This window comes from Geodermatophilus sp. SYSU D00696 (assembly GCF_054050235.1).
This window is the reverse complement of record NZ_JBJGYY010000005.1, coordinates 1-57,671: the sequence shown is the minus strand read 5'-3', so window position 1 is coordinate 57,671 and position 57,671 is coordinate 1. Positions and strand designations below refer to the sequence as shown.

Below are 57,671 nucleotides of genomic sequence, written 5' to 3'. Positions count from 1 at the left end.
CTTCGCACCGGACCTCAACGGGCAGGCGCTGGCGCTCGCCGCGTCGCCCGACGGTTCCCGCGTCTACGTGGGTGGCTCCTTCACCCAGGCCAACGGTCAGGCACGCTCGCGCATCGCCGCCTACGACACCGCGACCGGCCAGCTCGTGAGCACGTTCCGTCCGGCGGCCAACAGCACCGTGCGCGCGGTCGCGGCGACGAACTCGACCGTCTACCTCGGCGGTGAGTTCAGTGCCGTCGGGTCGACCGCCCGTGAGCGCCTGGCCGCCGTGTCGGCGAGCAACGGGGCTCTGCTGCCCTGGGCTCCGCGCCCTGGCGTCGGGTCCACGGCGGGCAACTGGCTGCCGAACGAGCCGGTGAAGAACGCGCAGACGAGCAACTACGTGCTGGCGATGGTGGTCGCGGGCAGCAACGGCCAGGTCGTCGTCGCCGGCCGCTTCGACTCGCTCAACGGCGTGAAGGCGACCGGCGTGGGCGCTCTCGACGGCGCCACCGGCGCCACCCGGCCCTTCGCCGTCAACTCACTGATCACCAACCAGGGCGTCAACTCCGCGATCTGGAGCCTGAGCACCGACGGTACGAACGTCTACGGCACGGGATACGACTTCTACGGCCCGGGCAACCTCGAGGGCTCCTTCGCCGCAGCCGCGGACGGCGGCGCGGTCCGCTGGATCAACGACTGCCGAGGCGACACCTACAGCGCGTTCGCGGTCAACGGCGTCGTCTACCACGCCACGCACGCCCACGCCTGCAGCAACATCGGCGGCTTCCCCGAGCAGGACCCGCGGGTCAACATGTTCGGGACGAGTCTCTCGCTCGCCCCGGCCGGTACCGTGGGCACCGCCACCATCAGGAACCAGAACTTCGCGGGCAAGCCGGCGCCGTCGGTGCTGCCCTGGTACCCCACCTTCTACTCCGGGACCTACACCCAGCAGTACCAGGCTGGGTGGTCCGTGACCGGCAACCGGGACTACGTCGTCTACGGCGGCGAGTTCCCGGGCGTCAACGGCTCCGAGCAGCAGGGACTCGTGCGCTTCGCCGTCCCGTCCTCGGCGCCCAACCGGGTCGCCCCCCGGGCGACCGGCACCTTCGCGCCGACCGTCACCATGCTCCCCGGAGCCGTCCGCATCACGTGGCGGGCCGTGCACGACCGGGACAACGAGCACCTGACCTACCGGGTGTACCGGGACGCCGAGTCCGGCACCCCGGTCTGCCAGGTCACCCGCCCCTCCCAGTGGTGGCAGCTGCCCACCTACGGCTGTTCCGACACGGGCGCCGCCGCCGGATCCCACCGCTACGTCGTGGTCGCGAGCGATCCGGCCGGCAACCGGCTGACCTCCACCTGGGCGACGGCCACCGTGGGCGCCTCGAACAGCAGCGCCGACCGCCCGTACGCGCAGGTGGTCGCCTCGGACGGCGCCCAGAGCCACTGGCCACTGGGAGAGACGTCCGGGTCGCTGGCATACGACCGGCTGGGCAGTCAGGCGCAGGACATGACGGTCAGCACGGGCGTCACGCGCAACCAGACCGGCGCGATCGCCGGTGACACCGACCGGGCCTACCGCTTCAACGGGACCTCCGCCGGGTCACTCGCGACGCAGACGGCCGTGGTCAGCCCGCAGGTGTTCACCGTCGAGGCCTGGTTCCAGACCACCTCGAGCGCCGGCGGGAAGATCGTCGGCTTCGGCAACGCCCGAACCGGCCTGAGCACCTTGTACGACCGGCACGTCTACATGGACGCGCAGGGCCGGGTGTCCTTCGGCGTCTACAACGGCGCCGGGCAGACGATCACCACGAGCGGCGCGTACAACGACGGACGATGGCACCACGTGGCCGGCAGCCTCGGCCCTGCAGGCCTGTCGCTCTACGTGGACGGGCAGCTCGTCGGCAGGCGTGCCGATGTCGTCCGAGCCGACCCGATCACCGGTTACTGGCGGGTCGGGGGCGACCGCAGCTGGGCCAGCGGCCTGGACTGGTTCGCCGGCCAGATCGACGAGGTCGCCGTCTACTCGACGGCCCTCTCGGCGGAGCGGGTGGCGGCGCACGACAGCGCCGGCCGGACCGGCCAGGCCCCGAACGTCGCGCCGACAGCAGCGTTCACCGCGGCTGCGCGCGACCTGACCGTGGCGGTCGACGCAACGTCGTCCCGGGACGCCGACGGCACCGTCAGCACGTACGCGTGGGACTTCGGCGACGGGGCGACCGGCACCGGTGCCACGGCCTCGCACGTCTACGCCGCGGCGGGCACCTACACGGTGCGGCTGACCGTCACCGACGACGACGGCGCGACGGCGAACGCCTCACGGGAGGTGACCGTGGCTCCGGCGCCGGCCGGTGCGGGGTCCATCGCCGCCGACGCCTTCGGCCGGGAGGTGGCCTCCGGTTGGGGGTCGGCCGACCGCGGCGGGGCGTGGACGATGGGCGGCGGCTCGAACGTCTCCTCGGTGACCGGCGGCGCCGGCCAGCTGGGCGGCGGCATCGGCCGCGGTGTGAGCGCCACGCTCCGTGAGGTGTCCGCGCAGGACGTCGCGATCCAGGCCGACCTGACCCTGGTGCAGGCGGCCACCGGAGGCGGCACCTACGTCTACCTCGGCGGTCGGCAGGTGGCCGGCGACGACTACCGGGCGACGCTGCGGTTCCGCAGCACCGGTGAGACGGACCTCTACCTGTACCGGGTGATCGGCGGATCGGAGACGATCCTGGCCACCCAGCGTCTGGCCGGTACCTACACCCCCGGTACCGCGCTGACCGTGCGGCTGGAGATCGTGGGCACGGCGCTGCGGGCCAAGGCCTGGCCGGCGGGCACGGCCGAGCCGGCGGCGTGGACGGTGACCGCCACCGACACCACCGCCGCGCTGCAGCGGCCGGGTGCGCTGTTCCTGGACGTGTACACGTCGGGCACCGCCACGCGCGGTCAGGTCGTCCGGTTGGACAACCTGCGCGCCGAGCGGCCCGGCACGGTCGTCGACCCGGCACCGAACGCCGCCCCGACGGCGGCGTTCACCACCTCGGTGGCGGACCTGCGGGTGTCGGTGGACGGCTCGACGTCGGCCGACACCGACGGCACCGTGGCCGGGTTCGCGTGGGACTTCGGCGACGGGGCCACCGGCACCGGCGCCACGGCCTCGCACACCTACGCGGCGGCCGGCACCTACACGGTGCGGCTGACCGTCACCGACGACGACGGTGCCACCGGCACGGTCACCCGGCAGGTCACGGTGACCGCGCCGGCGCCCGAGCCGGGCGTGCAGCCGGTGGCCGCGGACGCCTTCGAGCGGAGCGTCACCTCCGGGTGGGGCACCGCCGACCGCGGCGGGGCGTGGACGGTGACCGGCAGCTCGGCGATCTCGTCGGTGACCGGCGGGGCCGGTCAGCTCAGCGGCGGTATCGGCCGCACGGTGGCCGCGACGCTGGGCACGGTGTCCGGTCAGGACGTGTCGGTGCAGGCGGAGGTCACGCTGCCGCAGGCGGCGACGGGGACGGGGTCCTGGGTGTCCCTGAGCGGGCGCAAGGTGGGCACCACCGACCAGCGGGTCACGGTGCGCTTCCAGAGCACCGGCGTGGTCGACGTCCGCCTGGACCGGACGATGGACGGTGCGGAGACGGTGCTGGCCTCCCAGCGGCTGACCGGCACGTACACGCCGGGCACGGCGCTGACCGTGCGGCTGGAGCTGGAGGGCACGGCGCTGCGGGCCAAGGTCTGGCCGGCGGGCACGGCCGAGCCGGCGGCGTGGACGGTGACCGCCACCGACACCACCGCCGCGCTGCAGCGGCCGGGTGCGCTGTCCCTGGAGGTGTACACCTCCAGCAGCGCCACCCGTCGCCAGGACCTCCGCCTGGACGACCTGTGGGTCGGCCAGACGGGGCAGGCACCGCCCACGCCGTGACCCCATGGCGATGACGACCTCACCCCCGGCGGGTCACCGCCGGGGGTGAGGTCGTCCCGCGGTGACCCTCGCGGGTGATGACGGGTCCGCCCGGCAGCCCGCACCATCGGCCGTCATCTGCAGTCGGTGCCGGTCCCGCGGCCGCAGGAACACGACAGCGGAAGGGAACCCTCATGGCTGACACGGCGCCACTCGCCGTCGTCGTGGTCTCGTTCGGCTCGGCCGACCTGCTCCGCCGGAACCTCGCCACCGCGGACTCGTCGGGGCCGGACGTGCGCGTCGTCGTCGTCGACAACTTCTCCACACCGGCCAACCGGCGGGCCGTCGAGGAACTCGGCGCCGCCCGGGGCTGGCACGTCGTCGGCATGCCGGACAACCGGGGCTTCGGCGCCGCCTGCAACGCCGGTGTGGCCGCCGGCCGGGAGCTGGGCTGCCGGACCTTCCTGTTCCTGAACCCCGACGCCGTCATCGATCCCGGCGTCGTCGCCGAGCTCCGCGCCCACAGCCTGCGCGAGCCCATGGCACTGATCAGCCCGCTGCTGGTCGACTCCCAGGGGCGCGTCGTCTTCCGGGTCGCCCGGACCGACCTCCGTGACGGCCGGGTCCGCAGCCGGCCGGTCGACGCCGATCGGAGCACCACCGACCCCGGCGACTGGCTCTGCGGGGCCTGCTTGGTGGTCCACGACGACCTGCTCACCCGGATCGGCGGATTCGACGAGGGCTACTTCCTGTACTGGGAGGACGTCGACCTGGGGTACCGGGCCGTCGCGGCCGGCGGCACCGTCGTCCTCCGCGAGGACCTGGTCGCCGTCCACGACGAGGGCGGCACCCACGCCGACGGGCGCCCGGAGGGCGCGAAGTCCGCCCTGTACTACCGGTACAACTGTCGCAACCGGCTGGCCTTCGCCGCCCGGCACCTCGGCCGGGCCCGGCTGCTGCGCTGGGTGTTCGCCACACCCCGCGTGAGCTGGGAGATCCTACTCCGCGGCGGGAGGCGGCAACTGCTGCGCTCCCCGGGTCTCCTGTGGGCCGCGGTCGCGGGCTCCCTCGCCGGTGTCGCCCTGGCCCTGGGCGCGTTGCTCACCGGTCCCCGTCCCCTGAGGCGACGGCCGTCGGTCGTCATGGTCCACCCCGGCGCGGAGCTGTACGGCTCCGACCGGGTGTTCCTGGAGTCGGTCACCGCACTGCTGCCCGCAGCCGACGTCGTCGTGGCGCTGTCCGGGAGTGGACCGTTGGTCGCCGAACTCGAACGGCGCGGGGCGCGCGTCGTCATCCACCGGATGCCGGTGCTGCGCAAGTCGGTGCTCCGCCCGGCAGGTCTGCTGTGCCTCCTCCGTGACGCTGTCGCGGGCCTGGTCCCGGCGCTGGTCCTGCTCCGCCGTCACGGTGGCGACGGGGTGGTCGTCAACACGACGATCCTGCCGTCCTGGCTGCTGCTGGCCCGGCTGGCCCGCCGGTCGGTGGCCTGCCACGTCCACGAAGCGGAGTGGCCGGGTCCCGTGGTCCTCCGCCGGGTCCTGCTCCTCCCGCTCCGGTGCGCGCACACGGTCGTGGCCAACAGCCGGTTCACCCGCGACGTCCTGCTCCGTCTCGTGCCCGCGCTCACCGACCGTGTGACGGTGGTGGCGAACCCGGTGCAGGGATCCGACCCGGCCGCCCCACCGAGAGCCCGGCTCGACGCCCCGGTCCACCTGCTGTACGTGGGCCGGCTGTCCCCGCGGAAGGGTCCCGACGTCGCCGTCGCGACCCTGCGGGAGCTGCTCGCCCGCGGGGTCGACGCGCGGCTGACGCTGCTCGGTTCGGTGTACCCCGGCTACGAGTGGTTCGAGAGGCGGCTGCGCTCGTCGGCCGCCGACCTCACCGGGCGGGTCGCCTTCGACGGGTTCCGCCCCGACGTGGGACCAGCCCTGGCGGCGGCCGACGTCGTCCTCGTCCCCTCCGTGCTCGACGAGTCGTTCGGGAACGTGGCGGTCGAGTCGTTGCTCGCCGCGCGGCCCACGGTGGTCAGCGACCTGCCGGGGCTCCGCGAGGCGGTGGACGGCTGTGCCGGTGCCCAGGTCGCCGAGGCGGCTCGTCCGGACCTGTGGGCCGACGCGGTCGAGCGCGTCGTCAGCGACTGGCCGCGGTTCCGTGCTGCCGCCGTCCGGGATGCGGGGACGGTGCGGGACCGACACGCGCCGACCTGGTACCGGCGGCGCCTCGCACGTCTCCTGCTCGGGTCGCGCGTGCAGCTGACGCCGTCGCCGGCCCGCGACCACCTCGGACGGCAGGTCGCGCACACCCCGGCCCCGACCCCGACCACCGAGGAGCGAGCAGCGGTGATCTCGCGATGACGGCGACGACCCCGGCGGTCCCCGCCACGCCGACGGACACCGTGCGGGTCACGGTCGCGGTGCCCACTTTCCGCCGCCCGGACGAACTGCGCGCGCTGTTGCCGCTGCTGCTCGCGCAGGCCTCCGAGGTGTCCTCCGCACCCGACAGCCGGTACCTCGCCGACGTGCTGGTCGTGGACAACGACCCCGACCGGAGTGCCGTCGCCGTCGTGAGCGGGATGGTGGGGGTCCGTTACGCGGCCGAGCCCACACCCGGCATCGCGGCGGTCCGCAACCGCGCTCTGGACGAGGCGGCCGAGGCCCGGGTGCTGGCCTTCATCGACGACGACGAGCGGCCGGCCGACGGCTGGCTGGCGTACCTGCTCGAGACCTGGGCGGCCACCGGCGCGGCCGCGGTCGCCGGGGTCGTCCGGACGGAGTTCGCCGGAGAGCTCGACGCGTGGATCCGCGCCGGGGACTTCTTCGCCCGCCGCAGGATGCCGACAGGGACCGCGATCGACGTCGCGGCGAGCGGCAACCTGCTCCTCGACCTGGAGCAGGTGCGCGGGTCCGGCATCCGGTTCGAGTCCGCCCTCGGTCTGGGCGGTGGGGAGGACAACCTCTTCAGCCGGCAGCTGGCCCGGGCCGGCGGCCGGATGGTCTGGTGTGACGAGTCCGCCGCCGTCGACCACGTGCCGGCCGCACGGATGACCCGCGCCTGGGTCCTGACCCGCGCGTGCAGCCACGGCAACTCGACCGTGCTGATCGACCTGCGGCTGACCTCCGGGTCCCGCGCTCGGCTGGCGCGGCGGGCCCGCGGGGCGGCCCGGGGTGTGCTGTGTGTCGGCGGGGGCGCTGCACGCTGGTGCTGGGGACTGGCGACCCGTTCCCGCCGCCACCAGGCGCGGGGCCTGAGGTACGTGTTCCGCGGCGTCGGGATGATCGGCGGCGCGTGCGGGATGGTGTACGAGGAGTACGCCCGGTCGGGACGCCGCTGGCGGCCGGCGCTGAGGAGCGCCCGGTGAGCGCCCCCGCGCTGCTGCGGACCGTCGTCCGCACCACCCGGCGCACCGCCCGCCGCGGTGCCGGCACCCTGCTCGGCTCGGCGGTCGAGGTGCGGACCGCCGCGCCGCACGTCGTCCTGACCTTCGACGACGGACCGGAGCCGGGCGGGACCGACCGGGTGCTGACCGCCCTGGCGGACGCGAGCGCGAGCGCGACCTTCTTCGTGCTGCTCACTCGCGTGCGCAGGTACCCCGCGCTGCTGGAGGAGGTGGTGGCCGCCGGGCACGAGGTGGCGCTGCACGGGGTGGACCACCGCGCCCTGCCCACGCTGCACCCCGACGAGGTCGCCCGACGGGTCCGCGACGGCAAGGCCGAGCTGGAGGACGTCCTCGGCGCTCCGGTCCGCTGGTTCCGGCCTCCCTACGGCCGGCAGACCATGCGCAACTGGCGCGCCGCCCTCGACGCCGGCCTGCTGCCCGTGCTCTGGGGGCCGACGACGTGGGACTGGAGGGACGTCTCGCCCGAGGAGCGGCTGGCCAAGGCCATGGCCGGCGTGACGCGTGGGTCGATCGTCCTGGCCCACGACGGCTTCGCCGGGCCGGAGGACGCCGCCTGCGACGGTCCGCCGCCCCAGGTGGACCGGGGAGAACTCGTGCGGGCCGTGCTCGAGGGCTACGCCGAGCGTGGGCTCGGTGCCCGGTCCCTGCAGGCGGCGCTCGACGCCGGCTCACTGGTCCGCGAGACCTGGTTCCACGCCTGAGGAGGCCGGGCGACTGCCCGGCCTCCTCAGCCCCTCGCCCCCCGGCGATCCCAGCTGCACCGCCGGCCCGCGCCGGCGTCGGCCGCAGGTCGCACGACCGCGCCGGTCGGACGTCGAGCGACGCCACCGTGCTGGCCGGCCCCGAGCGGCCGGTCACCCGCATGCGGGACACGGACCGGTGACGGCCCTCCCACCAGCGCCCAGCCGGCACCGCGTCGCGACCGGGGGAGAGTCACGGGGAGGCGCCGCTGAGCCGGTCCGGCGCCGCCGCGCGCTGCCGGCTCAGCGGCTCCGGCCGAGCATCTGACGACCCCAGGCCAGCACCCCGGCCAGGTCGGCGCGGACGGCGGGGACGAGCAGGGTGAGGGCGTACGCGGCCAGACCCGCCCCGAGGCCCGCGGTCAGCTCTCCAGGCGCCGGCCAGCCGGTCGCCAGTCGGGTGGCCAGGAGGCACGCAGCGCCCGCGACGGCCGCGCCACCGGTGATCCGCAGCGCGCCGAGCAGGAGGGCGCGCACCGGGATCACGGCGAGCCGGGAGAGCCACCACAGCGACAGCGGCCACTCGACGAGGGCCGCCGCGGCGTATCCGGCCGCCACACCGGTCACGCCGAAGAGGGCGCCGACGGCGATGCACGCCGCCTTGAGGACGAGGGTGACGGCCGTGTAGCGCAGGAGCGCGTCCGACAGTCCCCGGGACAGGTACACCCAGAACCCGACGAAGGACAGGGTCTGGGCGCTGCCTGCCACAGCGAGCAGCGCCAACACGGGCGCCACGGGGTGCCAGCGTGCGCCGAGCACGATGTCGACGATCGGAACGGCCGCGCCGGCGACCAGGGCCAGCGCGGTGACGATCGGGATGCCCAGGGCCAGCTGGCCGCGGCGCAGGTACTCGCCGAAGCGCACCGGATCCGCCTGCAACCGGGACAGCACCGGGACGGCGACCGTGGTGGCCGGCGTCCGGAGCTGGGCCAACGGCGTCATCAGGAGCTGGAAGCCACGGCTGTAGATGCCCAGCGCCGCCGGCCCGGACCACAGGCCGAGGGCCATGGTGTCCAGGTTGTTGCCGAGGTAGTAGGCGATGTGCGTCCCGGTGAGACCGCCGCCGAAGCGGAGGAACGGCCGCAGCCCGGACCCTCGGCGCGGCCGTCCCGGCACCCAGCGGGCCAGCGCCACGACGGCGACGAGGGCGACCGTGCCCACGGTGAGCTGCTGAGCGACCAGCGCCCAGTAGCCCGCACCCGCGGCCGCCGCGACCACCGCGACGGCCAGCGCCGCCAGCTGGGCGAGCAGGTCGGCGCCCGCGACCGCTCCGAAGCGCAGGTCGCGGGTGAGGCCGGCGCGGTACTGGGCCGCGAGGCCGTTGAGCACGAAGGTCAGCGCCAGCGCCTGCGTCACCGGTAGCAGCTCGGCCTGCGAGAAGACGTCGGCGACGACACCCGCCCCGGCGGTCACGACGGCCGCCAGCACCAGACCCGCCCCGGCGTTGACCCAGAACAGCCCGTCCCGCTGACGCGGGGTGAGCTCCGGTGCCCGGATCGCGGCGGTGGACAACCCGAGGTCGCGGACCACCTCGCCCATGCCGACGACCACCAGGCCGACGGCCATGAGGCCGTAGTCGTGGGGGCTGAGCAGCCGGGCCAGGACGACGACGGAGGCGAACTGCAGCAGGATCCGCGCGCCCTGCCCGGCCAGGGTGACCCCGGCGCCCCGGGCGGCCACGCGACCCAGGCCGGGCCCGCTGCCGGCCGGCTGCGAGGCCGCGGAGGGGAGGGTGTCGGTGGTGGTGCCGTGGGGCGGCGGTTCAGCGGCGGACGGCATGCTGCACCTCCGGAACCGCCGGTCCCGTGCGTCCTGCGGCGCCGGCGGCAGGACCGGCCGGCGGCCGTGCGTACTCACCGGGCACGTATCCGAAGGCGCCCGTGACGAGGCCGGCGTAGCTCGCCAGCTTCGTGACGGCGCGGGCCCGCGCCGCGACGTCGCGGCGGGCGATCCCCCCGCCGGCCGCCAGCAGCGACCCCGTGATCCGCACGGCTGCCTTGGCCACGACGACGAGCCGCGTGCGCCACCGGGCGACCGCCGTGCCGGCCAGGTGCACCTCCGCCCGGCTCCAGGAGCCGGCGGCCCGGAAGCTGCGCCGCAGTACCCAGCCGCGGGTCAGCCGGTCGGGTGGCACGAACTCGACCGCCTCGGCCTCGTCACACCACCGGATCTCCCCACCCCGGCGCACGAGCGCGTGGGTGAAGAGGGTGTCCTCCCCGCCGGTGAGCCCGAAGCGCTCGTCGAAGCCCAGTCCGAGGGCGCGCACCTGGTGCAGGTCGAGCAGCAGGTTGCCGGCTCCCGCGCCCCCCACGGACGTGCCGGTGGGCAGGCGACGTCGATCGAAGGCGCCGGAGCCCGAGACCCAGGCGTCCGCCGGACCCGTGAGGTGGGCAGGCACCGGGCCGGCCACGGCGGCGCACCGCCACCTCGACCACCCGGCCACGAGGTGCGCGAGCCACCCGGGGGAGGGCAGCTCGTCGTCGTCGATGAAGACGAGCACGTCGGCGTCACCGGCCTCGGCAAGGGCCCGGTTCCGGGCGGCGGAGATCCCGGGCCTCGGCTCGTGGACGTAGCGGATGCCGCGTCCACCCCGGGCGCCGACCACGTCGGCCGCGCTGCCCTCGGGGTCGTTGTCGACGACGAGGACGGCGGCTCGCGGCTCGACCGAGCCCGCCTGCTGCTCGAGTGCGCCGAGCAGGGCGGGCAGCCGGTCGGTGCGGCGGTAGGTGAGCACGGCGACGACGACGTCCGCCGCTCCCTCTGGTCCGGACACACCCGACTCCTCGCCTCACTGGGATCCCGTGACGAACGGTTCTCGACACCGGAGCCCGTTCCCGGCGGATCGCACTCACCCGTCCGTGGAGAAGGTACGTCCATTTCTGACCGAGAACGGAGGAGTGCACTCCTTTCGGGTGATCCCGTGAGAGGTGCCGAATGGTCGGGGCGCATTTCCGTGGAACGGTGTGAGGGCGCTCCGCGTGTTGCGGAGGGAGTAGTCGTGACCCGCGGTCGGCGGGCGGAGTCGGGGGGATCGGGTCGTGCACTGCTCGCTGTCGTCCAGGGGGTCGAGATGACGGCGCTCCTGCTGGCGGGCGCCGCGCTGTCCGCCGGCGCCCTGGGCCTGGTCCTCCTGCACCGGGCACCGCGGGCGGCCCTGGTGGGCTGGCTGGTCGTGGTCTGCGGTGTCCCGGTCTGGGTCGGGCTGACCCTCGTCGTCGAACTCGAGTCCCACGTGGCCGCCACCATCGGCCTCGTGGCCTGCGTGCTACCGGGCGTCCTGTTCGGACGGAACACCGCCGAGGGCCGGGTGACCCGCGCCGACGGGCTCCTGGTGCTCTTCCTCGCCGCCGCTCTGGTCGGCGCGGTCGCCGGTCGATCCACCGTGTCCGACGTCTTCCTCGTCGCGGTGCAGTGGGCCGGGGCCTTCCTGGCCGGCCGCGTCATCGGTCACCGGGTGCCGCTGGGCTGGGTCTACGGCGCGATCGCCGTGGCCCTCACCGTGGTCGCCGGGTTCGCGATCGTCGAGTTCCTCACCGGGTGGAATCCCTTCGCGACCGTTCCCGGCTCGGGCAGCCTCCACGACGACTGGTCGCCCATCCAGGAACGGGGCGGGCAGGCTCGCGCCGAGGCCGCGTTCGGGCACTCCATCGCCCTGGGCGCCAGCCTGGCGCTGGCCGTGCCCCTGGCTCTGGCCTCGCGCTTCCGGTCCGGTGTGCGGCTGGCCATGGTGGTGGTCCTGGTGGCCGCGGCCGCGGTCACCTTCAGCCGCATCGGCCTCCTCACCGCCATCGGCGGGGTCGCGCTGTCGGTCCTGTTCGTGCGCTCGGAGCTGTCGGCACGCATGCGCTGGAGCGTCATCGGAGGGCTGGCCGTGGCGGCTGTGGGACTGTCGTCCCTCATCGCCGGCACCTTCGAGGCCGCGGGCGACGAGGCCTCGGCCAGCGCCGGTTACCGCATCGACCTGCTCGACCTGCTCCCCACGCTGCGCGCCTTCGGCCTGGCCGAGAGCCTGTACGTCTCGCCGACGGGGGAGCGCACCTTCGCCGGCTTCGACTCGATCGACAACGCCGTGCTGCTGGTCGGCCTCGACTACGGCTGGGTGCCGATGGTCGTCGTCGTCGCCCTCCTCGTCGGGGGCCTCTGGTGCCTGGTGTCGAGGCGGGCGACCGCGCCCACGATCGCCGTGGTCGCCCAGATCCCCGCGCTGGTCACCGTTGCCCTCATCACCCAGTACTCGACGCTGCTCTGGTTCGTCGCCGGACTCGCCGTCTTCAGCCAGGCCGCGGCCCGGCACCCGGCCGACGAGTCGCCCGCCGCGTCACCCGGAATGGGGAGGGCCGTGGAATCCTCGCCATTCTGACAGTTACGTTCACCGTTCGATCGACGAGTTCTCGGGTGCTGTCGCCCGCCCCGGAGGGAATCCTGTGGCACTGAACCATTTCCTGACCGTTCTGCGGCGCCGGATCCGGTGGATCTCGTCCGTGTTGTTGGTGTGCCTCACCGGCGCGGTCCTGTTGAGCACGCTCCTCCCGCGCACCTACGAGTCGACGGCCGAGCTCTACGTCTCGGTGACGACGGCCCAGGGGGTCGACGACCTGGCCAACGGCGCGCGGTTCACCCGTGAGCAGATGGCGTCCTTCGCCAGCCTCGCCCTGACGCCCCGCGTGCTGGAGCGGGTCGCGGCGGAGTTCGACGTCTCCGGCGGGGCCGAGCGCCTCGAGGACCGGGTGAGCGTCGAGGCGTCCGACAACACCGTGGTCATCGCCCTGACCGTCGTGGACCCCGACCCGGCACGGGCGGCGGACCTGGCGAACGCCGTCGCCGACCGGACTGCCGACGCGGTGGAGGAACTGGCGCCCAGGGACCCCGACGACGGCAGCTCGACCGTGCGGGTGGAGGTCGTGCGCCCGGCCACCGCCCCGGCATCCGCGGCCTCGCCGGACACGGTGCTCAACATCGCCGCCGGCGCCGTCCTGGGTCTGACCCTGGGCATCCTGCTCGCCCTGGCGCGCGACGCCGTCGACACCCGGGTCCGCGATGCCGACGTCCTCGCCGAGCTGACCACGCTGCCCGTGCTCGGCACGGTCGGTGTCTGGTCGGGCCGGCAGCCGGGCCGGGTCCAGGTGGCGACGGCCCCGCACAGCCCCGCGGCGGAGAGCATCCGCCAGTTGCGGACGAACCTCCAGTTCCTCCGGGTCGCCGAGGACCCGGCCGGGAGTGCCCGCCCGGGTGCGCACGTCGTCGCGGTCACCTCGGCGCTCTCCGCGGAGGGCAAGTCGACGATCTCGGTCAACCTCGCCGTCGCCCTCGCGCAGACCGGCGCCCGGGTGCTGCTCGTCGACGCCGACCTGCGCCGGCCCACCGTCGCCGAGGCGCTGCGGATCGAGGGTGGCGTCGGGCTGACCACCGTCCTCGCCCGCGACGCCGACCTCGAGGACGTCGTCCAGGAGTGGGGCACGTGCGGGCTGCACGTGCTGCCGTCCGGCGCGATCCCGCCCAACCCGACCGAGCTCCTCGGGTCACCGGCGATGCGCTGGCTGGTCGACCGCGTGCGGCAGGCCTACGACTACGTCGTGGTCGACACGTCGCCGCTGCTGCCGGTGGCGGACGCGACCGTCCTGGCCGGCCTCGTCGACGGCACCGTCGTGGTGGCCAACGCCAGCCGGGTCCGTCGGACGCAGCTGAGCCACGCACTGGGCAACCTCGAGCGCGTCTCGGCCCGGGTCCTGGGCGTCGTGCTCAACCACGTCCGCCGCGACGAGGAGGCCTACTCCTACCGCCAGGGCGAGGTCGTGCCCGAGCGCGTCACGGCCGAGGGAGACCGGCGGCCGGCCGACGTGGCCCACCGTGCACCGGCCGGCCGCCCGTCCGTCGGGTCGTGAGCGGGACCGGACAGCCGGAGGAGCCGCTCCGCGTCCTCGTGGTCTGCACCGGCAACATCTGCCGGTCGCCTGCTGCGGAGCTGCTCCTGCGTGCCGGCCTCGGGCCCGCGGCCGGGGTCGAGGTGACCAGCGCGGGCCTCTCGGCTCCCGTGGGAGAGCCCGTCGCCGAGCCCATGGCCCGGCTGCTGCGCGCCCAGGGCGTGGATCCGGGTGTCTCGACGGCACGCCAGGTGCAGCCGGGCGCCGTCCGTGACGCCGACCTCGTCCTCACCATGACCGCCGCTCAGCGCCGGGCCGTGGTCACGTCCGTACCGAGCGCGGTGCGTCGCACCTTCACCCTCGTGGAGTTCGCCGACGTCGCCGCCCTGGTCGGGGTCGCCCGCCTGCCCGGAGGGCCGGCGGAGCGGATCGCCGCGGCACTGCGCGCTGCCCCGGTGGCTCGGGCGCAGCGGACCGGGACGACGGCAGAGGACGACATCGAGGACCCGTACGGCCGTTCCGAGGACGTCTTCTCACGGGTCCTCGACAGGATCGACGGCGCCGTCGAGCGACTCCTCCGCGAGCTCCGCGAGCCCGCACTCAGCCGAGCCGGGACAGCCGGGACGGATGGTCCCCAGCCGTGAGCAGCCCCTCGGCGGCCGCCGGCGCCGACGCCCGCCCGCGCGGCCCGCGACTGCTCCTGCCGCCGGTGCTCATGTACCACTCGGTCAGCGCGTCGACGGGACCCGATCCGCACCGGCTGCGGGTCCACCCGGACCGCCTGGACGCGCACCTGCGACTGCTCCGCCGGCTGGGCCTGCGCGGGGTGTCACTGGGGGAGCTCATGGCGGCCGCCGACGCCGGCCGGGCGGACGGCCTGGTGGGGCTGACCTTCGACGACGGCTACACCGACTTCCTCGACCAGGCCGTCCCGGTACTGGGCCGCCACGGCATGACCGGCACGCTCTACGTCGTCGCCGGCCGGCTCGGCGGAGCGAACGAGTGGGACGCCGGCCCGCGGTTGGACCTGCTCGACGCGGACGGTGTCCGAGCGGTCGCGAGGGCAGGGCACGAGATCGGCAGCCACACCCTGACCCACGTCCGGCTGTCGGCCGCCGACCCGGTCGTGGTGGCCCGGGAGGTCACCGGGAGCCGCCGGGTCCTCGAGGACGTCCTGCAGTCCGCGGTCTCCGGCTTCTGCTATCCGTGGGGGGACTTCGACGAGGCCGCGGCCGAGACGGTCCGCGCCGCCGGCTACGACCACGCCTGCGTCACCGGCGACTACCGGCCCGGCGATCGGTTCACCGTCCCGCGGTGCTACGTGGCCCCGGAGGACGGCCCCGTCCGCCTGGTCGCCAAGCTGGCCCGTCACCGGATCCGGGTGCGCACCGGCCGTTGAGGCGCGGTGGTCCGCCCTGCGCAGGCGGCTGCGGCCGTCGAGCACGGTCCCGAAGCGCCCGCGTGGCCGGGTTGCCGGCCGGGCGCACCGTGGACGTACGCGAGCGGGCGGCCGTGCCCCGGGTGGCGATCGCACCCCGAGCGCGGCCCCCGGTGAGCGGACGCCGAGCAGCTCCGGGCGACGGACCGGTCACCGGTCGTACGGCGGACGGCGCGCGGCTCGGCCCTGGGGCGCCGGTGCGTTCCCGTGGACCCGGTCGGCGACCCGCCTCTTCGGCCCTGACGACCGCCGGATCCCCCGACGGGCCCGTCGGACCCGGCCTCCGGGTCGCGATCGCCACTGCTCGTCCCGGCCGCGCTCGCCCGGGCCGGTGGCAGGCCCGTCAGGGTCTCCCCCCGGCCGCCGAGCGCTGAGGGCGACTCGCCGGCCGGGACGCGCACCCCGCGGCTGCGCCGGGGGCGGGAACGGTCAGGAGGCCGTCGGCGCCCCGGTGCCGGTGGCGAGTGAGGGGACGGCCGGAGTGTCGTCCTCGTCCGGGGTCCCAGGGCGCCGTCGGGCCGCCGCGAGCAGACCGAGGGCGTAGGCCACGGTCAGGCTCAGCACGACGAGCTCGCCGCCGTCCTCGACGGTGCCGACGGCGTCACCGATGGCGGTGTGCATGACGAGCACGTGGAGCTGGTCGACCAGACCACCGAACAGCACGTAGCCGGCGAGCAGCGCGGCCACGCCGAGGCTGGCGCGCCGGGTCGCGGCGTCGCTGCGGCGGTGCAGCAGCGCGGCGGCGACGACGGGCACCACGGCCAGCAGCCCCCACACGAGGATCTCGCCCAGGTCGTTGGCGCGCAGGCCCAGCAGGCCGTCCGGGAACCAGAGACGCTCGCCGAGCCGGTCGGCGAGCCAGGCGCCCCTGTTCTCGTGCAGGCGCAGGCTGTCGTCGGCGAGCGCGGCGGCGAAGACGGCGGCCCAGGGCAGGAACACCCACCGTCGGCTGTACAGCGCCAGCACGACCAGGAGGAACGCGATGGTCGCCTGCTGCATGTACCCCCACTGCTCGGCGAAGCCGCGGTCGGTCTCGAGCACCCACGGACCGCCGCGGTCGGCGGGACCGTTCGCGGTCAGCAGGTGGCCGACCGAGGCCACGACCAGCGCGAGGTCGACGGCCACCAGTGCCACCAGGGCCGCCACCGACAGCCGAGCGACGATGTGCCGGAGGAGGCCCGTTGCGCTGCTGGTGTCCATGACCGTCCCCGTCTCACGTCGCGCCACCCCGTCAGCGGGGTGGTCCTCCGAACAGTCGAACGTCCGCGGACGGGTGGCGGCAACGCTCCGCCGGGTGGCGTCCCCCCAAGGGAGGAGACGCGCCGGCAGGCAGCGGCCCCGAGCCGCTGTCGGCACCGAGGGTGCGCCTGCTCTCCTCCGGGGGACGGTCCCGTGGACGTCGGCTCACCGGGCCGTGGCCGGTGCGACCGGGTCCTCCGTCGTCCCGGGAGGCGTCGGAACGAGGTCCGAGATGACGTACTTGACCTTCCCACCGGTGAACGGCAGTCGGTCGACGTACTCGGTGGTGACCGGGACCTCGTTGCCGATGCGCTGGCGGAGCGTCTCCACCGCCGCCTCGACGTGGGACGTGCTGTCGTGGCCGGCGCCGAGGACGACGCGCACGACGATCGAGTAGTCGGCACGCTGGTGGATCTGGAACAGCCGCACGCTGTCGGGGTGCCTGCTGAACATCGCCATGAGCCGGTGTCCGATGGCCCGGCCGCTCGGCAGCCGGAGGATGTCGGTGGAGCGGCCCTCGGGTTGGCTCATCAGCGGCAGGGTGACGCCACAGGGACACGACTCGCCGAGCAGCGCGCCGCGATCGCCGATCCGGTACCGGATGAGGGGGAACACCCGGTTCGTCAGGTCCGTGACGACGAGGTCGCCGACCTCGCCCGCGGGCACCGGCCGGCCGCGCTCGTCGACCACCTCGACGAGGCGGACGTCGGCGAACAGGTGCAGACCGTTGCGCTCCCGGCACTCGCCTGCCAGCCAACCGAACTCCGAGCCGCGGTACTCGTCGTAGACGGGTACGCCGAAGAAGGACTCCAGCCGGTGACGAGCCGAGGTGGTGAGCGGCGCCGCGGTCGTTGCGACCGCCCTGAGGGAGGGAGTGTCGAGGCCCGACTCCTCGAGGAAGTCGGCGAACTCGAGCATCGACCCGACGTAACCCTCGAGGAGAGCCGGACGGGACGCGCGGATCCGGCGGTGGAAGCGCCGCATCGAAGCAGGACTCAGGAGCGCGGCGTCCAGGTAACTCTGCCGGGTGGGCCACCACTGCAGGTCGTTCTTGAGGGTCTCCATCCGGCCGAACCCCCAGCGTCCCACCCGGGCGAGGTCGTCCCAGGGCTGGATCCCCCACCAGGAGTACATCCGCCAGGCCAGCGCGAGGGACGGCACCCGGGCGTCCTGCTTGGTCTGCAGCGGCTGCCCGGTGCTCCCCCCGGTCAGGGCCTCCCGCACGGTCCCGGGACGGGCTTCCGAGGAGAGGAAGCCGGACGCGTGCTCCTTGACGACGGACCGGTCGATGATCGGCAGGGCCTCCCAGTCGTCCCAGCTCCGCACGGCCGGGACCTCGACCGCGTGCCGGGCGTAGAAGTCGGGGTAGAAGGCGGTGCCCTCGGTGGCCCACTGCAGCATCCGGGTGGCGCCGCGCCACTGGAGGTCGCGCAGGGCCTCGGGTGCCATGGTCTGCTGACCCATCAGCTCACGGAAGAACGAGTCGTTGCGGCGGCGGACCGTGGCGGCCTTCGCCCGGAACGCCCGGGCAGCGAGTGCGGTGCGTCGATCCTGGAGCACGCGGCCTCGGTCAGTGTGCACGGCGACCTCTCACTGAGGAACGGAGACGCCCCGGAGGAGCGCGCCCAGAGTCTCCTGTCACGTCCCGCTGGCCGAAACAGCACTCGGCCCGAAAGGGTGAGGCGCCGTGGAGGTCGGTGCGGGCCCGTCCGGGTGGTGCCTACAGCGGTGTGCACGGCGATCCGGCGATCCGTCGCCCCACGACAGGGCCGGCGCCGCCTCCTCCGCCGGGTCTGCCGACCGACCTCGTGGGGCGCTCACGAGGAGTGATCGTGTCCCCCGACCGGGTGCTTCCCGCCGGGGTGGACCCGGTCGGGGGATGACGCACAGTCACCGCGGCTGGTCGACTGCCCGGGACGTCGGACGAGGTCCTGGGGGAGACATGACCGTCATCGGCTACGCGCCGGGCGCGTACGACCTGTTCCACATCGGCCACCTCAACGTGCTGCGGCACGCCGCCGCGCACTGCGACCGGCTGGTGGCCGGGGTGGTCGCCGACGAGGTGCTGCTGCAGACCAAGGGCCGGCTGCCGGTCGTGCCGCTGGCCGAGCGGATGGAGATCGTCCGCGGCCTGCGCGTCGTCGACGACGTGCACGCCGAGCTCGTGCCGGACAAGCTCGAGGCCTGGCGGGCCGTGGGCTTCTCCGTCCTGTTCAAGGGCGACGACTGGCGGGGGACGCCGAAGGGTGAGCGGCTCGAGCGCGACATGGCCTCGGTCGGCGTCACCGTCCACTACTTCCCGTACACGATGCACACCTCGAGCACCGCGCTGCGCCGGGCGCTGCAGGCGCTCGAGACCGCCGAGCCCGCGACCAGGACGGCGTCTGCGCTCCCGCGTTGAGGCGCGGGGGGCGCCCCGACCGCCGGGTCCGCCCGCCGGCACGGGTCCGGCCTCGACGACCCCGACGGTCGAGCAGACGGCTCGACGATCCCGGGCCGCGGCCGTCGCCGGCCGCCGATCGCGCCCCGGCGGGGCCGGCGCCGGCCGTCTAGCCTGGGAGGGGGCCCGGCGCCGCACTCGGCGGCGCCCACTGCGGGCCGTCGTCCCCAGGAGGAAGTCCCCGTGAGCCTGCGCGGCGTGCTCGACGTCGTCCTCAGCGATCCCGGCACCGCCCGCGTGGTGGCCGCCGCGGGGTCGACCGAGCTCGCCGTCCCGGCCCCGCCGCCGGTGCAGCCGCTGGTCGCCGCCGCGCTGGCCGCGGTCGAGCCGGGCGCGGGGGTGCCGGTCCTGCTGGTCACCACCGGCGAGCGCGACGCCGACCTCGCCGCCGACCTGCTCCGCTGCTTCCTGCCCGACCGCCGGGTGGAGACCTTCCCGGCCTGGGAGACGCTGCCGCACGAGCGGCTCTCCCCGCGCGCGGACACCGTGGGCCGCCGCCTGGCCGTGCTGCGCGACCTGACCAACCCGGGGGAGAACGGCGCGATCGACGTGCTCGTCGCCCCGGTGCGCAGCGTGCTGCAGCCGCTGGCGCCCGGGCTCGGCGACCTCGTGCCGGTCGAGCTGCGCGCGGGCGACACCGCCGAGCTCGACGACGTCGCCCGCGCGCTGGTCGACGCCGCCTACACCCGCGTGGAGCTGGTCGAGAAGCGGGGCGAGTTCGCCCTCCGCGGCGGCCTGCTCGACGTCTTCCCGCCCACCGAGCCGCACCCGGTCCGGGTGGAGTTCTGGGGCGACGAGGTCGACGAGCTGCGCTACTTCTCCGCCGCCGACCAGCGCTCCCTCGACGAGCGGCCCGAGCGGCTGTGGGCCCCGCCGTGCCGCGAGCTGCTGCTCACCGACGAGGTCCGCGCCCGCGCCGCCGAGCTGGCCGCCGAGCACCCCGGCCTGGCCGACGTGCTCGGCAGGCTCGCCGAGGGCATCGCCGTCGAGGGCATGGAGTCGCTGACCCCCGCCCTGATCGAGGGCGACCTGCAGCTGCTCACCGACCTCGTCCCGGCCGGCACCCACGTCTTGGTCGCCGACCCCGAGCGGGTGCGCAGCCGCGCCGCCGACCTGGTGCGCACCGCCGAGGAGTTCCTCGCCGCCTCCTGGGCCACCGCCGCCGAGGCCGGCGAGGCGCCGCTGGACCTCGGCGCGTCGTCGTTCCGGGCGCTCGAGGACGTCGAGGCCGCCGCCCGCGGCCGGGGCCTGCCGTGGTGGACCACCGGCGCGTTCACGCTCGGCGACCTCGAGAGCGACGACCAGGGCGCCCTGGAGGCCACCACCGTCGAGCGGTTCGCCGGCGACCTCGACCGCGCCGTCGCGACGCTGCGCGCCTGGACCCGTGACGGCTGGCGGGTCGTGCTGACCTTCGCCGGGCCCGGCCCGGCCCAGCGCGCGGCCGAGCAGCTCGGTGCCGCCGACCTCGGCGTGCGGCTGGTGCCCGGCCTCGAGACCGCGCCCGAGCCGGGGCTGATCTCGATCACCCAGGGCAACCTGGAGTCGGGCTTCACCCTGCCCGGGGTCGAGCTGGCGCTGGTCACCGAGCACGACCTCACCGGCCAGCGCGGCACCACGATGCGCGACGCGGTCAAGATGCCCGCCCGGCGGCGCAACGCCGTCGACCTGGTGCAGCTGCAGCCCGGCGACCTCGTCGTCCACGAGCACCACGGCATCGGCCGCTACGTCGAGATGGTCAGCCGCACCGTCAACGGCGGGCAGCGGGACTACCTCATCGTCGAGTACGCGCCGAGCAAGCGGAACCAGCCGCCGGACCGGCTCTTCGTGCCCACCGACGCCCTCGACCAGCTCACCCGCTACGTCGGCGGGGAGCAGCCGGCGCTGTCCAAGCTCGGCGGCGCCGACTGGCAGAAGACCAAGGGCCAGGCCCGCAGGGCGGTCAAGCAGATCGCTGCCGAGCTCATCCGCCTGTACTCCGCCCGCATGGCCACCCAGGGCCACGCGTACGGCCCGGACACCGTCTGGCAGCGCGAGCTCGAGGACGCCTTCCCGTTCCAGGAGACGCCCGACCAGCTCGGCGCCATCGACGAGGTCAAGCGGGACATGGAGAACCCGGTGCCGATGGACCGGGTCATCTGCGGCGACGTCGGCTACGGCAAGACCGAGATCGCCGTCCGCGCGGCGTTCAAGGCGGTGCAGGACGGCAAGCAGGTCGCCGTCCTGGTGCCCACGACGCTGCTGGCCAACCAGCACTTCAAGACCTTCTCGGAGCGGATGGCCCAGTTCCCGGTCACCGTGAAGGTGCTCTCGCGCTTCCAGTCCGACGCCGAGAGCGCAGAGACGCTGCGGCAGCTCGCCGCCGGCGAGGTCGACGTCCTGGTGGGCACCCACCGGCTGCTGCAGCCGACCACCCGGTTCAAGGACCTCGGCCTGGTGATCGTCGACGAGGAGCAGCGCTTCGGTGTCGAGCACAAGGAGTACCTGAAGACGATGCGGACGGCGGTCGACGTCCTGTCGATGTCGGCGACCCCGATCCCGCGCACGCTGGAGATGAGCCTGACCGGCATCCGGGAGATGTCGACGATCCTCACCCCGCCCGAGGAGCGGCACCCGGTGCTCACCTACGTGGGCGCCTGGGACGACAAGCAGATGGCCGCCGCCATCCGCCGCGAGCTGCTCCGCGACGGCCAGGTGTTCGTCATCCACAACCGGGTGCAGTCGATCGACAAGGCCGCCGCGAAGATCCGGCAGCTGGTGCCCGAGGCCCGCGTGGCCGTCGGCCACGGCCAGATGAAGGAGCACGAGCTCGAGCGGATCATGGTCGGCTTCTGGGAGAAGGAGTACGACGTCCTGGTCGCGACGACGATCGTCGAGTCGGGCCTGGACATCCCCAACGCCAACACGCTGGTCGTCGACCGCGCCGACACCTTCGGCCTCTCGCAGCTGCACCAGATCCGCGGCCGGGTCGGCCGTGGTCGCGAGCGCGCCTACGCCTACTTCACCTACGACCCCTCGCGGCCGCTGACCGAGACCTCGGTCGACCGGCTGACCACCATCGCGCACAACACCGACCTCGGCGCCGGCATGGCGGTCGCCATGAAGGACCTCGAGATCCGCGGCGCGGGCAACCTGCTCGGCGGCGAGCAGTCCGGGCACATCGCCGGCGTCGGCTTCGACCTCTACGTCCGCCTGGTCGGCGAGGCCGTGGCCGACTACCGCGCCCAGGTCACCGGCCAGCAGGCGCCGCCCGAGCCGGTCGAGGTCCGGGTCGACCTGCCGGTCGACGCGCACCTGCCGCACGACTACGTGCCTGGCGAGCGGCTGCGGATGGAGGCCTACCGCAAGGTCGCCTCGGTGCAGGACGACGACCAGGCCCAGGCCGTGCTCGACGAGCTCACCGACCGCTACGGGACGGCGCCCGCGCCGGTGCTCAACCTGCTGGCGGTGGCCCGTTTCCGCGCCGCCATGCGCAGCCTCGGCATCACCGAGGTGTCGCTGCAGGGCCGCGCCATCCGGATCTCGCCGGTGCCCCTCCGCGAGTCGCAGCAGATGCGGCTGAACCGGCTGGCCGACGGCGCCACGTACAAGTCCGCCGTCCAGACGGTCTCGCTCAAGGTCCCGGTCGGGCCCGACCGGCGCACCCCGCTGCGCGACGTCGCGCTGCTCGAGCACCTGCACTCACTGCTGAGGGCGGTGCTCGAGCAGCCGGTGGCCGCCTGAGGTCACCTGCCGAGTGAGCAGTCGTCGCGTCAGGACACGGCGAGTCGGCTCGTGTCGCCGACCACGACTGCTCACTCGGGTCGCGATCACACCTCGCTTCAGCGCAGGGCGGCGGAGACCTCCGCGGCCAGCGTGCCGACGTGCCGGTCGCTGAGCATGCCGATCCGCTCGTCGTCGAGGTCGCCGTGGTAGCCGGGGACCCCGACCACCCGGAGCTCGCCGACCCTGCGCCGCCAGGCGCCGAGCGTGCGGGACGCCGCGTCCCGTGACCCCTCGGCGAGGAAGTAGGAGACCGGGCCGTCGAACCGGCCGGGCCGGTAGGCCTCCGACACCTCCTGGGTCCCGAGGAAGAACGCCAGCTCGGGATCGGGCGCCGCGGCCGGCGCCGGCGCCGGCTGCGCGGCCCCGCCCCGGACCGCGCGGACGAGCCGGCGCAGCGGCCGGCCGGCGCGGGCCGTGGCCCAGCGGCCGGCCCAGCGCACCCGGCCCGCCTCCCACCGGTTGAGCGCCGCCTGGGGCGGGCGGGTGTCGAGCAGGCCGAGGCAGCCGACCTCCTCACCCGCGGCGCGCAGCCGGGTGACGACCTCGAAGGCGACCAGGCCGCCGAAGGAGTAGCCGAGCAGGGTGTAGGGCCCCTCCGGCTGGGCGGCGCGGACCTGCGCGAGGGCGTCGGAGGCGACCTCCTCGATCGTGCGGTGCCGGCCGCCGGCGTCCTGCAGCGGCAGGCGCAGGCCGAGCACCGGCCGGCCGGTGTCCAGCCGGTCGACCAGTCCGGCGTACAGGTTCAGCTGTCCCCAGGCGTCGGGCACGAGGAACACCGGGGAGCCCTCCCCGGCCCGCAGCTCGATGACGGCGGCGGGGGCGGCGGAGAGCGCCGCGGCGGCGGCCCGGGCCAGGCCGGCCGGCGTCGGGTCCTCGGCGAACCGCTGCACCGGGACGTCGGCGTCGAGCTCCAGCCGGACCCGCCGCAGCAGGCTGAGCACCTGGCGGGAGGTCCCGCCGAGGTCGGACCAGTCGTCGCCGGGGTCGGCGGAGCGCACCCCGAGCACCTCGCACCAGATGCGGGAGACCTGCCCGAGCAGGCCGCCGTCCTCCTCCGGCGCGGCCGGGGCGGCGGTGGCCGCCACGACCGCCCGGCGGATCTCGTCCAGGCAGCCGGGGTTGCGCAGCGCGACGGCGTTGGCGATCGGGTCGCCGTTGACGGCGTCGCGCGCGGCGCGCTCGGAGCGCTTGCCGTTGTGGGTCAGGGGCAGCTCGCCGACCGCGACGACCAGCGACGGCACGTGCGCGGCGGAGGCCTCCCGGCGCAGCGTGCGCCGGATGGTGCGGTCGAGGTCGCCGTCGAGCCGGGCGCCCGGCCGCAGGACGACCAGCAGCACCATGCGCGAGCCCCCGGGCCGGCTGTCGTCGCCCTGCTCGACGGCCATCGCGTCGGCGACGTCAGGGAGCTGCCGGAGCACGGTGTAGATCTCGCTGGGCCCGATGCGCAGCCCATCGATGTTGAGGACGCCGTCGGAGCGCCCGTGCAGCCGCGAGGACCCGTCGGCGTCGAACTCGATCAGGTCGCCGTGGGTCCACATCCCCGGGTGGTCGGCGAAGTAGGCGTCGTGGAACCGGCGGCCGTCGGGGTCGCGGAGGAACCCGACGGGGCGACTCGGGAAGGGGCGCCGGCAGACCAGCTCGCCGACCTCCCCGACGACCTCGCGGCCGTCCTCGTCGACCGCCGCGACGTCGAGCCCGAGGCTGCGCGTCTGGCAGCGGCCCCGCCGGACCGGCACGTCGGGGGCGCCGAGCACGAAGCAGCCGATGATGTCGGTGCCACCGGAGATCGACTGCAGCGGCACCGGCCCGACCGCCTCGGCGACCCAGTCGAACTGCCAGTCGTGCAGGACCGCGCCGGTGGAGAGCACGGCCCGCAGCGCCGACAGGTCGGCGGAGTCGGCGGGCCGGAGGCCGGCGTCCTGGCCGAGCTGCAGGTACGCCGGGCTGGTGCCGAAGACGGTGACGCGGCGGTCGGCCGCGAGCTGCCACAGCGTCTCCGGGCCGGCGACGGGGCCGTCGTAGACGACCACGTGGGCGCCGGTGACCAGCGCCGACAGCTGCCAGTTCCACATCATCCAGGCGGTGGTGGTGTGGAAGTACAGCGTGTCGCCGGGGCCGAGGTCGACGTGCAGCCGGTGCTCCTTGACGTGCTCCAGCAGCGTGCCGCCGGCCCCGTGCACCATGGCCTTGGGCGGGCCGGTGGTGCCCGACGAGAACATCACGAACAGCGGCGTGTCGAAGGCGTGGTGCGGCCAGTCGCGGGCGGGCTCGGCGTCCGCGGTGGCGTCGGCCAGCCGGTCCACCGGCAGGCCGAGGTCGGGCAGCGGCCGGTCGTCGAGCAGCAGCACCCGGCACAGCGTGGGCAGGCCGGCCACGACCTCGGCGACGACGTCGTCGGCGACCGCCCGCCGGTCGAGGACGAGCACCGCGGGGTCGACCTGGCCGAAGCGGCCGAGCAGGGACGCCGCGCCCATGTCCGGCGCGGCCGTCGAGACCGCGGCCCCGATCGCGGCCACGGCGAGGGCGACGACGGCGGTCTCGCCGGTGTTGCCCGCGATCAGCACGACCCGGTCGCCCTCGGCGAGCCCGAGCCGGCGCAGCGCGGTCACCGTCCGGGCGACGGCGTCGCGCAGCTCGCCGCGGGTCCACCGGTCGGCCGGGCGGTCGGCGTGCACGGCGGTGAGTGCAGGGGCGTCGTCACCGGCGCCCTCGAGCGGGCGCAGCAGCGCCTCGGCGTAGTTCAGCCTCAGGTCCGGGAAGAACCGGGCGGTCTCGACGTCGGTGCCGGTCAGCACGACGTCCGCGGACCCCGACCACGGCAGCTGCGACCAGTCGAGCAGGGCGCGCCAGAACTGCTCCGGCCGCTCGACCGAGAAGGCGTGCAGCGCGCCGGGCGCGTCCAGGGCGGTGCCGGTGAGCTCCTCGCAGCGGGCGCGGAAGCGCGCGAGCTGGGGGACGGCGGGGGCCAGGGTCATCGGGGGAACTCCTCGTCCGGGGCGACCGCGAGGCTGGCCACCCACCCGTCGGGCACGGGCACGTCGTGCAGCGTCCAGCCGGCCACCGGTCCGCGGGCCGGCCCGATGGCGGTGACCACGGCGGCCGGGTCGTCGCGCAGGCCGGTCCCGCGGGCCTTGAGGACGGCCTCCTTGCGGGTCCAGGCGCGGGTGGCCGCGAGCGGGCGGGCGCCCGGCGGCAGCAGCGCGATGGCGCGCAGCTCGGTGGCGTGCAGCCACCCCTCGGCGGCCACGTCGGGCGTCCAGGGCGCCACTGGCTCCAGGTCGACGCCGATCCGGCGGCCGCGGGACACGGCGACGACGCCCAGGCCGCCGCCGGCCGAGCACCCGGCGTCCAGCCGCGTGGCCGCGGGCAGCTCGGGGCGGCCCGTGGCGCCCGTGCTGAGCGGCACCCGGCGGGGGTCGGTGCCCAGCTCGGTCGCGAGCGCGGTCCGGAGGGCGGCGCGCAGCAGCACGCGGCGCCGGTGGACGGCGGGTGTGCCGCGCCGGGCGCGGGCGACCTCGCCGGGGGAGAGCAGCGCCTCCGCGCGGGCCAGGCCGTCGTCGTCGGCCACCAGGGGGACGACGGTGACCGTCACGCCCGCGGTCACCTCGCGCGCGGGCGCGGGGGAGGGCGGCGGCATGCCGGCGATGCTGGCAGCGGGCGCCGTCGCTTCCATCCCCCGTCGTGGGGACACCACCCGGCCGGGTGGCCCGCCGCCTGCGCCGGGCGCGGGGACCGGTGTGGCAGGCTCCGCTGGTGCGTACCCGTCGGCTGACCGTGTCGATGGCCGTCGGCCTGGCCGCCGTGGCCGCCGTGGCCGGCTGCCGGACCTCGCCGTCCGTGGCCGCCTACGTCGGCGAGGAGCAGGTGACCGTCGCCGAGCTGCAGTCGGCCGTCGACGACCGGCTCGCCGACCCCGCGATCGACGAGGCCGTCGGCGGGCCGGGGAGCGACTTCACCCGGCAGGTGCTCACGCTGCTGGTCCGCGAGGAGCTCTACGCCCAGGCGGCGCAGCGGTACGACGTCGAGGTCACCGACGCCGAGCTCGACGCGTTCATCGAGGAGGCGCTGGCCGGCCAGGACGCCGAGGCGCTGTACGCGCAGGCCGCCGGCCAGGGCTACTCGCGGGAGGACGTCCGGGAGAGCGCCCGCCAGCAGCTGCTGCGCCGCGAGCTCGGCGCCGCCACCGGCGACGCCGCCGGCCTCGACGAGGCGGCGCTGCGCGCCCGCTACGAGCAGGTGCGCGCCGACCTCGAGCAGCTCTCCCTCGGCTACTTCGTCGTCCCCGACCAGGCCACCGCCGACAGCACCCTCGCCGAGATGACCGCCGCCCCCGCGTCCTACCCGGCCGTGGCCGCGCGGTTCCCCGGCGAGAACTCGCTGCCGCAGCTGCAGACCACCGCCGCGAGCGAGGTGAGCGGGCCACTGGCCGAGGGCATCGCCGCGGCGGCTCCCGGCACCGGCTTCACGCTGACCCTGCCGGGGGTGCAGGGCGTGGTGGTGGTCTTCGTCGCGAGCCGCACGACCCCCTCGTTCGAGGAGGCCCGGCCGCAGCTGGAGAGCGAGGCCGCGGTCGGGGTCGAGGAGGCCGGCGCCGGCGTGGTGGACGAGGTCCGCGACGACGTCGGGGTCACGGTCAACCCCCGCTACGGCGAGCTCACCGACGACGACGTCGTGCAGGAGGCCGAGGGCGGCGTCGTCGAGCTGCTCGACGACGCCGCCGCCCCGGCCGGGGGCTGAGGCGTGCCGCCCGCCGTCGTCGTCACCGTCAGCCCGCGGCTGCCCGGGCTGCTCGGGCCCGCCGGCTGGGCCGCGCTGGACGGCCGGCGGGTCGCCGCGCTGCCGGGTGCCGGTGCCACCGCGGAGGTGCTGCGCGCGGCCGGCCGGGAGGTCACCGACGTCGCCGACGCGGGAGCGCTCGACGACGACGTCGCCGTCCTCGCCGCACCCGGCGAGTCGCCGCCCGGAGTGCCGGTGGTCGACGGCGCCGCGGAGCCGCCCGGCGCCCGGCTGCTCGACGTCGTCGCGGTGATGGACCGGCTGCGCTCGCCCGGCGGGTGCCCGTGGGACGCCGAGCAGACCCACTCCTCGCTGCGCGGCTACCTGCTGGAGGAGGCGCACGAGGCCTACGACGCGATCGTCGACGACGACGCCGCGGCCATGCGCGAGGAGCTCGGCGACGTGCTCCTCCAGGTGGTGTTCCACGCGCGGGTGGCCGCCGAGGCCGGCCCGGAGCGGCGCTTCGACGTCGACGACGTCGCCGCCGACCTGGTGGACAAACTGGTCCGCCGGCACCCGCACGTGTTCGGCGACGCCGGCCCGCGCGACGTGGCCGGGGTCGAGGCGGGCTGGGAGGAGATCAAGAAGGCGGAGAAGCAGCGGCGCTCGCCCACCGAGGGCGTGTCGCGGTCCCAGCCGGCCACCGCGTGGGGGACAGCGCTGGTCCGCCGCGCCGCCCGCGCCGGCTACCCCACGCCGGAGCCGGCCGACCTGGGCTCGGCGGCGCCGGAGGAGCTGGGGGAGCGGCTGCTCGCCGTCGTGGCCGCGGCCGCGCAGCGCGGCTGGGACGTCGAGGACGCCCTCCGCGAGGCCGTGCGCCGCTACGCCGGCGAGCTCGACGCCGAGGCCCGTCGCCGCGCGACGTCGTCGGTAGGGCCGGCCGGTCCTACCGGCTGACGAGGAGCCGCTCGGTCGGCGCGGTGGTGACCCGTGGCGCGGTGAGCATCGCCTTCAGCGCACCGAGCACGCCCAGCCCGGCGACCGCGGCGGCGCACCACACGCCCCACCCCAGCAGGCGGGCGTCCCAGCCGGCGTCCACCAGCCGGGCGACGACCGCGGCGGCCACGGCCAGCGCGACCCCCAGCGCCAGCACCCCGGACACCCGGTGGCCGCGCGCGGGACGCAGCAGCAGGAGCCCGAGGACGACGAGCACGACCCCGCCGGCCGCCACCGTCGCCGGCTGCCACAGGCCGGTGCTCCCGAGCCCGGCCACGCCCTCCCGGGCCACGTCGACGGCACGCGCCGCCAGGTCCAGCCCGGTGGTCGCCCGGTCCCGTTCCCACGGCAGCCACAGGCTCGCCGCGTCGGCCACGCCGGCGAGCAGCAGGAGCACCCCGCCGACGACGTCGGGGCGGCGGACGTAGACCAGCCGTCCGGGGCGGACCGCCACCCCGGCCACCTCCGTGCCCTCCGGCGCGGGCTCCACGTCCGCGACGTCGTCGTCCTCGGCGGGATCCGGCGGGAACCCGAGGATGGACGGCCCCGTCCCGTCGTCCGCGTCCACGGGTGGTGGAGGCGCGGCTCCGGCGCCGTACCCGGGGGGTCGCTGCTGCTGGCGCTCGGTCATCGGGTCCTCCGACGGCGCAGACGTGGGGGAGACGCCCGCCACGAGGAGGTTATCGCTTGATCGGTTCCGCCGAGACCGCACCGTGACCGCTCCGTTACAGGCGTGCCGCGACCGCGTCGGGGTCGGACGGGCGGGTCCTCCCCCTCGCTAGGCTGCTCCCCGTGCCGAGCATCGATGCCGTAGGCGCGCGGGAGATCCTGGACTCGCGCGGGAACCCCACCGTGGAGGTCGAGGTCGCCCTCGACGACGGGACGATCGCCCGCGCGGCGGTCCCGAGCGGCGCCTCCACCGGCGCCTTCGAGGCGGTGGAGCTCCGCGACGGGGGCGAGCGCTACGCCGGCAAGGGCGTCACCAAGGCCGTCGACGGCGTCCTCGACGTCATCGGCCCCGAGCTCGTCGGCTACGAGGCCACCGAGCAGCGCCTGGTCGACCAGCGGCTGCTCGACCTCGACGGCACGCCGGACAAGTCCCGCCTGGGCGCGAACGCGATCCTCGGCGTCAGCCTCGCGGTGGCCCGCGCGGCCGCCGACTCCACCGGCCTGCCGCTGTTCCGCTACGTCGGCGGCCCGTCGTCGCACCTGCTGCCGGTGCCGATGATGAACATCCTCAACGGCGGTGCCCACGCCGACAGCAACGTCGACGTCCAGGAGTTCATGATCGCCCCGATCGGGGCGGCGACCTTCGCCGAGGCGCTGGCGGTCGGCGCGGAGACCTACCACGCGCTCAAGTCGGTGCTCAAGGGCCGCGGGCTGTCCACCGGCCTGGGCGACGAGGGCGGCTTCGCCCCCGACCTGCCCAACAACCGGGCCGCGCTGGACCTGATCGCCGAGGCCGTCGAGAAGGCCGGATACTCCCTCGGCACCGACATCGCCTTCGCCCTCGACGTCGCCGCCACCGAGTTCCACGGCGACGGCGGCTACGACTTCGAGGGCCAGACCCGCTCGGCGGAGTTCCTGGTCGACTACTACCGCGAGCTCGTCGAGGCCTACCCGGTCGTGTCCATCGAGGACCCGCTCTCCGAGGAGGACTGGGACGGCTGGGTCGCGATGACCTCGGCGCTCGGCGACCGCGTCCAGATCGTCGGCGACGACCTGTTCGTCACCAACCCCACCCGCCTGGCCGACGGCATCGAGCGGGGTGCCGCGAACGCGCTGCTGGTCAAGGTCAACCAGATCGGCACGCTCACCGAGACCCTCGACGCGGTCAACCTGGCCCACCGCAGCGGCTACCGCTGCATGATGAGCCACCGCTCGGGCGAGACCGAGGACACCACGATCGCCGACCTCGCCGTCGCCACCGACTGCGGGCAGATCAAGACCGGCGCCCCCGCGCGCAGCGAGCGGGTGGCCAAGTACAACCAGCTCCTGCGCATCGAGGAGGAGCTCGACGACGCCGCGCGCTACGCCGGCGCGGCCGCCTTCCCGCGCCTGCGGGCCCGCTGACGCAGGTGAGCGCGGGCACCGGCCGGCGGCGTTCCACCGGCCGGCCGCTGTCGAACGCCGCGTCCCGGCCGATCCCGGCCGGGACGCGCTCGGGCGCCGGCAGCCGCCCCGACGCGCGCCGTCCCGGACGGCGGACGCCGCGGCAGGCCCCGCGGGCCGCGGTCGCCCGCCGTCCGCTCGTCACCGGGCGCGTGGTGCTGTTCGTCGGGCTGCTCCTGCTGCTGGCGCTCACCCTGGCCGGGCCGGTGCGGCAGTGGCTCGAGGGCCGCGCCGAGCTCGCCCGGCTGGCCGCCGAGAGCACCGCGTACGACCAGCGCATCGCCGACCTCGAGGCGGAGCTGGCGCGCCAGTCCGACCCCGACTGGACCGCCCGGGAGGCCCGCGAGCGGCTGGCCTACGTGCTGCCCGGCGACCGGCTGGTCGTCGTGGTCGACGGCGAGGCGGCCGAGGGCGACGCCGGCACCCTGCCCGACACCGGCGACACCACCCCGCGGCCCTGGTACGAGGAGCTGCTCGGCTCGGTGGCCGACGCCGACGAGGAGGCCGGGTGACCGCGCCTGGGGAGCGGGTGCGCGAGCCGATCACCCCGGAGGAGCGCGAGCTCGTCGGCCGCCAGCTCGGCCGCCCGCCCCGGGCGGTGCGCGCGGTGGCCCACCGGTGCCCCTGCGGCCAGCCCGACGTCGTGCAGACCTCGCCGCGGCTGGAGGACGGCACGCCGTTCCCGACGCTGTACTACCTGACCTGCCCGCGCGCGTCCGCGGCCGCCAGCCGGCTGGAGTCGGCCGGCCGGATGCGGGAGTGGCAGGCCGACCTCGGCACCGACGCCGGCCTGGCCGCGGCCTACCGCGCCGCGCACGAGGCCTACCTGGCCGAGCGCGACGCCCTCGGTGAGCTGCCCACCCGCAACACCGCCGGCGGCATGCCCGACCGGGTCAAGTGCCTGCACGCCCTCGCCGGCCACGCCCTGGCCGCCGGCCCGGGGGTCAACCCCGTCGGCGACCGCGCCGTGGCCGAGATGGGGGAGTGGTGGGCACCCGGCCCCTGCGCCCAGGAGGAGGAGTCCCCGTGACGCGGGTCGCCGCCGTCGACTGCGGCACCAACTCCATCCGCCTGCTGGTCGCCGACGTCCCGCCCGAGGGGCCGCACACCGACCTGCTGCGCCGGATGGAGGTCGTCCGCCTCGGCCAGGGCGTCGACGCCACCGGCCGCCTCGCGCCCGAGGCTGTCGAGCGCACCCGGGTGGTGCTCGCGGAGTACGCCGCCCAGGCCCGCGACCTCGGCGCGACGGCGGTGCGGATGGTGGCCACCAGCGCCACCCGCGACGCGGCCAACCGCGCCGACTTCGAGGCCATGGTCCTCGCCACGCTCGGCCGGCTCCCCGACGTCGTCCCCGGCGACGAGGAGGCCCGGCTGTCCTTCCTCGGCGCCACCGCGTCCCTGGACGCCGCCGCGGCCGCGCACGGCGACCCGCCGCCGCGCCCGCCGTACCTGGTCGTCGACATCGGCGGCGGGTCCACGGAGTTCGTGCTCGGCGACGCCGGCGGGGTCCGCGCCGCGCGGTCGGTCGACGTCGGCTGCGTGCGCCTGACCGAGCGGCACCTGCACGGCGACCCGCCGACGCCCGACGAGATCGGCGCCGCCGAGGCCGACATCCGCGCCGCGCTGGCCGAGGTGGCCGCGGCGGTCCCGGTGGGGGAGACCGCGACCCTGGTCGGCCTGGCCGGCTCGGTGACCACCGTGGCCGCGCTCGCGCTGCGGCTGCCGCTCTACGACGCCGACGCCATCCACGGCTCCCGGATCCCGGTGGGCGCCGTCCGGTCGGTCACCGCGGGGCTGCTGACCGCCACCCGGGAGCGCCGCGCGGCCGAGGCCGTCATGCACCCCGGGCGCGTCGACGTCATCGGCGCCGGTGCGCTGGTGCTGCGGGTGGTCATGGACGCGTTCGCGCTCGACGAGGTCGTCGTCAGCGAGCACGACATCCTCGACGGCATCGCGCTGCGGCTGGCCCGGGGCTGAGGGCGCTCAGCCGGCCTCGTTCAGCCCCGGGGGCAGCTTGCCGGTCAGCGACTGGTAGGCCGCTGCCGCGCCGCGCGCGGCCAGCAACCGGCCACCGGCGACGGCGACCCCGGAGAACGCGGCCCAGGCCAGCGCCTCGGGCCAGCTGACCCCGGGGGCGGCCGGGTTCTTCGGCGGGTTGCTGCCGCGGGCCGCGTACCAGGCGGCGTCGGTGAGCTTGCGGACGGCGATCCCCGACACGGTGGCCGTCCCCGTGCCGAGGAGCTTCCAGGTCAGCGGCGCCTTCTGCTTGCGGGCCATGGGCTGATCATGCCTGCCGCGCCCGCGCGCCGCGCGCAGCGGTCAGTCCCTCGCGCGGGCCTGCCGGATGCGGTGCATGGCGGCCCGGGCCAGCTCCCGCGCGCGGCCGGCCAGCACCCGGCGGGCGAGGGCGAGGACCGCGGAGGCGGCGGTGGTCGCGGGCAGGTAGCCGCCCGACCCCAGCAGCCCGGGTCGTGCGAGCAGGACCCGCTCGGCGGTCACGGGGTCCGGGCGCCAGCGCAGCTTGTAGTCCTCGTCGCCGCGCAGGAAGGAGTACTCGGCCAGCCCCAGCCGGCCGGCCCGCTCCAGGGCGGCGCTGACCAGCAGCACGGAGGTGTCGATGTGCTGCCGCAGCCCGGGGTCGATCCCGGCGAGGTAGTAGGCCAGCTGCCGGTGGCCGAGGAGGTCGACCTCGGCGGCCACCAGCCGGCCGTCCATCCGGTACTGGACCACCAGCGCCTGGCCGCGCTCGACCATCGGCCCGAGGGCCTCGGTGAGGAAGGCGCGGAACCGCGCGGTGGAGTGCTCGGGGTTGCCCCGCCGGCCCGCCCACTGGGCCTCGTGCAGCCGGATCAGCTCGGGGACGGCGGCCGGCACGGCGCCGGGATCGAGCTCGGCCCGCTCGATGCCGGCCCGGTCGATCTTCTTCAGCTTGCGGCGCAGCGTCCCCGCCGTCCGGGTCGGGACCCGCGCGAGGACCCCGGCCTGCGGCAGGACCGGCAGCTGCAGGTTCAGCGAGGAGGGCGCGCGGCGGACCCGGCCCGGCCAGCCCGGGGCCCACGCCTGCGCGGCGGAGCCGGGCAGCACCTCGGGCAGGTCCAGCACCCGCCACCCGGGGACCTGCAGCAGCGCGCCGGCCAGCCGCGCTCCCGCGTCGGGCACGTGCGGGTCGACCAGGATGTCGGTGGAGTCGCTCAGCGGGCCGCCGAGGGGCGCGAGCGCCGGAACGGGACCGCGGCGCACCCGGTACAGCGGCGCGGCGGCGACGAGCGTGTCGCCGTTCCACACCGTCACGACGGCGAGCCGTCCGGCCGGCACGTAGGCGCGGGCCCACGCGCTGACCCAGGCGTGGGACTGGAAGGCCGTGGCGGCCGGCGTCCGGCGCCACAGGTCGTCCCAGGCGCCGGCCAGGGCATCGAGGTCGGCCTGCGCGGAGGCGACCGCCGTGCGCGCCCGGCCCGGGGTGGACGCCACCGGCGCGGGTGGCGGCGGCGACCCGACCGCCGCGTCGAGCCCGCTCCCGGACGCACCCAGCCCTGCCGTCACCCGTCCACGCTCCTCGTCCGCCCGGCGCCTCCCGCCGTCCGGCCGGGTCGCTGACCGGTCCGAGCCTAGGGACCGCCGGCGCCGCCGCCGACCCTCCGACGGGGGAGATCCGCCGGCCACCCCGCCCGACAAGCGGGTCGCCGGCGGGTGGTCCACTGGGGCGGTGGCAGTCGACGCCCAGGGGTTCCCCGTCACCCGCAGCCCCGCGGGCGTCGCCCGCTCCGCCCGCGCGGCACGCGACCTCGCCGCCCTCGACACCCGGGTCTCCGGCTGCCGCGCCTGCCCGCGGCTGGTCACCTGGCGCGAGGAGGTCGCCCGGGTCAAGCGGGCGTCCTTCCGCGACGAGGAGTACTGGGGCCGCCCGGTGCCCGGGCTCGGCCCGGCCGACGCCCGGATCGCCGTCGTGGGGCTGGCGCCGGCCGCGCACGGCGGCAACCGCACCGGCCGCGTCTTCACCGGCGACCGCAGCGGCGACTGGATCTTCGCCGCGCTGTGGCGGGCGGGGCTGGTCAACCAGCCGACGTCGACGCACGTCGGGGACGGCCTGGAGGTCACCGGCGTGCGCATCGCCGCCGCGGTCCGCTGCGCGCCGCCGGACAACGCCCCGACGCCGGCCGAGCGCGACACCTGCTCCCCGTGGCTGGCCCGCGAGCTCGCCCTGCTGCCGCGGCTGCGGGTCGCCGTCGTCCTCGGGGGCTTCGGCTGGACGGCGTTGTGGCCGGTGCTGGCCGCGGCCGGGTACGCGCTGCCCCGGCCGCGGCCGGCGTTCGGCCACGGCGTCGAGGTCACCGTGTCCGGACCGCGGGGGGAGCTGACCCTGCTCGGCAGCTACCACGTCAGCCAGCAGAACACCTTCACCGGCCGGCTCACCGAGCCGATGCTCGACGCCGTCCTGGCCCGGGCCACGGAGCTCGCCGGCAGCGGCGCCGCGAGGGGGGAGGACGGGTCCGTCCGCCCCTAGGCTGGCCCCATGGCGTCTCGCCCGGGTCCCACGTCCCGTCCGGTGGTGCTGGTCGTCGGCGGCGGCTACGTCGGCCTCTACACGGCCCTGCGGCTGCAGAAGCGGTTGTCACGGGGCGGGGCCGAGGTGGTCGTGGTCGACCCCCAGCCGCACATGACCTACCAGCCGTTCCTGCCCGAGGCGGCGGCCGGCTCGGTGGAGCCGCGTCACGTGGTCGTCCCGCTGCGGCGCACGCTGCCGCGCTGCCGGGTGGTCACCGGCGCCGTCGTGGGGCTCTCGCACGCGCAGCGGCGGGCCCGCGTCGCACCCGCCGAGGGTGCCCCCTACGACCTCACCTACGACGTGCTGGTGATGGCCGCGGGGTCGGTGGCCCGCACGCTGCCCATCCCCGGGCTGGCCGAGCACGGCGTCGGCTTCAAGACCGTCGGCGAGGCCATCTACCTGCGCAACCACGTGCTGGCCCGGCTCGACGCGGCCGCCTCCACCGACGACCCCGCCGTCCGCACGCGCGCGCTCACCTTCACCTTCGTCGGCGGCGGCTACGCCGGCATCGAGGCCTTCGCCGAGCTCGAGGACATGGCGCGCTACGCCGTCGTGAAGTACTACCCGCGGCTGTCCCCCGGCGACATGCGGTGGGTGCTGGTCGAGGCGACGGGGCGGATCCTGCCCGAGGTGGACCTGGACATGGCCGCCTGGACGGTCAAGCAGTTGACCGCCCGCGGCATGGACGTGCGGCTCAACACCCGGCTGGAGTCGGTGTCCGACGACGGTGTCGTCCGGCTCAGCGACGGCGACTCCTTCGCCAGCGACACGCTGGTGTGGACCGCCGGCACCAAGCCCAACCCGGTGCTGGCGCAGACCGACCTGCCCCTCGACGAGCGCGGGCGGGTGCGGTGCGAGGCCACGCTGCAGGTCAGCGGGCTGGAGGACGCCTGGGCCGCCGGTGACCTCGCCGCCGTCCCGGACCTCACCAAGGACGACCCCGGCGCCACCACCGCGCCCAACGCCCAGCACGCCGTCCGGCAGGCCAAGCGCCTGGCCGACAACGTCGTCGCGGTGCTGCGGGGCGGTCAGCCGCGGCCCTACCGGCACGCCTACGCCGGGTCGGTGGCCAGCCTCGGCCTGCACAAGGGCGTGGCCCAGGTCTACGGCGTCAAGCTCAAGGGCTGGCCGGCCTGGTTCATGCACCGCACCTACCACGTCAGCCGGGTGCCGACGTTCAACCGCAAGGCGCGGGTGGTCGCCGACTGGACCCTGGCCTCGGTGTTCCGCCGCGAGGTCATCGCGCTGGGCCAGCTGCAGGACCCGCGCCGCGAGTTCGTCACCGCAGCAGGGCTCGGCGGCACCGGGCAGCTGCCCGCTCCCTCCGCCGCCGACCGCGCGCAGGTCAGCTGATTGCCCTCGCGGGCCGGCGGCCCGTTCCCGCCCCCGTGGCCCAATCGGCAGAGGCAGGCCCCTTAAAAGGGTCGCAGTGTGGGTTCGAGTCCCACCGGGGGCACACGATCGACGGCCCACTACACCATGGACCGAAGAAAAGACAGGTCTTGACGCGCGCGGTGACCCAAATGACAGGGTGACCCCTCGTGAGCACCGGAGCTCACTCCGTACGCGAGGAGAAGTCGTCCATGACCCAGGTCCACCCGTCCCGCCGGTCACGGCTCGCCGTGATCGGTAGCGCCGGCGTGCTCGCGCTGGCCGGGAGCGTGGTCGCTGCGCTGCCCGCCGGTGCCGCCGGCGGCTGCGAGACCCGCAACAACAACACCGTCGCCAAGCTGACCGAGTGCGTCACCCTCGAGGGCGTCACCGAGCACCTCGAGGCGTTCCAGGAGATCGCCGACGCCAACGGGGGCAACCGCGCCTCGGGCACCGCGGGCTACGACGCCTCGGTCGACTACGTGAAGGACCGGCTGGAGGCGGTCGGCTACGACGTCACCGTCCAGCCGTTCGACTTCCCGTTCTTCCAGCTGCGGAGCAGCTCGTTCAGCCAGGTCGCCCCGGCGCAGGCGACGTACACCGCGGGCACCGACTACGCGCCGATGACCTACACAGGTCCCGGGACGGTCGATGACGACGTCGTCACCCCGGTCGACCGGGGCTCGGGCACCAGCGGGTGCGAGGCCGCGGACTTCACCGGCTTCGCCGCCGGGACGGTGGCGCTCGTCGATCGGGGCAGCTGCGCGTTCGCCGTGAAGGCGGCCAACGCCGCGACCGCCGGGGCCACCGCGGTGATCGTCGTCAACAACGTGCCCAGCCTGCTCAACGGCACCCTGGGCGCTCCCGGCATCCGCATCCCGGTCGTGGGCGTCACCCCCGAGCTGGGAGGCACGCTCGCCGGCACGACCGTCGACCTCGCGATCGACTCGACCAGCGAGACGCGCACCACCGAGAACGTCATCGCCGAGCTGCCCGGCCGCACCTCGGACAACGTGGTCATGGCCGGTGCCCACCTCGACTCCGTGCTCGCGGGTCCGGGCATCAACGACAACGGCTCCGGCAGCGCAGCGATCCTCGAGGTCGCCGAGAACATCACCAAGGCCAAGCTGACGAACACCGTCCGCTTCGCCTGGTGGGGCGCCGAGGAGCTGGGCCTGCTCGGCTCGAACCACTACGTCGGTGCCCTGACCCCGGAGCAGCGGGAGCAGATCGGGCTCTACCTGAACTTCGACATGGTCGGGTCGCCGAACTTCGCCCGGTTCATCTACGACGGCGACCAGTCGGCCTTCACCGCGCCGACCGGCGTCACCGTGCCCCCGGGCTCGGACCAGATCGAGTACGTCTTCGAGGACTTCTACGAGGCCCGCGAGCTGACGTACGAGGCCACCGAGTTCAGCGGCCGCAGCGACTACCAGGCGTTCATCAACAACGGCATCCCCTCCGGTGGCCTGTTCACCGGTGCGGAGGGCGTCAAGACGCCGCAGCAGGCCCTGGCCTACGGCGGCACCGCCGGCCAGTCCTACGACCCGAACTACCACCGGGCCGGGGACACGATCGAGAACGTCGACCCGAAGGTCCTCGACCAGAACTCCGACGCCATCGCCTACGCGGTGCTCATCCTCGCCTACGACACGGCGCGGGTGAACGGGGTGGCCGGCCGGCCGGTCCCGGGTGGCACGTTCGAGGGTGACCCCGACGCCCGTGAGTTCCGCCAGCCCTCGGGCAAGGAGGTCGGTGGCGGCGGCCTCTCCCCGGACCACGGCCACGACCACGACCACGACCACGGTGGGGTCGAGGTCTGACCTCCTCGGTGCCGGCAGCCGTGGGGGGGGGCCCCCCCCCGGGCGGGGCCCCCCCCCGCTCCCACACCCACACCGGCGACCCCCGCGCGGCGGGTAGCGCCGTCCCCACCCGGGGGCGGCGCCACGGCCGTCTCCACCACCGTCGGGTGACCCCCCGGGGATGCGGAACGCGCAGGCCCCCTGCAGCGTTACAGGGATCGAGTGGGGTGTGAGGACGCAGCCCACCGACCGACCAGTCACCTCGAGGAGATGACGATGCCCAGCCACAACCCCGTCTTCGGCCGGGGCTTCGCCAACGCCGCCTCCGGCGGCGGTCAGCAGGGCTACGGCGCTCCCGGCTACGGCCAGCAGTACGGGCAGCCGTACGGCCAGCAGGGCAACGCCGCTCCCGGCTACGGCGCGCAGTACGCCCAGCCCTACGGCGCGCCGCAGGGCTACGGCCAGCCCTACGGCGACCAGCAGTACGGCGCCCCGGCCCCGGCTCCGTTCAGCCCGCCGGCCACGCGCTACATGACGATGGACGACGTCGTCCAGAAGACCGGACTGTCGTTCCTCGTCACCGTCCTGGCCGCCGCCGCCGTCTGGGCGATGCCCGGGCAGGCCGCCTGGGGCCTGGCCCTCCCGGCCGTGCTCGTGGCCTTCGTCCTGGGCCTGGTGATCGCCTTCAAGCAGATCGCCAACCCGGTGGCCACGTTGGCCTACGGCGCGCTCTACGGTGTCGCGCTCGGCGCCATCAGCGAGGCCTTCAACAGCATCTACCCCGGCATCGTCGTGCAGGCGATCATCGGCACGTTCGGCGTCTTCGCCGGCATGCTGGTCGTCTACAAGACCGGCGCCATCCGGGTCACCCCCAAGCTGACCCGCTGGATCGTCGGCGCCCTGTTCGGCGTCCTGGCGCTGGTGCTCGTCAACCTGATCGCCAGCTTCTTCACCCCGGGCGGTCTGGGCCTGCGCGACGGCGGCCCGCTGGCCATCGTGTTCAGCCTCGTCGTGATCGGTGTGGCGGCCTTCTCGCTGCTGCTCGACTTCGACATGGCCGACCAGGCCATCCGCCGCGGCGCCCCGGCGAAGTTCGCCTGGTACATCGCCTTCGGCCTGCTCGTCACGGTCGTCTGGCTGTACCTGGAGATCCTGCGGCTGCTGTCCTACTTCCAGGACAACTAGCGCACTGACGACAGTGGCCCGGTCCCCTCACGGGGGCCGGGCCACTGTCGTGTCCGGGGCCGGTGAGCCGGCCTCGGACGGGTTCAGGAGAGGCGCTCGAGCACCATGGCCATGCCCATGCCGCCACCGACGCACATGGTCTCCAGGCCCAGGGTCTTGTCCTCGGTCTGCAGGCCGTTGATCAGCGTGCCGGTGATCCGGGCACCGGTCATGCCGAACGGGTGCCCGACGGCGATCGCGCCGCCGTGCACGTTGAGCTTGTCGATGTCGATGCCCAGGTCGCGGTAGCTGGGGATGACCTGCGCGGCGAACGCCTCGTTGATCTCGACGAGGTCGATGTCGTCGATGGTCAGGCCGGCCCGCTGCAGCGCGAGCCGCGAGGCGTCGACCGGGCCGTAGCCCATGATCTCCGGCGAGAGGCCGGTCACCGCGGTCGAGACGATGCGGGCCAGCGGGGTCAGGCCGAGGTCGCGGGCCCTGGTGTCGCTCATGACCACCACGGCGGCCGCGCCGTCGTTGAGCGGGCAGGCGTTGCCCGCGGTGACCCGGCCGTCGGGGCGGAAGACCGGCTTGAGCCCGGAGAGGCCCTCCAGCGTGGTCCCGGCGCGCGGGCCGTCGTCCTTGCTGACGACGGTGCCGTCGGGGCTGGTGACCGGGGTGATCTCCCGCTCCCAGAAGCCCTCGGCGATGGCCTTCTCGGCCAGGTTCTGGCTGCGGACGGCGAACTCGTCCATGTCCTGCCGGGTCACGCCCTTGAGCAGGGCCAGGTTCTCGGCGGTCTGGCCCATCGCGATGTAGACGTCCGGGACGTCGCCGGCCTCCCGCGGGTCGGTCCAGGAGTCCGCGCCGCTCTCGGCGACCTTGGCCACCCGCGCCTCGGCGTCGCCGAACACCGGGTTCTTGGTGTCGGGCAGCGAGTCGCTGTTGCCCTTGACGAAGCGCGACACCATCTCGACACCCGCGGAGACGAACACGTCGCCCTCGCCGGCCTTGATCGCGTGCATCGCCATGCGCGTCGTCTGCAGCGACGAGGAGCAGTAGCGGGTGATGGTGGTGCCGGGCAGGTGGTCCATGCCCAGCAGCACGCTGACCACGCGGCCCATGTTGTAGCCCTGCTCGCCGCCGGGCAGGCCGCAGCCGAGCATCAGGTCGTCGATGTCGGCGGGGTCCAGCGCCGGCACCTTGTCCAGCGCCGCGCGGACGATGGTGGCGGCCAGGTCGTCGGGGCGGAGGTCCTTGAGCGACCCCTTGAACGCGCGACCGATGGGGGAGCGCGCGGTCGCGACGATGACGGCTTCGGGCATGGGGTCCTCCGCATTGAGGCGGGCTCCCGGCCGGGGAGCACCGGGTGTCGGGTCACCCCGGAAACTACCCCTGGGGAGACCGGGGACCGCCGGTGCGCCCGGGACGCCGCAGCGCTGTGGTGCGCGTCACGGCGCGCTGGAGACCGGCACCTCCGCCACGGCCTCGCGGACCTCCTCGGGCGTGGGCAGCTCGGTGGGTCGGCGGCGCAGCAGCCGCGCCCAGGTGCCCAGCGGACCGGTGCTCGAGCCCCGCACCTCGGTGGCGCGGACCTCGGTGCCGGGGCGCCCCGCGGCGCGGGCGGCGGCCCGGGCGACCGGGCGGACGCTGCCGCGACGCTCGCGGCGTCGCTCGTCCCGGGCCGGCCAGACGCCGACGGCGTCGGCGAGGGCGGGCAGCAGGACCGCGGCGGCCGCCGCGTAGCCGGCGGCGCTCGGGTGGAACTCGTCGATGCTGAACAGGGTCCGGTCCTGGGCGAAGGAGGGACCGAGCACCGACCCCAGGGAGACGGTGCGGCCGCCGGCCTCGACGACGGCGATCGTCTGCGCCGCGGCCAGCTGCCGGCTCCACCGCCGCGCCAGCAGCCGCAGCGGCTGGCCGATGGGCCGGATGGTGCCGAGGTCGGGGCAGGTGCCGACGACGACCTCCGCGCCGGCCTCCCGCAGCCGCCGCACGCAGTCGGCCAGGTGGCGCACCGAGACCGCCGGCCGGGTGCGGGTGGTGACGTCGTTGGCGCCGATCATGATCAGCACGAGGTCGGGGCGCTGGGCCACGGCCTGCTCGACCTGCGGGTCCAGCTCGCAGGACTCCGCGCCGGACACCGCGAGGCGGACCAGCCGCACGGGACGCTCGGCCAGCTCGGCCAGGGCCGCGGCGAGCAGCACGCCCGGCGTCTCGGCGGCCCGCTCCACGCCCAGCCCGACGGCGCTGGAGTCGCCGAGCACGGCGAACACGAGTGGCTTGGCGCGGCCGCGGGTCCGGCCGTAGACGCCGTCGCCGGGGGGCGGTGGCTGCTTGGCGGTCCGCGCCTCCACCCGGCGGCGGGCCGACAGGGCCTCCCAGCGCAGCAGGGCGAGCAGGCCGGCACCGGCGAGGCCGACCCCGCCACCGCCGTAGGCAGCGGCGGTCACCAGCCGCCGTGCCCTGCTCGCTCGAGTCACCGCCACCCCGATCGTCACACGCTGCGACCACCTGTCCTGCAGGCTAGCGAGCCTCTACGGTGCGCTCCGTGTCCGAATCCCCCGTGCGGGTGGCCTCCAGGGGAACGTCGGGTGACCGGTCGCGGCTGATCGTCGACGTCCTGGTCGAGGCGTTCTCCGAGCTGATGGCCGCCGACGCCGACGCCTTCCGTACCAAGTTCCGCAAGATGGCCGCCGACCCGTTCGCCTTCTACCGGGGCAGCGCGTGCCTGTTCTACGCCGACATGGACGTCCTCGAGGACCGGTGGGCCGACGAGCGCACCAGCCGGGTGTGGATCCAGGGCGACCTGCACGCGGAGAACTTCGGCACCTACATGGACGGCGCCGGGCGGATCGTGTTCGACGTCAACGACTTCGACGAGGCCTACGTCGGCCACGTCAGCTGGGACCTGCGCCGGTTCGTCGCCAGCTTCGCGCTGCTCGCCTGGCGCAAGGCGCTCGGTGACGACGTCATCTCCGACCTGCTGCGCACCTACCTGACCGCCTACCTCGACCAGGTCGCGGCCTTCGCCCGCTCCGACGACGACCGCTCCTTCGCCCTCACCGCCGCCGACACCGAGGGCGCGGTCCGCGAGGCGATCCTGGAGACGACGACGCGCACCCGCGCCGCGCTGCTGGACCGGATGACCGTCGTCGAGCGGTACCAGCGGCGCTTCGCCGACGGCGGCCGCACCCGCAGGCTCGACGACGACGAGCGCGACCGCGTGCTGGCGGCCCTGGACCGCTGGCGGACGACGGTGGTGCCGCCGGTGCGCCGTCGCGACGTGGCCTACGACGTCAAGGACCTGATCGGTACCGGCGGCTTCGGTATCGGCAGCGCGGGCCTACCCGCCTACAACGTGCTGCTGGAGGGCTACGACCAGGCGCTGGAGAACGACGTCGTCCTGTCCGTCAAGCAGGGCAACGTGGCCGCGCCCAGCCGCGTCGTCCGGGACCCGGCGATCGCGGGCTACTTCGAGCACCACGGGCACCGGACGGCGGTCAGCCAGCGGGCGCTGCAGTCCAACGCCTCGCAGTTCCTCGGGCACACCGAGATCGACGGCGTCGGCTTCGTCGTCCAGGAGCTCTCGCCCTACGAGAACGACCTGGACTGGGAGGACCTCACCGAGCCCGAGGAGATCGCCCCGGTGCTGGCGCAGCTGGGCCGGGCGACGGCGAAGATGCACTGCGTCGGGGACGCCGACAGCGACCACACGCTCGTCGACTTCCAGGTCGAGGAGGCGATCGGGGCGATGGTGGGCGACCGCCGCGCGGAGTTCCTCGACGACCTGGTGGCCTTCGCCCACGCCTACGCCCGGCAGACGCAGGAGGACCACCGGCTCTTCGTCGACGCGTTCCGCGCCGGCGCGATCCCGGGGGTCAGCTCGACCGGCTCGCACCCGGTCCGCCCGCGCCGGGCATAGGGAGCTCTCCGCACGTCCCCGCCGCCGGGACGTGCGGAGAGCTCCCATGCCTCACCGGGCCCGCCGCCCCTTCCGGGAGCGCAGATAATCCGCCACCACGTACTCGCCGAGCCGGTCGCTGTCGGGGGTGAACACCCGACCGCCGGCCCGGGCGGTGATGTCGTGGACGAAGTGCACCAGGCTCGGCTCCGGGTCGAGGGCGAAGACGTTGAGCGTCGCCCCCGACCGGGCCACCCGCTCGACCTCGGCGACGGTCCGGGCGATCGTCTCCGGCATCGGCGGCCAGCAGAAGTACGGGGTGCCGTCGTCCTCCAGGTGGGCGGTCGGCTCGCCGTCGGTGACGACCAGGACCACCGGCTCGGCGTCGCGGTGCCGGGCGAGGAAGCGCCGGGCCAGCATCAGGCCGTGCTGCAGGTTGGTGCCCTGCAGCGTGTCGACGCTCAGCTCGGCCAGCGTCTCGGGCCGCAGCACCTGCGCGGTGGAGGAGAAGCCGATGATCTGGATGGCGTCCTGGGGGAACCGGGTGGTGACCAGGGAGTGCAGCGCCATCGCCGTCGACTTCGCCGCGCCCCAGGTGCCGCGCAGCGCCATCGAGTAGGAGAGGTCGACCAGCAGCGCCACGGCCGCGCCGGTGCGCCGCTCGGTCTCCACGACCTCGAAGTCCTCGACGGCGATCCGCACCCGCCGGTCCTCGCGGGGCTCCCCGGCGGTGCGCAGCACGGCGTTGCGGACCGTGCGGACGACGTCGAGGGGCTGCTCGTCGCCGAAGTGCCACTCGCGCGAGGCGCCGGTCAGCTCCCCGGCGGCCCCGGCGTCGGCGACGTCGTGCTCGCCCCGGCCGGTGGCGTCGAGCTTGGCGAAGACCCGCCGCAGCGCCGTCGCGCCCAGCCGGCGCACCGCCTTGGGGGAGAGCTCCAGCTTGCCGTCCCGCCGGACGAGGTGACCCTGCCGCTCCAGCTCCCGCTCGAGCTGGCGCAGCGCGGCGAGGTCGTCGACGGCGTCGCGGCCCAGCGCCTGCTCGAGCAGCTCCTCGTCGACGTCGGCCAGCGAGGCGCCGGCGTAGCCCTGGGAGAGCTGGTTGGACAGCGCCTCGAGGTCGGCGAGCTCGGCGACGGCGCTGGTCGCGTCGCCCAGGCCGAGCGCCTGTTCGCCGTCGGGGACCTGCCCGCGCTGACCCCACGGCAGGTCGGGGCGGGCCTGCCGCAGCGCGTCCTGCAGGTGGGCCATCTCGCTGGCCAGGCCCAGGTCGGACATCGTCTGGGCCATGAGGTCGGCCAGCTCCGCCCGCTGCTCGGGGGAGAGGCCGGCCATCATCCGCTCCTGCGCGGCGGCCCGGCGGGCGAGGGAGTCGATCAGCTCGTCCACCGACTGCGGGACGTCGGGGAAGAACTGCCCGTGCTTCTCCATGAACTCGCGGAACCGCTCGTCGGTGTCCTCGCCGCGGTTGTGCGCGTCGATCAGCGAGGAGAGGTCGGCGACCATGTCCCGCACCGCCTGCACGTCCTGCTCGGTGGCGTTCTGCAGCGCCTGCTTCATGTTCGCGAAGGAGCTGTCGAGCACCTCGCGGCGCAGCAGGTCCTGGATCTGTTCGTAGGCCTCCCGGGCCTCGGCGGAGCGGAACGGGTAGTCCTTCAGCGCCCGGACCGCGCCCGCGGTGTCCTGCGGCAGCGCGTCGAGCTCGGCCTCGGCCAGCCGGGCGGCGTCGTCGGGGTCGGGGAACAGCTCGCGGCGCTCGGCCTCCAGCGCCCGGTCGAGCAGCTCGCGCACCTCCTGGAGCGTGCCGTCCATCCGGCCGGCGGTGCGTGCCTGCCGCAGCCGCTCGCGGACCGACCGGCGCAGCTCGTCCAGGCCGCGCCGGCCGTCCATGCCGCGGCGCAGCAGCTCGCGCAGCGCCTCGCGCACGCCGCTGCCGCCGAGCACCGAGTCGCCGATCTCGTCGACGGCGCTGCCGAGGTCGTAGGGCGGGGCGAGCGGATCGGGGCCGCCCCGCCAGCGGCCGTACCGGTACCCCCTGCCGGGGCGTGGGCGGGCCACCGTCAGGCCCCGTACACCGTGCGGGTGCCGTCGGTGTCCTTGGCCAGCCGGCGGGTGAGGTACAGCCCCTCGAGGGCGAACTCCACCGCGGCGGCGGCCTGCTCGGCCGACTGCTCGCCCTCCGGGACGCCGAGCCGCCCGAGCAGCTCGGCCAGTCGCGGGATGGTGCCGAGCTGGCCGAGCAGCGCCGCGCCGGGCACGAGCTCGCCGGACTCGACGGTCTCCCCGCCGGTGAAGTGCTCCTGCAGGCCGGTGAGGTCCAGCCCGCCGCAGCGGGCGCGGAAGGTCTGCGCGGTCGCCTGCCGCAGCAGGTGCTCGAGGACCTCCAGCTCGCGGTCGTCGTCGGGGTCGCTGCCGGCGTCGGCGAACTCGACCTTGCCGCGGCTGGCCGGCACGACGCTCGGCAGGTCGACCACACGGGCGACCGGCCGGGTCTCCCCGGCGACGGCGGCCCGGCGGACGGCGGAGGCGGCGACGGTCTCCAGCCCGGCGATGGCGAATCGGGCGCTCACGCCGGAGCGCTGGTCGACGTGGCTGGACTCGCGGACCAGCCGGGTGAACCGGGCGACGATCTCCAGCAGGTGCTCGGGGACGACGGGCGCGTCGAACGCGTCGTGCCCGCTCGGTGCGCCCAGCCCGCTGGTCCTCGCCTCCTGGCGCAGCAGCCGGATCTCGTCGGCGAGCTCGATCGGGTAGTGGGTGCGCACCTCGGCGCCGAAGCGGTCCTTCAGCGGGGTGATGATCCGCCCGCGGTTGGTGTAGTCCTCGGGGTTGGCGCTGGCCACCAGCAGCAGGTCCAGCGGCAGCCGCACGCGGTAGCCGCGGATCTGGATGTCGCGCTCCTCGAGCACGTTGAGCAGCGCGACCTGGATGCGCTCGGCGAGGTCGGGCAGCTCGTTGACGCTGAAGACGCCGCGGTTGGTGCGGGGCACCAGGCCGTAGTGCACCGTCTCGGGGTCGCCCAGCGTGCGGCCCTCGGCGACCTTGATCGGGTCGACGTCGCCGATGAGGTCGCCGACGCTGGTGTCCGGGGTGGCCAGCTTCTCCCCGAAGCGCTCGCTGCGGTGCAGCCAGGTGACCGGGGTGTCGTCGCCGAGCTCGGCGATCCGGCGGCGCGCCCAGGCGCTGATCGGGGCCAGCGGGTGCTCGTTGAGCTCGCTGCCGGCCAGGACCGGGGTCCACTCGTCGAGCAGGCCGACCAGGGTGCGGATCAGCCGGGTCTTGCCCTGGCCGCGCTCGCCGAGCAGGACGAGGTCGTGGCCGGCGATGAGGGCCCGCTCGACCTCGGGGACGACGGTGTCCTCGAAGCCGACGATGCCGGGCAGGGTGGGCTCGCCGGCGCCGAGGCGGGCGAGCAGGTTGGCGCGGATCTCGGCCTTGACCGGCCGGGCGACGGCTCCGGAGGCGCGGAGCTCGCCGAGGGTCGTGGGTGCGGGTGGGGTCTGCGCAGGTGCGACGTCCGTCACTCCAGCCACGGTACGACCACCTGCGACGATCCGGGAACGCCTGCGGGTCACGGGCCTGCGAGGATCGGCGGCGTGGGGACGGAGCTGGTCTGTGGGGACGACGTCGCGGCGGCCGCCGCCCTGCTCGACGGCGTCGTCCGGCACACCCCGCTCGAGCACTCGCGGGCGCTGGCCGAGCGGGTGGGCGGGCCGGTGTTCCTCAAGTGCGAGAACCTGCAGCACACCGGCTCGTTCAAGTTCCGCGGTGCCTACACCCGGCTGTCCCGGCTCTCCGCGGAGGAGCGGGCACGCGGCGTGGTCGCGGCCAGCGCCGGCAACCACGCGCAGGGCGTGGCCCTGGCGGCCCGGATGCTCGGCATCCGGGCCACGGTGTTCATGCCCGAGACCGCGCCGCTGCCCAAGGTGGCGGCGACGCGGGGCTACGGGGCCGATGCCCGCCTGACCGGGGCCGACCTGACCGACGCGCTGGCCGCGGCGGTCGCGCACGCGCAGGAGACGGGCGCGGTCTTCATCCACCCCTTCGAGCACCCCGACGTCATCGCCGGGCAGGGCACCGTCGGCCTCGAGGTCCTCGAGCAGTGCCCCGACGTCGCCACCGTCGTCGTCTGCACCGGCGGCGGCGGGCTGGTCTCCGGCGTGGCCGCGGCCGTCAAGGAGCGCAAGCCGGGCGTGCGGGTGATCGGCGTGCAGGCCGCGGCGGCCGCCGCGTTCCCCGGCTCGCTCGCGGCCGGCCGGCCGGTGGCGCTGTCCGGGATGGCCACGATGGCCGACGGCATCGCCGTCGGGTCGCCCGGTGACCTCACCTTCGCGCACGTCCGCGACCTGGTCGACGAGGTCCGCACCGTGACCGAGGAGGACATGTCCCAGGCGCTGCTGTTCTGCCTGGAGCGGGCCAAGCTCGTCGTCGAACCGGCGGGGGTCGCCGCGGTGGCCGCGGTGCTGGCCGCCCCGGGCGCCTTCGAGCCGCCGGTGGTCGCGGTCGTCTCCGGCGGCAACATCGACCCGGTGCTGCTGCTCAAGGTCGTGCAGCACGGCATGGCCGCGGCCGGCCGCTACCTGCGGCTGCGGCTGCGCGTGCCCGACCGGCCCGGCTCGCTGGCCGCGGTGCTGTCGGTGCTGGCCGCTGCCGGCGCCAACGTGCTGGAGGTCGAGCACGAGCGGACGGCGACCCGCCTCGACCTCGGCCAGGTGGAGGTCTTCGTCGTCCTCGAGACCCGCGGTCCCGACCACGCCCGGTCGGTCACCGCCGCCCTCGAGGAGGCCGGCTTCGCCGTCGCGGAGGCCTGAGCGATCAGTTCCGCGCCGCCGCGGCGTCTGTCCCACGGGGGCCGCCGGGCCCACCGGGGACGGAGAGGTGCTGTGGAGACGGACAACAGGCGACCAGGCGTTCGCGCGGGGCGGACGGGGCTCGGGAAGTGTCGGCGCTCACACGTGGTTCCGCCGGCATGAGCGACGCGATCCTCGTCGAGGGACTGCAGAAGAGGTTCGGGTCCACCACGGCCCTGGCCGGGGTGGACCTCACCGTCCCCGAGGGCAGCGTCCTCGGCCTGTTGGGCCCCAACGGCGCGGGCAAGACCACCGTCGTCCGCATCCTCTCCACGCTGCTGCAGCCCGACGGCGGGCGCGCCGAGGTGGCCGGCGTCGACGTCGTCCGCGACCCGGACAGCGTGCGCTCGGTCATCGGGCTGACCGGGCAGTACGCCGCGGTCGACGAGTACCTGACCGGGTTCGAGAACCTGGAGATGGTCGGCCGGCTCTACCGGCTCGGCAAGCGCGAGTCGCGCACCCGGGCCGGGGAGCTGCTCGAGCGCTTCGACCTCACCGACGCGGCCAACCGGCCGGCGAAGACCTACTCCGGCGGCATGCGCCGGCGGCTGGACATCGCCGCCTCGCTCATCGCCCGGCCGCGGGTGCTGTTCCTCGACGAGCCCACCACCGGGCTCGACCCGCGCAGCCGGCTGGCGATGTGGGAGTTCATCGCCGACCTGGCCGGCGGCGGCACGACGGTCCTGCTCACCACCCAGTACCTCGAGGAGGCCGACCGGCTGGCCGAGCGGATGGTGGTCATCGACCGGGGCCGGGTCATCGCGCGCGGCACGGCCGACGAGCTCAAGGCGCAGGTCGGCGGGCAGCGGCTGGAGCTGACCGCGGGTCGCACCGAGCACCTGGAGGAGGCCGCCCGGCTGCTGGCACCGCTGGCCTCCGGGGAGCCGCAGCGCGACGAGCAGACCCGCCGGCTGAGCGTGCCGGTGCGCGGCGGCACCGACGACCTCGCCGAGGCGCTGCGGCTGCTGGCCGGCAGCTCCGTGGAGGTCCTCGACGTCGGGCTGCGCCGGCCCGACCTCGACGACGTGTTCCTCAGCCTCACCGGCCACGCGGCCGAGGACGGAGAGGACGACGCGGCGGTCCAGCCGGTCCCCGCCGGAGGTGTGCGATGAGCTCGCTGTCCGCGACGCTGTCCGACAGCGTCGTCATCACCAAGCGGAACCTGATCAAGGTCAAGCGGGTGCCCGACCTGATCGTGTTCGCGACGCTGTCGCCGATCATGTTCGTGGTGCTGTTCCGGTACGTGTTCGGCGGCGCGATCGGCGGCCTGCCGCCGGGCATCAGCTACGCCGAGTTCCTGCTGCCGGGCATCTTCGCGCAGACGGTCGTGTTCGGCTCCACCGTCACCGGCGTGAGCATCGCCGAGGACCTGCAGAAGGGGCTGATCGACCGGTTCCGGTCGCTGCCGATGTCCCGCGCGGCGGTGCTGGTCGGGCGCACCGTCGCCGACGCCGGGCTCAACGTCATCTCCATCGCGGTGATGGCGGTGACCGGCCTGCTGGTCGGCTGGCGGATCAACTCGTCCTTCGGCGAGGCGGTGGGCGGGTTCCTCGTGCTGCTGGTCTTCGCCTACGCGGTCTCCTGGCTGATGGCGGTGGTCGGGCTCCTGGTCCGCACGCCGGAGGTGGTCAACAACGCCAGCTTCATCGTGATCTTCCCGCTGACGTTCATCGCGAACACCTTCGTGCCGCTGGAGACCTTCCCGGCGGTGCTGCGCACCTTCGCCGAGTGGAACCCGGTCTCGACGGTCACCCTCGCCGCGCGGGAGCTGTTCGGCAACGTGCCGCCCGGCTACCCGGAGCCCGAGGCGTGGTCGCTGCAGAACCCGGTGCTCTACACGCTGCTGTGGACGGCGCTGATCCTCGCGGTGTTCGTGCCGCTGTCGGCCCGCCTCTACAAGCGGGCCGCCGGCCGCTGAGTGAGGGCCACGGGCTCGGCCCGTCGCCGGGAGGAGTGGGGGCCGGAGGCCCCCGCGAGGAGCGGCGGGTGGGGCTCCGCGGCAGGAGGCCCCCTTCCGGGCCCCGCCCCGAGCCTGCGAGGGGTGGGGAGAAGGGGGTCCTTCTGGGCACCTGGCCGCGGTGCGGTCCGGTAGGACCGCAGTGACACTGGCGGCGATGAGCGCCGAGCCCGCCCCCGCCGTGCCCACCTCCACCGTCGCCTCCGGTAACCCGCTGCTGACCGAGTCGCCGCTGCCGTACCGGCTGCCGCCGTTCGCCGACGTCACGGTGGAGCACTGCCGCGAGGCGGTGCTGGCCGGGATGGCCGAGCAGCGGGCGGAGATCACGGCGATCACCGGGTCGGCCGAGCCGCCCGGCTTCAAGAACACCATCGTGGCGCTCGAGCGCTCCGGCGCCCTGCTGCGGCGGGCCGGCGCGGTGTTCGCCAACCTGGCGTCGTCGGTGTCGACCCCGCGACTGCGGGAGATCGAGCGGGAGCTCGCCCCGCTGCAGGCCGCGCACGCCGACGCGCTGCGCCTGGACCCGGTGCTGTTCGCCCGGGTCGACGCCGTCCACGAGGCGCGCTCCGGCTCCGGTCTGGACGCCGAGGCGGTGCGGCTGGTCGAGCGGCACCATCTCGACCGGGTGCTGGCCGGGGCCCGCCTCGACGACGCCGGCCGCGCCCGGCTCTCCGAGCTCAACCGCGAGCTGTCGGAGCTGTCCACGCAGTTCGGGCAGAACCTGCAGCTGGCCACCGAGGCCGCCGCCGTCCGGGTGGCCGACGCCGCCGAGCTCGACGGGCTGTCGGAGGAGGAGGTCGCCGCGGCGGCCCGGGCCGCGGCCGACCGCGACCTCGACGGGTACGTGCTGCCGCTGCTCCTGCCCACCGGCCAGCCGGTGCTGGCCAAGCTGCGCGACCGCGCGCTGCGCCGCCGGGTGTTCGAGGCGTCGGTGGGCCGGGCGTCGTCCGGGGAGCACGACAACGGGCCGGTGGCCGCCCGGATCGCCCGGCTGCGGGCCGAGCGCGCCCGCCTGCTCGGCTTCGCCACCCACGCCGACCTGGTGCTGGCCGACCAGACGGCGGGCAGCACCGCCGCCGTCGACGCGATGCTCGGCTCGATGGTCGGCCCCTCGGTGGCCAACGCGCGGACCGAGGCGCGGACGCTGGCCGAGGTCGCCGCCCGGGACGGCGTCGAGGAGCTCGCGCCCTGGGACTGGACGTTCTACAGCGAGCGCGTGCGGGCCGAGCGGTACTCGGTCGACCGGGCGGCGCTGCGGCCCTGGTTCGAGCTGGACCGGGTGCTCGTCGACGGCGTCTTCCGGGCCGCGGAGCTGCTCTACGGCCTGCGCTTCACCGCGCGTCCCGACCTCGCCGGCTACCACCCCGACGTGCGGGTCTGGGAGGTCACCGGCGCCGACGGCGAGCCGGTCGGCCTCTACCTCGGCGACTTCCTCGCCCGCGAGGGCAAGCGCGGCGGGGCGTGGATGAGCTCCTTCGTCACCCAGTCCCGCCTGCTGGGCACCCGGCCGGTCGTGGTCAACAACCTCAACGTGGCGCCCGCGCCCGAGGGGCGGCCGACGCTGCTGACCCTGGACGAGGTCGACACGCTGTTCCACGAGTTCGGCCACGCGCTGCACGGGCTGAGCTCGGCGGTGACCTACCCGCGGTTCGCCGGCACCGCGGTGCCCCGGGACTTCGTCGAGTTCCCCAGCCAGGTCAACGAGATGTGGGCGCTGTGGCCGGAGGTGCTGGCGCACTACGCGCGGCACGTCGACACCGGGGAGCCGCTGCCGGCCGCCGTCGTGGAGGCGATCGACGCCGCCCGGCTGTGGGGCGAGGGGTTCGCGACGCTGGAGTACCTGGCGGCCACGCTGCTCGACCAGGCCTGGCACCGGATCACGCCGGAGACCGAGGTCGGCGATCCCGCGGAGTTCGAGCGGCGCGCCCTGGAGGAGGCCGGCGTCGCCTTCGAGCTGGTGCCGCCGCGCTACCGGACGACGTACTTCCAGCACGTCTTCGCCGGGGGCTACGCGGCCGGCTACTACTCCTACATCTGGTCGGAGGTCCTCGACGCCGACACGGTGGAGTGGTTCCGGGAGAACGGCGGGCTGCGACGGGAGAACGGCGACGTCTTCCGGGAGCGCCTGCTGTCCCGCGGCGGGTCGGTGGACCCGCTGGAGGCCTTCCGGGCGGTCCGCGGTCGCGACGCCGACCCCGGCCCGCTGCTGCGCCGCCGCGGCCTCGCGCCGGCCTGAGTGACGCTGCACTGCGGGCGTTCCTCGCGCACTGCCCGTGCTGCAGGACCGGCAACCCGCGAGCAACGCCCGCAGAGGCGCCTACAGCCAGGGCAGGGACAGCACCAGGTCCAGGTCGTCGGGGGCGTCGCCGTCGCGCACGAGCCGGTTGGGCTGGCGGTGGCCGCACGCCGTGCAGCGGTGCACCACCTGCCAGCCCTTGCCGGACTTCTCCACGAGGCCGATCGGCTCCATCGGCTGCCGGCAGTCGCTGGCCCGGTCGCCGGGCAGTTCGTCGACGTGCAGCGACCACAGGCACACCGGGCAGTGGTTGCGGTAGTGCCCGTCGGTGTTCGCGGGGACGTCGGCGGCGCAGTGCACGCAGACGAAGCCGGTGTTCTCCGCCCGCCGGGAGCGGGCCACGACGCGGTGCCGGGTCAGGGGACGAACGGCTCGACGGCGACGACCTCGACGGTGATGTCGCGGCCGTTGGGCGCCTGGTAGGTGACCGACGTGCCCGGCTTCGCGCCGAGGATCGCCGAGCCCATGGCCGACTCCGGCGAGTAGACGGCGAGGTCGGTGGTGCCGGCGATCTCGCGGGAGCCGAGGAGGAACTTCTCCGTCTCGTCGTCGCCCTGGAACCGGATGGTGATCACGGTGCCGAGCTCGGCGGAGGTCGCGGTCGTGGGGGGCTCGCCGACGCGGGCCTTGCGCAGCAGGTCGGTCAGCTGGCGGATCCGGCCCTCCTGCTTGCCCTGCTCCTCCTTGGCGGCGTGGTAGCCGCCGTTCTCCTTGAGATCGCCCTCCTCGCGGCGGGCGTTGATCTCGGCTGCCATGGCGGGACGGCCGGCCACCAACTGGTCGAGCTCGGCCTTCAGCCGGTCGTGGGCCTCCTGGGTCAGCCAGATGCCCTGCTCGTTCTCGGTGGGGGTGGTCACGCGGGGTACTCCTGCAGCTCGGGAGCCGCCTCCCGGCCGGGAGACGGGTCGACGTCGATCCGGCCAAGCTAACACCGGCCGGAGGGCCCCTGCAGGGACGCGGGCGCCCCGGCGGGGAGGGAGCAGGTTACCCACGCCGGACGTGAGGAGCAGCACATCCACCCGTCCGGGCCGCCGGGACGCGGCGGGCTCTCCCCACGCCGGGGGACACTGGTCGGGTGACCGAAGCAGACCCGTTGCGCCTGCTCGCCGTGCACGCCCACCCCGACGACGAGTCGAGCAAGGGCGCGGCGACCATGGCGAAGTACGTCGCCGAGGGCGTCGAGGTGCTGGTGGCGACGTGCACCGGTGGCGAGCGCGGCTCCGTGCTCAACCCGGCGCTGGACCGTCCGGAGATCTGGGAGCGCCTGCCGCAGCTGCGCGTCGAGGAGATGGCCCGCGCCCGGGAGATCCTCGGCGTCCGGCAGGAGTTCCTCGGCTTCGTCGACTCCGGCCTCCCCGAGGGCGACCCGCTGCCGCCGCTGCCCGAGGGCTGCTTCGCGCTGGTGCCCACCGAGGAGGCCGCGGCGCCGCTGGTCGAGCTGATCCGACGGTTCCGCCCGCAGGTCGTGCTCACCTACGACGAGCGGGGCGGCTACCCGCACCCCGACCACATCAAGACCCACGACGTCTCGGTGCTCGCGTTCGAGGCGGCCGGCGACCCGGACCGCTACCCCGATCTCGGCGAGCCCTGGCAGCCGAGCAAGCTCTACTACCACATGGGCTTCACGCTGACCCGGATGCGGGCGCTGCACGAGGCGATGCTCGAGACCGGCGCCGAGTCGCCCTACGCCGAGTGGCTGGCCGGCTGGGACCCCGAGCGGGACATGTCCCACCGGGTCACCACCCGGGTGCCCTGCGCCGAGTACTTCCCGGTCCGCGACGCCGCGCTCATCGCGCACGCCACCCAGATCGACCCCACCGGTCGCTGGTTCGCCTGCCCGATGGACGTCCAGCAGCGGGTCTGGCCCACCGAGGACTACGAGCTCGCCCGTTCCCTGGTGGACTCGACCCTCCCCGAGGACGACCTGTTCGCCGGCATCCGCAGCGAGGTGGGGGTCCCGTGAGCGCGCTCGCCACGGTCTCCGTAGCCGTGACCGCCGCCGAGCAGCAGCTGCCCGAGGACGTCGGCAAGTCCGGCCCGCTGGGGGCCTTCCTCGTCCTCGTGCTGCTGCTGGCGACCGTGCTGCTCGTCAAGTCGATGAGCCGGCACCTCAAGCGGCTGCCGCGCAGCTTCGACGAGCCCGACGCCCCGCGGGTCGTCGTCCCCGACACCCCGGCCGACCTGGTCGAGCCCCGGCAGCCCGGTCAGGACCTGCTCGACACGCTCCGCCGGGCCCCGCGGGCCATCGAGGGACCCCGGGACGGCGACGGGCGGACGGACCCGCCGGCACGCTGACGCCGGCGGGCCCGCCCCGGGGCTCACCAGGTGTGGGCCACGTCGACGACCAGGCGGGAGCCGTCCCCGGGGCCGTCGAGGACGAACGTCCGGAACGGCAGCCGCGCGCGGACACCCAGGCCGACGGTGCTCGACCCCTCGAACGACCGCGCCCAGGCCACCTGGCGGAAGGTGCTGTAGCCGGTCACGCCCACGGCCTCGGCGGGATTCGCCGGCGCGTAGGTGGCGGTGCCGCGCGGGGTGTACGCGGGCGTGTGCACGACCACCTGCAGGTCGGCGTTGCCGCGCAGCGGGACGGGGGTGCCCGAGCCGTCCTGCACGACCTGGCTCACGTAGCGCACGTCGTAGGACACCGCGGACGCGTCGATCCCGTCGAGGTCGAGCACCAGCCGGTCGTAGCAGGCGTGCCGGCCGGCGCGGACGTCGTCGAGGGTGCCGCCGCCGTCGTCGGAGACGGCCTCGGGCAGCGAGCCCCAGGTCGTGCTGCAGCCCGGCGCGGCGGAGGCGGGCAGGACGCTGCCGGTCACGGCGGCCGTTGCAGCGACCAGGACGACGGCGGCGCGGGTGCGGGTGGTGCTCATGACGGTCTCCCGGGGTCAGGGGGATGGGTGGTGCGGACGAGGTGAGAGTCCGCCGACACGACCATCGACGCCATGGCCGGACGTGCCCGTGGATGTCGATATGAACGGCTGTTCATTGGCATGATCTGACCAAGAATCGAGGCCCCAGTGCGACACTGCACGGCACTTGACGCCAGCGTCACCGCGGCATGACGCGCCGTCGCGGTCCGCTCTCGGCGTAGCGCGACGACTGCCGCCGCAGCCCCTCGGGCGTTACGGTGTAAGCGCGTAATCAACACCTCGTCAGGAGGCCGTCGTGCACGGACACCACCGATTCGCCGATTCCCCCTTCGCCCGCATGGGCGCTCCCGGTTTCCGTGGCCGCGGGCCCGGCGGCCGTGGCCGCGGGGCCGAGGGCGCGCCCCCGGTCGACCGGGCCGAGGTGGCCGGCTGGTTCGCCGGCCGGCTGCCCGACGGCTGGTTCACCGGGCCGGTCGAGATCACCGTCGACCGCGACGAGATCACCGTCGTCGGGTCGCTGGCCGAGCCCGACGCCGGTGAGGGCGACCCCGCCGCCGCCCGCGCCGGGCGGATCGCCCGCTTCCGCGAGGACACCCGCGAGCAGCGCATGGCGATCGCCGACGCCGCCCAGGCGCGCTACGGCCGCTCGGTGGCCTGGGGCGCCGCGTGCGGCGACGTCCGCGAGGTGTTCACCAACGCCTCCGTGCCGGTGATGACCCGGCTGCGCCAGCCCGAGCGCCTGGTGCTCGACACGCTCGTCGACGCCGGCGTCGCCCGCTCCCGCTCGGAGGCGCTGGTCTGGGCGGTGCGGCTGGTCGGCCAGCACGCCGACGCCTGGCTGACCGAGCTGCGCGACGCCATGGCCTCGGTGGAGGAGGTCCGCGCCCGCGGGCCGCAGCTGTAGACCGCTGCGCACGCTCACCGCCCTGTCCGGGTGGGCGCCGCTCGCGAGCAGGGACACTGGGGGGCGTGCCAGCAGCTGCCGCCGTCCCCGCCGCGACCGACGTCCTCGTGGTGGGGGCCGGGCCGGCCGGCTCGGCCGCGGCCGCCTGGGCGGCGCGCGAGGGGCAGGACGTGCTGCTCGCCGACGCCGCGGTCTTCCCCCGCGACAAGGCCTGCGGCGACGGACTGACCCCGCGCGCGGTCGCCGAGCTGGACCTGCTCGGCCTCGGCGACTGGGCGCGCGGGCGGGCGCGCAACCGCGGGCTGCGCGCCGCCGGCTTCGGGCAGGTCTGGGAGCTGCCCTGGCCGGGTGGGGCCTTCCCCGACCACGGCAGCGCGGTGCCGCGCACCGAGCTCGACGACCGCATCCGGGCCTGCGCGACGCAGGCCGGTGCCACGCCGCTGGAGGGCGCGCGCGCCGTCGACGTCGAGCGCGACGGGGACCGGGTCACCGGCGTGGTGTTCGACGTCGGCGGGGAGCGCTCGACCGTGCGCTGCGAGCGGCTGGTCGTGGCCGACGGCGCCCGGTCGCCGCTGGGCCGCCGGCTCGGCCGGCAGTGGCACCGCGACACCGCCTACGGCGTGGCCGCCCGCGGGTACGCGACCTCCGGGCGCAGCGACGACGAGTGGATCTCCTCGCACCTGGAGCTGCGCGACGCCGACGGGGCGCTGCTGTCGGGCTACGGCTGGGTCTTCCCGCTGGGCGAGGCCGCCGGGCAGGTGAACATCGGCGTCGGGACGCTGGCCACCGCCCGCCGTCCGGCCGGGGTGCAGCTCAGGGCCCTGCTGGAGGTCTACGCGGCCGCCCGCCGCGAGGACTGGCGGCTCGAGGGCCCGGTGCGCGCGCCGGCCTCGGCGCTGCTGCCGATGGGCGGGGCGGTGTCCGGCGTCGCCGGGCGCAACTGGGCGCTGGTCGGGGACGCGGCCGGCTGCGTCAACCCGCTCAACGGTGAGGGCATCGACTACGGCCTGGAGACCGGCCGGACGCTGGCCGGGATGCTCGGCGAGCGGGACTGGTCGGCGGCGTGGCCGGCCACGCTGCGCCGGCACTACGGCGAGGCGTTCTCGATCGCCCGCCGGCTGGCCGGGCTGCTCACCCTGCCGCGCCTGCTGCCCGCGGCCGGCCCGGTGGGCATGCGGTCGCGGGCGCTGATGACGGTGGCCCTGCGGGTGATGGGCAACCTGGTCACCGACGCCGACCGCGACGCCGTCGCCCGGGCCTGGCGCCTGGCCGGCCGGGTGTCCCGCCGCTTCGACGAGCGCCCGCTGTTCCTCTGATCGGCCGGGGGGGGGGGGGGGGGGGGGGGGGGGGGGGGGGGGGGGGGGGGGGGGGGGGGGGGGGGGGGGGGGGGGGGGGGGGGGGGGGGGGGGGGGGGGGGGGGGGGGGGGGGGGGGGGGGG

At 75.3% G+C, this 57,671-nt stretch carries 45 protein-coding genes and 1 tRNA gene (1 of these 46 running past the window's edge); 30 read left to right on the top strand and 16 right to left on the bottom strand.

Annotation, left to right across the window (positions count from 1 at the left end):
* The 4 genes from ACI79O_RS04980 to ACI79O_RS04965 all read left to right on the top strand — a co-directional run.
* Positions 1 to 3,886, top strand: partial view of a PKD domain-containing protein gene (locus ACI79O_RS04980; protein WP_456913499.1) — the 3' portion only. 347 nt of this gene lie to the left of the window's left edge; the window shows 3,886 of its 4,233 coding nt (coding positions 348-4,233); its start codon lies off the left edge, out of view; the stop codon is at positions 3,884 to 3,886.
* A 173-nt stretch (positions 3,887 to 4,059) separates the two neighbouring features.
* Complete coding sequence (locus ACI79O_RS04975) at positions 4,060 to 6,219, top strand: glycosyltransferase (protein WP_456913498.1); 2,160 nt, start codon at positions 4,060 to 4,062, stop codon at positions 6,217 to 6,219.
* Positions 6,216 to 7,223: a glycosyltransferase family 2 protein gene (locus ACI79O_RS04970; RefSeq protein WP_456887335.1), complete on the top strand. Its 1,008-nt coding sequence runs from the start codon at positions 6,216 to 6,218 to the stop codon at positions 7,221 to 7,223. The genes ACI79O_RS04975 and ACI79O_RS04970 overlap by 4 nt, the downstream gene beginning before the upstream one ends.
* Entirely contained in the window at positions 7,220 to 7,963 is a 744-nt protein-coding gene (locus tag ACI79O_RS04965) for a polysaccharide deacetylase family protein (protein WP_456887334.1), read from the top strand. Before ACI79O_RS04970 ends, ACI79O_RS04965 begins: the two co-directional genes overlap by 4 nt.
* Before the next feature lie 282 nt (positions 7,964 to 8,245).
* On the opposite strand, the gene ACI79O_RS04960 is transcribed toward ACI79O_RS04965, so the two are convergent.
* Positions 8,246 to 9,781, bottom strand: a complete 1,536-nt coding sequence (locus ACI79O_RS04960) for a lipopolysaccharide biosynthesis protein (protein WP_456887333.1) — start codon at positions 9,779 to 9,781, stop codon at positions 8,246 to 8,248.
* Positions 9,765 to 10,775, bottom strand: coding sequence for a glycosyltransferase family 2 protein (locus ACI79O_RS04955; protein WP_456913497.1), 1,011 nt, complete (start codon positions 10,773 to 10,775; stop codon positions 9,765 to 9,767). Before ACI79O_RS04955 ends, ACI79O_RS04960 begins: the two co-directional genes overlap by 17 nt.
* 297 nt (positions 10,776 to 11,072) lie before the next feature.
* Between ACI79O_RS04955 and ACI79O_RS04950 the strand changes: the two genes are divergently transcribed.
* The 4 genes from ACI79O_RS04950 to ACI79O_RS04935 all read left to right on the top strand — a co-directional run bounded on the left by ACI79O_RS04950 (position 11,073) and on the right by ACI79O_RS04935 (position 15,262).
* On the top strand, positions 11,073 to 12,362 hold the full coding sequence (locus ACI79O_RS04950) for a hypothetical protein (protein WP_456913496.1): 1,290 nt from the start codon (positions 11,073 to 11,075) through the stop codon (positions 12,360 to 12,362).
* A 64-nt stretch (positions 12,363 to 12,426) separates the two neighbouring features.
* Positions 12,427 to 13,884, top strand: coding sequence for a polysaccharide biosynthesis tyrosine autokinase (locus tag ACI79O_RS04945; protein WP_456887330.1), 1,458 nt, complete (start codon positions 12,427 to 12,429; stop codon positions 13,882 to 13,884).
* A complete protein-coding gene (locus ACI79O_RS04940) occupies positions 13,881 to 14,507 on the top strand; it encodes an arsenate reductase/protein-tyrosine-phosphatase family protein (protein WP_456877846.1) in 627 nt (208 codons plus the stop codon). The genes ACI79O_RS04945 and ACI79O_RS04940 overlap by 4 nt, the downstream gene beginning before the upstream one ends.
* Entirely contained in the window at positions 14,504 to 15,262 is a 759-nt protein-coding gene (locus ACI79O_RS04935) for a polysaccharide deacetylase family protein (RefSeq protein WP_456887329.1), read from the top strand. The genes ACI79O_RS04940 and ACI79O_RS04935 overlap by 4 nt, the downstream gene beginning before the upstream one ends.
* 468 nt (positions 15,263 to 15,730) lie before the next feature.
* On the opposite strand, the gene ACI79O_RS04930 is transcribed toward ACI79O_RS04935, so the two are convergent.
* Positions 15,731 to 16,501 (bottom strand): hypothetical protein, encoded by a 771-nt coding sequence (locus ACI79O_RS04930; RefSeq protein WP_456887328.1) that lies wholly within the window; start codon positions 16,499 to 16,501, stop codon positions 15,731 to 15,733.
* A 204-nt stretch (positions 16,502 to 16,705) separates the two neighbouring features.
* Positions 16,706 to 18,100 carry a phenylacetate--CoA ligase family protein gene (locus ACI79O_RS04925; RefSeq protein WP_456887327.1) on the bottom strand — a complete coding sequence of 465 codons (1,395 nt, stop codon included), beginning with the start codon at positions 18,098 to 18,100 and terminating at the stop codon, positions 16,706 to 16,708.
* Positions 18,101 to 18,482: 382 nt separating this feature from the next.
* On the opposite strand from ACI79O_RS04925, the gene ACI79O_RS04920 reads away from it, so the two are divergent.
* Together ACI79O_RS04920 and mfd are read left to right on the top strand one after the other, a co-directional pair.
* Positions 18,483 to 18,941: an adenylyltransferase/cytidyltransferase family protein gene (locus tag ACI79O_RS04920; RefSeq protein WP_456887326.1), complete on the top strand. Its 459-nt coding sequence runs from the start codon at positions 18,483 to 18,485 to the stop codon at positions 18,939 to 18,941.
* Positions 18,942 to 19,163: 222 nt separating this feature from the next.
* Positions 19,164 to 22,700 carry a transcription-repair coupling factor gene (mfd, locus tag ACI79O_RS04915; RefSeq protein WP_456887325.1) on the top strand — a complete coding sequence of 1,179 codons (3,537 nt, stop codon included), beginning with the start codon at positions 19,164 to 19,166 and terminating at the stop codon, positions 22,698 to 22,700.
* A gap of 98 nt (positions 22,701 to 22,798) precedes the next feature.
* Here the strand turns inward: mfd and ACI79O_RS04910 are convergent, their stop codons facing one another.
* Positions 22,799 to 25,717 (bottom strand): acetoacetate--CoA ligase, encoded by a 2,919-nt coding sequence (locus ACI79O_RS04910; RefSeq protein ID WP_456887324.1) that lies wholly within the window; start codon positions 25,715 to 25,717, stop codon positions 22,799 to 22,801.
* Positions 25,714 to 26,379 carry a 4'-phosphopantetheinyl transferase family protein gene (locus ACI79O_RS04905; protein WP_456887323.1) on the bottom strand — a complete coding sequence of 222 codons (666 nt, stop codon included), beginning with the start codon at positions 26,377 to 26,379 and terminating at the stop codon, positions 25,714 to 25,716. The genes ACI79O_RS04910 and ACI79O_RS04905 overlap by 4 nt, the downstream gene beginning before the upstream one ends.
* A gap of 116 nt (positions 26,380 to 26,495) precedes the next feature.
* Here ACI79O_RS04905 and ACI79O_RS04900 point away from each other — a divergent pair, with 116 nt between their 5' ends.
* Positions 26,496 to 27,479, top strand: coding sequence for a SurA N-terminal domain-containing protein (locus ACI79O_RS04900; RefSeq protein ID WP_456887322.1), 984 nt, complete (start codon positions 26,496 to 26,498; stop codon positions 27,477 to 27,479).
* A 3-nt stretch (positions 27,480 to 27,482) separates the two neighbouring features.
* Positions 27,483 to 28,415 (top strand): MazG family protein, encoded by a 933-nt coding sequence (locus ACI79O_RS04895; RefSeq protein WP_456887321.1) that lies wholly within the window; start codon positions 27,483 to 27,485, stop codon positions 28,413 to 28,415.
* Here the strand turns inward: ACI79O_RS04895 and ACI79O_RS04890 are convergent.
* A complete protein-coding gene (locus ACI79O_RS04890; protein ID WP_456887320.1) occupies positions 28,405 to 29,085 on the bottom strand; it encodes a hypothetical protein in 681 nt (226 codons plus the stop codon). The genes ACI79O_RS04895 and ACI79O_RS04890 overlap by 11 nt on opposite strands.
* Positions 29,086 to 29,246: 161 nt before the next feature.
* Between ACI79O_RS04890 and eno the strand changes: the two genes are divergently transcribed.
* From eno to ACI79O_RS04870, 4 genes are read left to right on the top strand one after another with little or no spacing between them, the layout of a single operon-like run.
* The gene (eno, locus tag ACI79O_RS04885) at positions 29,247 to 30,527 is read left to right on the top strand and encodes a phosphopyruvate hydratase (protein WP_456913495.1); all 1,281 of its coding nucleotides are present in this window, start codon (positions 29,247 to 29,249) and stop codon (positions 30,525 to 30,527) included.
* Between the two features lie 5 nt (positions 30,528 to 30,532).
* Complete coding sequence (locus ACI79O_RS04880) at positions 30,533 to 31,078, top strand: FtsB family cell division protein (RefSeq protein WP_456887318.1); 546 nt, start codon at positions 30,533 to 30,535, stop codon at positions 31,076 to 31,078.
* Complete coding sequence (locus tag ACI79O_RS04875; RefSeq protein ID WP_456887317.1) at positions 31,075 to 31,596, top strand: DUF501 domain-containing protein; 522 nt, start codon at positions 31,075 to 31,077, stop codon at positions 31,594 to 31,596. The genes ACI79O_RS04880 and ACI79O_RS04875 overlap by 4 nt, the downstream gene beginning before the upstream one ends.
* Positions 31,593 to 32,543 (top strand): Ppx/GppA phosphatase family protein, encoded by a 951-nt coding sequence (locus ACI79O_RS04870; RefSeq protein WP_456887316.1) that lies wholly within the window; start codon positions 31,593 to 31,595, stop codon positions 32,541 to 32,543. Before ACI79O_RS04875 ends, ACI79O_RS04870 begins: the two co-directional genes overlap by 4 nt.
* 6 nt (positions 32,544 to 32,549) lie before the next feature.
* Here the strand turns inward: ACI79O_RS04870 and ACI79O_RS04865 are convergent, their stop codons facing one another.
* The gene (locus ACI79O_RS04865; protein WP_456877787.1) at positions 32,550 to 32,843 is read right to left on the bottom strand and encodes a DUF4235 domain-containing protein; all 294 of its coding nucleotides are present in this window, start codon (positions 32,841 to 32,843) and stop codon (positions 32,550 to 32,552) included.
* Positions 32,844 to 32,885: 42 nt separating this feature from the next.
* A complete protein-coding gene (locus ACI79O_RS04860) occupies positions 32,886 to 34,109 on the bottom strand; it encodes a GNAT family N-acetyltransferase (RefSeq protein ID WP_456913494.1) in 1,224 nt (407 codons plus the stop codon).
* Between the two features lie 163 nt (positions 34,110 to 34,272).
* Between ACI79O_RS04860 and ACI79O_RS04855 the strand changes: the two genes are divergently transcribed.
* The 5 genes from ACI79O_RS04855 (at position 34,273) to ACI79O_RS04835 (ending at position 39,470) form a co-directional block, all read left to right on the top strand.
* Positions 34,273 to 35,070, top strand: a complete 798-nt coding sequence (locus ACI79O_RS04855; RefSeq protein WP_456887314.1) for a uracil-DNA glycosylase — start codon at positions 34,273 to 34,275, stop codon at positions 35,068 to 35,070.
* A gap of 9 nt (positions 35,071 to 35,079) precedes the next feature.
* Positions 35,080 to 36,465, top strand: coding sequence for an NAD(P)/FAD-dependent oxidoreductase (locus ACI79O_RS04850; protein ID WP_456887313.1), 1,386 nt, complete (start codon positions 35,080 to 35,082; stop codon positions 36,463 to 36,465).
* Positions 36,466 to 36,494: 29 nt separating this feature from the next.
* Positions 36,495 to 36,568: transfer RNA gene (locus ACI79O_RS04845), tRNA-Leu, on the top strand.
* A 127-nt stretch (positions 36,569 to 36,695) separates the two neighbouring features.
* Positions 36,696 to 38,306: a M28 family metallopeptidase gene (locus ACI79O_RS04840; RefSeq protein ID WP_456913493.1), complete on the top strand. Its 1,611-nt coding sequence runs from the start codon at positions 36,696 to 36,698 to the stop codon at positions 38,304 to 38,306.
* A 249-nt stretch (positions 38,307 to 38,555) separates the two neighbouring features.
* Positions 38,556 to 39,470, top strand: coding sequence for a Bax inhibitor-1/YccA family protein (locus ACI79O_RS04835; protein WP_456887311.1), 915 nt, complete (start codon positions 38,556 to 38,558; stop codon positions 39,468 to 39,470).
* An 83-nt stretch (positions 39,471 to 39,553) separates the two neighbouring features.
* On the opposite strand, the gene ACI79O_RS04830 is transcribed toward ACI79O_RS04835, so the two are convergent.
* Together ACI79O_RS04830 and ACI79O_RS04825 are read right to left on the bottom strand one after the other, a co-directional pair.
* Positions 39,554 to 40,774 carry an acetyl-CoA C-acetyltransferase gene (locus ACI79O_RS04830; protein ID WP_456913492.1) on the bottom strand — a complete coding sequence of 407 codons (1,221 nt, stop codon included), beginning with the start codon at positions 40,772 to 40,774 and terminating at the stop codon, positions 39,554 to 39,556.
* Positions 40,775 to 40,900: 126 nt separating this feature from the next.
* Entirely contained in the window at positions 40,901 to 41,902 is a 1,002-nt protein-coding gene (locus ACI79O_RS04825) for an SGNH/GDSL hydrolase family protein (RefSeq protein ID WP_456887309.1), read from the bottom strand.
* Between the two features lie 98 nt (positions 41,903 to 42,000).
* Between ACI79O_RS04825 and ACI79O_RS04820 the strand changes: the two genes are divergently transcribed.
* Positions 42,001 to 43,374, top strand: a complete 1,374-nt coding sequence (locus ACI79O_RS04820) for a DUF2252 domain-containing protein (RefSeq protein ID WP_456887308.1) — start codon at positions 42,001 to 42,003, stop codon at positions 43,372 to 43,374.
* Positions 43,375 to 43,425: 51 nt separating this feature from the next.
* Here the strand turns inward: ACI79O_RS04820 and ACI79O_RS04815 are convergent, their stop codons facing one another.
* Entirely contained in the window at positions 43,426 to 45,408 is a 1,983-nt protein-coding gene (locus tag ACI79O_RS04815) for a VWA domain-containing protein (protein ID WP_456913491.1), read from the bottom strand.
* Between the two features lie 2 nt (positions 45,409 to 45,410).
* Positions 45,411 to 46,874 (bottom strand): magnesium chelatase, encoded by a 1,464-nt coding sequence (locus ACI79O_RS04810; protein WP_456887306.1) that lies wholly within the window; start codon positions 46,872 to 46,874, stop codon positions 45,411 to 45,413.
* 72 nt (positions 46,875 to 46,946) lie between these two features.
* Here ACI79O_RS04810 and ilvA point away from each other — a divergent pair, with 72 nt between their 5' ends.
* The 4 genes from ilvA to ACI79O_RS04790 all read left to right on the top strand — a co-directional run bounded on the left by ilvA (position 46,947) and on the right by ACI79O_RS04790 (position 52,393).
* Complete coding sequence (ilvA, locus tag ACI79O_RS04805; RefSeq protein WP_456913490.1) at positions 46,947 to 48,161, top strand: threonine ammonia-lyase; 1,215 nt, start codon at positions 46,947 to 46,949, stop codon at positions 48,159 to 48,161.
* A gap of 158 nt (positions 48,162 to 48,319) precedes the next feature.
* Positions 48,320 to 49,312, top strand: coding sequence for an ATP-binding cassette domain-containing protein (locus tag ACI79O_RS04800; protein ID WP_456913489.1), 993 nt, complete (start codon positions 48,320 to 48,322; stop codon positions 49,310 to 49,312).
* Positions 49,309 to 50,118, top strand: a complete 810-nt coding sequence (locus tag ACI79O_RS04795; RefSeq protein ID WP_456877098.1) for an ABC transporter permease — start codon at positions 49,309 to 49,311, stop codon at positions 50,116 to 50,118. Before ACI79O_RS04800 ends, ACI79O_RS04795 begins: the two co-directional genes overlap by 4 nt.
* 196 nt (positions 50,119 to 50,314) lie before the next feature.
* Positions 50,315 to 52,393 (top strand): M3 family metallopeptidase, encoded by a 2,079-nt coding sequence (locus ACI79O_RS04790; RefSeq protein ID WP_456913488.1) that lies wholly within the window; start codon positions 50,315 to 50,317, stop codon positions 52,391 to 52,393.
* 81 nt (positions 52,394 to 52,474) lie between these two features.
* On the opposite strand, the gene ACI79O_RS04785 is transcribed toward ACI79O_RS04790, so the two are convergent.
* Together ACI79O_RS04785 and greA are read right to left on the bottom strand one after the other, a co-directional pair.
* The gene (locus tag ACI79O_RS04785; RefSeq protein ID WP_456887301.1) at positions 52,475 to 52,795 is read right to left on the bottom strand and encodes an RNHCP domain-containing protein; all 321 of its coding nucleotides are present in this window, start codon (positions 52,793 to 52,795) and stop codon (positions 52,475 to 52,477) included.
* Positions 52,796 to 52,809: 14 nt separating this feature from the next.
* Entirely contained in the window at positions 52,810 to 53,310 is a 501-nt protein-coding gene (gene greA, locus ACI79O_RS04780; protein WP_456887300.1) for a transcription elongation factor GreA, read from the bottom strand.
* 218 nt (positions 53,311 to 53,528) lie between these two features.
* Here greA and mca point away from each other — a divergent pair, with 218 nt between their 5' ends.
* Together mca and ACI79O_RS04770 are read left to right on the top strand one after the other, a co-directional pair.
* On the top strand, positions 53,529 to 54,416 hold the full coding sequence (mca, locus tag ACI79O_RS04775; protein ID WP_456887299.1) for a mycothiol conjugate amidase Mca: 888 nt from the start codon (positions 53,529 to 53,531) through the stop codon (positions 54,414 to 54,416).
* A complete protein-coding gene (locus tag ACI79O_RS04770; RefSeq protein WP_456887298.1) occupies positions 54,413 to 54,748 on the top strand; it encodes a hypothetical protein in 336 nt (111 codons plus the stop codon). Before mca ends, ACI79O_RS04770 begins: the two co-directional genes overlap by 4 nt.
* A gap of 23 nt (positions 54,749 to 54,771) precedes the next feature.
* On the opposite strand, the gene ACI79O_RS04765 is transcribed toward ACI79O_RS04770, so the two are convergent.
* The gene (locus ACI79O_RS04765; protein ID WP_456913487.1) at positions 54,772 to 55,329 is read right to left on the bottom strand and encodes an AMIN-like domain-containing (lipo)protein; all 558 of its coding nucleotides are present in this window, start codon (positions 55,327 to 55,329) and stop codon (positions 54,772 to 54,774) included.
* 337 nt (positions 55,330 to 55,666) lie between these two features.
* Here ACI79O_RS04765 and ACI79O_RS04760 point away from each other — a divergent pair, with 337 nt between their 5' ends.
* Entirely contained in the window at positions 55,667 to 56,233 is a 567-nt protein-coding gene (locus ACI79O_RS04760; RefSeq protein ID WP_456887296.1) for a hypothetical protein, read from the top strand.
* 65 nt (positions 56,234 to 56,298) lie between these two features.
* The gene (locus tag ACI79O_RS04755) at positions 56,299 to 57,549 is read left to right on the top strand and encodes a geranylgeranyl reductase family protein (protein ID WP_456887295.1); all 1,251 of its coding nucleotides are present in this window, start codon (positions 56,299 to 56,301) and stop codon (positions 57,547 to 57,549) included.
* Positions 57,550 to 57,671 lie beyond the last annotated feature (122 nt).

Excerpts from the sequence above, each read along its gene's own strand:
- ACI79O_RS04760 (WP_456887296.1), top strand. The coding sequence starts at position 55,667 with ATGGGCGCTCCCGGTTTCCGTGGCCGCGGGCCCGGCGGCCGTGGCCGC.
- ACI79O_RS04905 (WP_456887323.1), bottom strand. The coding sequence starts at position 26,379 with ATGCCGCCGCCCTCCCCCGCGCCCGCGCGCGAGGTGACCGCGGGCGTG.
- ACI79O_RS04920 (WP_456887326.1), top strand. The coding sequence starts at position 18,483 with ATGACCGTCATCGGCTACGCGCCGGGCGCGTACGACCTGTTCCACATC.
- ACI79O_RS04850 (WP_456887313.1), top strand. The coding sequence starts at position 35,080 with ATGGCGTCTCGCCCGGGTCCCACGTCCCGTCCGGTGGTGCTGGTCGTC.
- ACI79O_RS04910 (WP_456887324.1), bottom strand. The coding sequence starts at position 25,717 with ATGACCCTGGCCCCCGCCGTCCCCCAGCTCGCGCGCTTCCGCGCCCGC.
- ACI79O_RS04970 (WP_456887335.1), top strand. The coding sequence starts at position 6,216 with ATGACGGCGACGACCCCGGCGGTCCCCGCCACGCCGACGGACACCGTG.
- ACI79O_RS04830 (WP_456913492.1), bottom strand. The coding sequence starts at position 40,774 with ATGCCCGAAGCCGTCATCGTCGCGACCGCGCGCTCCCCCATCGGTCGC.
- ACI79O_RS04840 (WP_456913493.1), top strand. The coding sequence starts at position 36,696 with ATGACCCAGGTCCACCCGTCCCGCCGGTCACGGCTCGCCGTGATCGGT.
- ACI79O_RS04890 (WP_456887320.1), bottom strand. The coding sequence starts at position 29,085 with ATGACCGAGCGCCAGCAGCAGCGACCCCCCGGGTACGGCGCCGGAGCC.
- ACI79O_RS04950 (WP_456913496.1), top strand. The coding sequence starts at position 11,073 with ATGACGGCGCTCCTGCTGGCGGGCGCCGCGCTGTCCGCCGGCGCCCTG.
- ACI79O_RS04790 (WP_456913488.1), top strand. The coding sequence starts at position 50,315 with ATGAGCGCCGAGCCCGCCCCCGCCGTGCCCACCTCCACCGTCGCCTCC.
- ACI79O_RS04865 (WP_456877787.1), bottom strand. The coding sequence starts at position 32,843 with ATGGCCCGCAAGCAGAAGGCGCCGCTGACCTGGAAGCTCCTCGGCACG.
- ACI79O_RS04975 (WP_456913498.1), top strand. The coding sequence starts at position 4,060 with ATGGCTGACACGGCGCCACTCGCCGTCGTCGTGGTCTCGTTCGGCTCG.
- ACI79O_RS04795 (WP_456877098.1), top strand. The coding sequence starts at position 49,309 with ATGAGCTCGCTGTCCGCGACGCTGTCCGACAGCGTCGTCATCACCAAG.
- ACI79O_RS04930 (WP_456887328.1), bottom strand. The coding sequence starts at position 16,501 with ATGGACACCAGCAGCGCAACGGGCCTCCTCCGGCACATCGTCGCTCGG.
- ACI79O_RS04835 (WP_456887311.1), top strand. The coding sequence starts at position 38,556 with ATGACGATGCCCAGCCACAACCCCGTCTTCGGCCGGGGCTTCGCCAAC.
- ACI79O_RS04960 (WP_456887333.1), bottom strand. The coding sequence starts at position 9,781 with ATGCCGTCCGCCGCTGAACCGCCGCCCCACGGCACCACCACCGACACC.
- ACI79O_RS04800 (WP_456913489.1), top strand. The coding sequence starts at position 48,320 with ATGAGCGACGCGATCCTCGTCGAGGGACTGCAGAAGAGGTTCGGGTCC.
- ACI79O_RS04765 (WP_456913487.1), bottom strand. The coding sequence starts at position 55,329 with ATGAGCACCACCCGCACCCGCGCCGCCGTCGTCCTGGTCGCTGCAACG.